The organism is Haloarcula sp. Atlit-120R (assembly GCF_003665885.1).
Taxonomy (GTDB): Archaea; Halobacteriota; Halobacteria; order Halobacteriales; family Haloarculaceae; genus Haloarcula; species Haloarcula taiwanensis.
On the sequence record NZ_QPLN01000007.1, the window covers coordinates 1 to 55,499 of the forward strand.

General features: G+C 58.3%; 60 protein-coding genes and 1 pseudogene (1 of these 61 running past the window's edge). 19 read left to right on the top strand and 42 right to left on the bottom strand.

The features are described from left to right. The 3 genes from DVK01_RS18510 to DVK01_RS18520 form a co-directional block, all read right to left on the bottom strand. On the bottom strand, positions 1-1,298 hold a 1,298-nt coding region (locus tag DVK01_RS18510; protein WP_121538048.1), incomplete at its 3' end, for an LA2681 family HEPN domain-containing protein. Between the two features lie 229 nt (positions 1,299-1,527). Further along, complete coding sequence (locus tag DVK01_RS18515) at positions 1,528-2,499, bottom strand: homing endonuclease associated repeat-containing protein (protein ID WP_342764909.1); 972 nt, start codon at positions 2,497-2,499, stop codon at positions 1,528-1,530. Positions 2,500-2,713: 214 nt separating this feature from the next. Then, positions 2,714-3,613, bottom strand: a complete 900-nt coding sequence (locus tag DVK01_RS18520; RefSeq protein WP_121538052.1) for a replication factor A — start codon at positions 3,611-3,613, stop codon at positions 2,714-2,716. Between the two features lie 646 nt (positions 3,614-4,259). Between DVK01_RS18520 and DVK01_RS23025 the strand changes: the two are divergent. After that, positions 4,260-4,334, top strand: a pseudogene (locus DVK01_RS23025) (twin-arginine translocation signal domain-containing protein); the annotation flags it as partial. Between the two features lie 135 nt (positions 4,335-4,469). On the opposite strand, the gene DVK01_RS18535 reads toward DVK01_RS23025, so the two are convergent. The 4 genes from DVK01_RS18535 to DVK01_RS18550 all read right to left on the bottom strand — a co-directional run bounded on the left by DVK01_RS18535 (position 4,470) and on the right by DVK01_RS18550 (position 6,843). Beyond that, positions 4,470-5,000: a hypothetical protein gene (locus DVK01_RS18535; RefSeq protein ID WP_121538056.1), complete on the bottom strand. Its 531-nt coding sequence runs from the start codon at positions 4,998-5,000 to the stop codon at positions 4,470-4,472. Then, positions 4,997-5,227, bottom strand: a complete 231-nt coding sequence (locus DVK01_RS18540; RefSeq protein ID WP_121538058.1) for a UPF0175 family protein — start codon at positions 5,225-5,227, stop codon at positions 4,997-4,999. Before DVK01_RS18540 ends, DVK01_RS18535 begins: the two co-directional genes overlap by 4 nt. Positions 5,228-5,385: 158 nt before the next feature. Then, the gene (locus tag DVK01_RS18545) at positions 5,386-5,790 is read right to left on the bottom strand and encodes a hypothetical protein (RefSeq protein WP_233562805.1); all 405 of its coding nucleotides are present in this window, start codon (positions 5,788-5,790) and stop codon (positions 5,386-5,388) included. 135 nt (positions 5,791-5,925) lie between these two features. Next, positions 5,926-6,843, bottom strand: coding sequence for a hypothetical protein (locus DVK01_RS18550; protein WP_121538062.1), 918 nt, complete (start codon positions 6,841-6,843; stop codon positions 5,926-5,928). 179 nt (positions 6,844-7,022) lie between these two features. On the opposite strand from DVK01_RS18550, the gene DVK01_RS18555 reads away from it, so the two are divergent. Beyond that, positions 7,023-7,823: a winged helix-turn-helix domain-containing protein gene (locus tag DVK01_RS18555; protein WP_121538064.1), complete on the top strand. Its 801-nt coding sequence runs from the start codon at positions 7,023-7,025 to the stop codon at positions 7,821-7,823. A gap of 212 nt (positions 7,824-8,035) precedes the next feature. Here the strand turns inward: DVK01_RS18555 and DVK01_RS18560 are convergent, their stop codons facing one another. Next, entirely contained in the window at positions 8,036-8,704 is a 669-nt protein-coding gene (locus DVK01_RS18560) for an RNA-guided endonuclease TnpB family protein (RefSeq protein ID WP_233562814.1), read from the bottom strand. A gap of 63 nt (positions 8,705-8,767) precedes the next feature. Beyond that, complete coding sequence (locus tag DVK01_RS22650; protein ID WP_233562806.1) at positions 8,768-8,998, bottom strand: hypothetical protein; 231 nt, start codon at positions 8,996-8,998, stop codon at positions 8,768-8,770. A 1,209-nt stretch (positions 8,999-10,207) separates the two neighbouring features. On the opposite strand from DVK01_RS22650, the gene DVK01_RS18570 reads away from it, so the two are divergent. The 3 genes from DVK01_RS18570 (at position 10,208) to DVK01_RS18590 (ending at position 12,812) form a co-directional block, all read left to right on the top strand. Next, positions 10,208-10,564 (top strand): hypothetical protein, encoded by a 357-nt coding sequence (locus DVK01_RS18570; RefSeq protein ID WP_121538068.1) that lies wholly within the window; start codon positions 10,208-10,210, stop codon positions 10,562-10,564. 1,066 nt (positions 10,565-11,630) lie between these two features. Then, positions 11,631-12,185 carry a redoxin domain-containing protein gene (locus DVK01_RS18585; RefSeq protein WP_121538070.1) on the top strand — a complete coding sequence of 185 codons (555 nt, stop codon included), beginning with the start codon at positions 11,631-11,633 and terminating at the stop codon, positions 12,183-12,185. Between the two features lie 117 nt (positions 12,186-12,302). After that, positions 12,303-12,812 (top strand): redoxin domain-containing protein, encoded by a 510-nt coding sequence (locus DVK01_RS18590; RefSeq protein WP_121538072.1) that lies wholly within the window; start codon positions 12,303-12,305, stop codon positions 12,810-12,812. A gap of 292 nt (positions 12,813-13,104) precedes the next feature. Here the strand turns inward: DVK01_RS18590 and DVK01_RS18595 are convergent, their stop codons facing one another. Together DVK01_RS18595 and DVK01_RS18600 are read right to left on the bottom strand one after the other, a co-directional pair. Continuing rightward, positions 13,105-14,991: a PAS domain S-box protein gene (locus DVK01_RS18595; RefSeq protein WP_158598781.1), complete on the bottom strand. Its 1,887-nt coding sequence runs from the start codon at positions 14,989-14,991 to the stop codon at positions 13,105-13,107. 146 nt (positions 14,992-15,137) lie between these two features. Next, positions 15,138-15,380, bottom strand: coding sequence for a HalOD1 output domain-containing protein (locus tag DVK01_RS18600; RefSeq protein ID WP_121538076.1), 243 nt, complete (start codon positions 15,378-15,380; stop codon positions 15,138-15,140). Positions 15,381-15,501: 121 nt separating this feature from the next. On the opposite strand from DVK01_RS18600, the gene DVK01_RS18605 reads away from it, so the two are divergent. After that, positions 15,502-15,762, top strand: a complete 261-nt coding sequence (locus DVK01_RS18605) for a helix-turn-helix domain-containing protein (RefSeq protein WP_007143097.1) — start codon at positions 15,502-15,504, stop codon at positions 15,760-15,762. A 2-nt stretch (positions 15,763-15,764) separates the two neighbouring features. On the opposite strand, the gene DVK01_RS18610 is transcribed toward DVK01_RS18605, so the two are convergent. From DVK01_RS18610 to DVK01_RS18650, 9 genes are all read right to left on the bottom strand, one after another. After that, a complete protein-coding gene (locus tag DVK01_RS18610) occupies positions 15,765-16,274 on the bottom strand; it encodes a hypothetical protein (protein WP_121538078.1) in 510 nt (169 codons plus the stop codon). Further along, entirely contained in the window at positions 16,271-16,867 is a 597-nt protein-coding gene (locus DVK01_RS18615; RefSeq protein WP_121538080.1) for a helix-turn-helix domain-containing protein, read from the bottom strand. The genes DVK01_RS18610 and DVK01_RS18615 overlap by 4 nt, the downstream gene beginning before the upstream one ends. Before the next feature lie 49 nt (positions 16,868-16,916). Beyond that, on the bottom strand, positions 16,917-17,252 hold the full coding sequence (locus DVK01_RS18620) for a hypothetical protein (protein WP_121538082.1): 336 nt from the start codon (positions 17,250-17,252) through the stop codon (positions 16,917-16,919). Continuing rightward, a complete protein-coding gene (locus tag DVK01_RS18625) occupies positions 17,252-17,542 on the bottom strand; it encodes a hypothetical protein (protein WP_121538083.1) in 291 nt (96 codons plus the stop codon). The genes DVK01_RS18620 and DVK01_RS18625 overlap by 1 nt, the downstream gene beginning before the upstream one ends. A 73-nt stretch (positions 17,543-17,615) precedes the next feature. Further along, positions 17,616-18,161, bottom strand: coding sequence for a hypothetical protein (locus DVK01_RS18630; RefSeq protein ID WP_121538085.1), 546 nt, complete (start codon positions 18,159-18,161; stop codon positions 17,616-17,618). 182 nt (positions 18,162-18,343) lie between these two features. Next, positions 18,344-18,784, bottom strand: coding sequence for a hypothetical protein (locus DVK01_RS18635; protein WP_121538087.1), 441 nt, complete (start codon positions 18,782-18,784; stop codon positions 18,344-18,346). Positions 18,785-19,484: 700 nt separating this feature from the next. Then, positions 19,485-19,766, bottom strand: coding sequence for a hypothetical protein (locus tag DVK01_RS18640; protein WP_147435187.1), 282 nt, complete (start codon positions 19,764-19,766; stop codon positions 19,485-19,487). A 166-nt stretch (positions 19,767-19,932) separates the two neighbouring features. Further along, positions 19,933-20,958: a hypothetical protein gene (locus tag DVK01_RS18645; RefSeq protein WP_121538091.1), complete on the bottom strand. Its 1,026-nt coding sequence runs from the start codon at positions 20,956-20,958 to the stop codon at positions 19,933-19,935. Positions 20,959-20,967: 9 nt separating this feature from the next. After that, on the bottom strand, positions 20,968-21,450 hold the full coding sequence (locus DVK01_RS18650) for a hypothetical protein (protein ID WP_121538093.1): 483 nt from the start codon (positions 21,448-21,450) through the stop codon (positions 20,968-20,970). Positions 21,451-21,506: 56 nt separating this feature from the next. Between DVK01_RS18650 and DVK01_RS18655 the strand changes: the two genes are divergently transcribed. Then, the gene (locus tag DVK01_RS18655; protein ID WP_121538095.1) at positions 21,507-22,151 is read left to right on the top strand and encodes a hypothetical protein; all 645 of its coding nucleotides are present in this window, start codon (positions 21,507-21,509) and stop codon (positions 22,149-22,151) included. Between the two features lie 76 nt (positions 22,152-22,227). Here the strand turns inward: DVK01_RS18655 and DVK01_RS18660 are convergent, their stop codons facing one another. From DVK01_RS18660 to DVK01_RS18720, 13 genes are all read right to left on the bottom strand, one after another. Then, positions 22,228-23,751 (bottom strand): primase-associated protein, encoded by a 1,524-nt coding sequence (locus DVK01_RS18660; RefSeq protein WP_121538097.1) that lies wholly within the window; start codon positions 23,749-23,751, stop codon positions 22,228-22,230. Continuing rightward, positions 23,748-24,632, bottom strand: coding sequence for a DNA primase (locus DVK01_RS18665; RefSeq protein WP_121538099.1), 885 nt, complete (start codon positions 24,630-24,632; stop codon positions 23,748-23,750). Before DVK01_RS18665 ends, DVK01_RS18660 begins: the two co-directional genes overlap by 4 nt. Continuing rightward, positions 24,629-28,453: an ATP-binding protein gene (locus DVK01_RS18670; protein ID WP_121538101.1), complete on the bottom strand. Its 3,825-nt coding sequence runs from the start codon at positions 28,451-28,453 to the stop codon at positions 24,629-24,631. Before DVK01_RS18670 ends, DVK01_RS18665 begins: the two co-directional genes overlap by 4 nt. Then, positions 28,446-30,680, bottom strand: a complete 2,235-nt coding sequence (locus DVK01_RS18675) for a VirB4 family type IV secretion system protein (RefSeq protein WP_199722376.1) — start codon at positions 30,678-30,680, stop codon at positions 28,446-28,448. The genes DVK01_RS18670 and DVK01_RS18675 overlap by 8 nt, the downstream gene beginning before the upstream one ends. Beyond that, positions 30,664-31,785 carry a hypothetical protein gene (locus DVK01_RS18680; protein ID WP_121538105.1) on the bottom strand — a complete coding sequence of 374 codons (1,122 nt, stop codon included), beginning with the start codon at positions 31,783-31,785 and terminating at the stop codon, positions 30,664-30,666. Before DVK01_RS18680 ends, DVK01_RS18675 begins: the two co-directional genes overlap by 17 nt. A gap of 6 nt (positions 31,786-31,791) precedes the next feature. Continuing rightward, positions 31,792-32,853, bottom strand: coding sequence for a hypothetical protein (locus tag DVK01_RS18685; protein ID WP_121538107.1), 1,062 nt, complete (start codon positions 32,851-32,853; stop codon positions 31,792-31,794). A 2-nt stretch (positions 32,854-32,855) separates the two neighbouring features. Then, entirely contained in the window at positions 32,856-33,686 is an 831-nt protein-coding gene (locus DVK01_RS18690) for a hypothetical protein (RefSeq protein ID WP_121538109.1), read from the bottom strand. After that, complete coding sequence (locus DVK01_RS18695) at positions 33,683-35,416, bottom strand: hypothetical protein (RefSeq protein ID WP_199722377.1); 1,734 nt, start codon at positions 35,414-35,416, stop codon at positions 33,683-33,685. The genes DVK01_RS18690 and DVK01_RS18695 overlap by 4 nt, the downstream gene beginning before the upstream one ends. 28 nt (positions 35,417-35,444) lie before the next feature. Further along, positions 35,445-35,864: a hypothetical protein gene (locus tag DVK01_RS18700; RefSeq protein ID WP_121538113.1), complete on the bottom strand. Its 420-nt coding sequence runs from the start codon at positions 35,862-35,864 to the stop codon at positions 35,445-35,447. Between the two features lie 6 nt (positions 35,865-35,870). Next, positions 35,871-36,149 (bottom strand): hypothetical protein, encoded by a 279-nt coding sequence (locus DVK01_RS18705; protein ID WP_121538115.1) that lies wholly within the window; start codon positions 36,147-36,149, stop codon positions 35,871-35,873. Positions 36,150-36,358: 209 nt separating this feature from the next. After that, positions 36,359-36,541 (bottom strand): exodeoxyribonuclease VII small subunit, encoded by a 183-nt coding sequence (gene xseB, locus DVK01_RS18710; protein WP_008364406.1) that lies wholly within the window; start codon positions 36,539-36,541, stop codon positions 36,359-36,361. Between the two features lie 2 nt (positions 36,542-36,543). Further along, positions 36,544-37,596, bottom strand: a complete 1,053-nt coding sequence (xseA, locus tag DVK01_RS18715) for an exodeoxyribonuclease VII large subunit (RefSeq protein WP_121538117.1) — start codon at positions 37,594-37,596, stop codon at positions 36,544-36,546. Positions 37,597-37,671: 75 nt separating this feature from the next. Continuing rightward, positions 37,672-37,839: a DUF1931 family protein gene (locus DVK01_RS18720; protein WP_121538119.1), complete on the bottom strand. Its 168-nt coding sequence runs from the start codon at positions 37,837-37,839 to the stop codon at positions 37,672-37,674. 73 nt (positions 37,840-37,912) lie between these two features. Here DVK01_RS18720 and DVK01_RS18725 point away from each other — a divergent pair, with 73 nt between their 5' ends. Next, on the top strand, positions 37,913-38,845 hold the full coding sequence (locus DVK01_RS18725) for a hypothetical protein (RefSeq protein ID WP_121538121.1): 933 nt from the start codon (positions 37,913-37,915) through the stop codon (positions 38,843-38,845). Positions 38,846-38,876: 31 nt separating this feature from the next. Here DVK01_RS18725 and DVK01_RS18730 read toward each other — a convergent pair whose 3' ends face one another. Continuing rightward, on the bottom strand, positions 38,877-40,097 hold the full coding sequence (locus tag DVK01_RS18730; RefSeq protein ID WP_121538123.1) for a competence protein CoiA: 1,221 nt from the start codon (positions 40,095-40,097) through the stop codon (positions 38,877-38,879). A gap of 341 nt (positions 40,098-40,438) precedes the next feature. Here DVK01_RS18730 and DVK01_RS18735 point away from each other — a divergent pair, with 341 nt between their 5' ends. Next, complete coding sequence (locus tag DVK01_RS18735) at positions 40,439-41,308, top strand: hypothetical protein (protein ID WP_121538125.1); 870 nt, start codon at positions 40,439-40,441, stop codon at positions 41,306-41,308. Positions 41,309-41,405: 97 nt separating this feature from the next. On the opposite strand, the gene DVK01_RS18740 is transcribed toward DVK01_RS18735, so the two are convergent. The 3 genes from DVK01_RS18740 to DVK01_RS18750 form a co-directional block, all read right to left on the bottom strand. Continuing rightward, positions 41,406-42,293, bottom strand: coding sequence for an ABC transporter permease (locus DVK01_RS18740; RefSeq protein WP_121538127.1), 888 nt, complete (start codon positions 42,291-42,293; stop codon positions 41,406-41,408). Beyond that, the gene (locus tag DVK01_RS18745) at positions 42,290-43,324 is read right to left on the bottom strand and encodes an ATP-binding cassette domain-containing protein (RefSeq protein ID WP_121538270.1); all 1,035 of its coding nucleotides are present in this window, start codon (positions 43,322-43,324) and stop codon (positions 42,290-42,292) included. The genes DVK01_RS18740 and DVK01_RS18745 overlap by 4 nt, the downstream gene beginning before the upstream one ends. Positions 43,325-43,445: 121 nt before the next feature. Then, a complete protein-coding gene (locus DVK01_RS18750; RefSeq protein ID WP_233562808.1) occupies positions 43,446-43,862 on the bottom strand; it encodes a helix-turn-helix domain-containing protein in 417 nt (138 codons plus the stop codon). Between the two features lie 129 nt (positions 43,863-43,991). Here DVK01_RS18750 and DVK01_RS18755 point away from each other — a divergent pair, with 129 nt between their 5' ends. From DVK01_RS18755 to DVK01_RS18765, 3 genes are all read left to right on the top strand, one after another. Continuing rightward, positions 43,992-44,663: an NAD(P)-dependent oxidoreductase gene (locus DVK01_RS18755; RefSeq protein ID WP_121538131.1), complete on the top strand. Its 672-nt coding sequence runs from the start codon at positions 43,992-43,994 to the stop codon at positions 44,661-44,663. Beyond that, positions 44,660-45,556 carry an SDR family oxidoreductase gene (locus DVK01_RS18760; RefSeq protein WP_121538133.1) on the top strand — a complete coding sequence of 299 codons (897 nt, stop codon included), beginning with the start codon at positions 44,660-44,662 and terminating at the stop codon, positions 45,554-45,556. The genes DVK01_RS18755 and DVK01_RS18760 overlap by 4 nt, the downstream gene beginning before the upstream one ends. 72 nt (positions 45,557-45,628) lie before the next feature. Beyond that, complete coding sequence (locus DVK01_RS18765; RefSeq protein ID WP_121538135.1) at positions 45,629-46,003, top strand: DUF6069 family protein; 375 nt, start codon at positions 45,629-45,631, stop codon at positions 46,001-46,003. A gap of 79 nt (positions 46,004-46,082) precedes the next feature. Here DVK01_RS18765 and DVK01_RS18770 read toward each other — a convergent pair whose 3' ends face one another. The 3 genes from DVK01_RS18770 to DVK01_RS18780 form a co-directional block, all read right to left on the bottom strand. After that, complete coding sequence (locus tag DVK01_RS18770) at positions 46,083-46,496, bottom strand: hypothetical protein (RefSeq protein ID WP_121538137.1); 414 nt, start codon at positions 46,494-46,496, stop codon at positions 46,083-46,085. A 16-nt stretch (positions 46,497-46,512) separates the two neighbouring features. Continuing rightward, complete coding sequence (locus DVK01_RS18775) at positions 46,513-46,815, bottom strand: ArsR family transcriptional regulator (RefSeq protein WP_121538139.1); 303 nt, start codon at positions 46,813-46,815, stop codon at positions 46,513-46,515. Between the two features lie 224 nt (positions 46,816-47,039). Beyond that, positions 47,040-47,561: an Lrp/AsnC family transcriptional regulator gene (locus tag DVK01_RS18780; protein WP_121538141.1), complete on the bottom strand. Its 522-nt coding sequence runs from the start codon at positions 47,559-47,561 to the stop codon at positions 47,040-47,042. A gap of 204 nt (positions 47,562-47,765) precedes the next feature. Between DVK01_RS18780 and DVK01_RS18785 the strand changes: the two genes are divergently transcribed. From DVK01_RS18785 to DVK01_RS18800, 4 genes are all read left to right on the top strand, one after another. Continuing rightward, on the top strand, positions 47,766-48,344 hold the full coding sequence (locus tag DVK01_RS18785) for a flavodoxin domain-containing protein (protein ID WP_121538143.1): 579 nt from the start codon (positions 47,766-47,768) through the stop codon (positions 48,342-48,344). Between the two features lie 90 nt (positions 48,345-48,434). After that, positions 48,435-49,304, top strand: a complete 870-nt coding sequence (locus DVK01_RS18790) for a hypothetical protein (protein ID WP_121538145.1) — start codon at positions 48,435-48,437, stop codon at positions 49,302-49,304. Positions 49,305-49,520: 216 nt separating this feature from the next. Then, on the top strand, positions 49,521-50,936 hold the full coding sequence (locus DVK01_RS18795; RefSeq protein WP_121538147.1) for an ATP-binding protein: 1,416 nt from the start codon (positions 49,521-49,523) through the stop codon (positions 50,934-50,936). A gap of 117 nt (positions 50,937-51,053) precedes the next feature. Then, positions 51,054-52,358 carry a response regulator gene (locus DVK01_RS18800; protein WP_121538149.1) on the top strand — a complete coding sequence of 435 codons (1,305 nt, stop codon included), beginning with the start codon at positions 51,054-51,056 and terminating at the stop codon, positions 52,356-52,358. A gap of 32 nt (positions 52,359-52,390) precedes the next feature. On the opposite strand, the gene DVK01_RS22375 is transcribed toward DVK01_RS18800, so the two are convergent. Further along, positions 52,391-52,558 (bottom strand): hypothetical protein, encoded by a 168-nt coding sequence (locus DVK01_RS22375; RefSeq protein WP_199722378.1) that lies wholly within the window; start codon positions 52,556-52,558, stop codon positions 52,391-52,393. Between the two features lie 278 nt (positions 52,559-52,836). Between DVK01_RS22375 and DVK01_RS18805 the strand changes: the two genes are divergently transcribed. The 3 genes from DVK01_RS18805 (at position 52,837) to DVK01_RS18815 (ending at position 54,199) form a co-directional block, all read left to right on the top strand. After that, the gene (locus DVK01_RS18805) at positions 52,837-53,358 is read left to right on the top strand and encodes an Lrp/AsnC family transcriptional regulator (protein WP_121538151.1); all 522 of its coding nucleotides are present in this window, start codon (positions 52,837-52,839) and stop codon (positions 53,356-53,358) included. Between the two features lie 223 nt (positions 53,359-53,581). Further along, the gene (locus tag DVK01_RS18810) at positions 53,582-53,875 is read left to right on the top strand and encodes an ArsR family transcriptional regulator (protein WP_121538153.1); all 294 of its coding nucleotides are present in this window, start codon (positions 53,582-53,584) and stop codon (positions 53,873-53,875) included. Positions 53,876-53,962: 87 nt separating this feature from the next. Further along, on the top strand, positions 53,963-54,199 hold the full coding sequence (locus DVK01_RS18815; protein ID WP_199722379.1) for a HalOD1 output domain-containing protein: 237 nt from the start codon (positions 53,963-53,965) through the stop codon (positions 54,197-54,199). Positions 54,200-54,270: 71 nt separating this feature from the next. On the opposite strand, the gene DVK01_RS18820 is transcribed toward DVK01_RS18815, so the two are convergent. Further along, positions 54,271-55,499, bottom strand: partial view of a phage integrase SAM-like domain-containing protein gene (locus DVK01_RS18820; protein WP_121538157.1) — the 3' portion only. Its footprint extends 10 nt past the window's final position; the window shows 1,229 of its 1,239 coding nt (coding positions 11-1,239); the start codon falls outside the window, past its right edge; the stop codon is at positions 54,271-54,273.

Here is a 55,499-nt window from a genome sequence, read left to right on the forward strand (position 1 = left end):
ACCTCGAATGGGCCCCCATAGAAGTCCTTCTTCAACCAGTAAAGTGCGTTCAACAACCAGTTTTCGGAGCCTTCGAACCGCTCGTGGAGGCCATCACTCCAGGATGTGTTCTCGTACCAGAGATTTCCGAATGAGACTGCTTCTTCGTGGTGTCCGAGATCAAGGTAATCATTTAGGAAGAACGCGATTTTATCGAAGATTGAATACGCAAGTCGGAGACCCGCCTTCATTTGCTCGGTGCCATATCCATAGGCCGGATAGTCCAACGTGTTCGCCAACGTAACTTCATGGTCAGAGAAATGGTCTTCACTAGCTTGTAGACCTTCATAGAACATGTACCTAGCCGAGACGAACTCCTGTTTCATCTGGTTATAGAGCCCAGGATAAGGGAGCTGCTCGTCGATTTCGGTGATGATCGATGGGAGATGGAACGTATCTTCTGCAACGGACGTATGTGTAGAGATGTCATTGAGCGGATTCAAGAAGAGGCGGTTCGAAAGTACCCACTCTCGATATCTTCTTTCTTCGTCTTTGTCTCCGAGTGATTCCTCTTCGATTCTGTCGAAGCCAAGCCATTCAACATCGAATTCCTTGACACTCTGTTTGGTTTCGCGGAACCGATGAATCGCTTCGGGATGTAGCCCATCAGATGAGAGTGCGGCAGCCAAATCCTGATTTGCGGAGTGTAGAAATAATGCTGTCTCTCCTTCGTTATACAGAGCAGAGCCGTACCACACTTTGGTCATTCCTCGGTTTCCCAAAGCTTGCGGGTGATTTGGGTTCAGTGAGAGAGCAGATTCATATTTATCGAGGGCTTCTACTGCTCGCCCTGTAGAGTCAAGCGCGTTTCCTAGATTCACGAATCGCTTACGGACCTCTGCATCAGGAGTGGCTTGTATTCCACTTTCTTCTAAGGATTTTCTCAGAGCGACAATTTGTTCCCGGATATACTCGTTATCGGTGAACGCTGGCTCATTCTGAGTTTCCGGGTCTAGGATGTTCTGATACTGCTCGCCATTCGCTAACTGGTAATGTGCGCGTGTCCGAGTTCGAGGGCCGAGGTCGCGATTGAGGAACTTTTGGACTAAGTTAACACCCTCGACAACTGCATCCTGATAGTCAAGATCCCACGCTGTGTCAATGTAGTAGCCAGTCAGGTTTAGGTAGACTCTCCTATGAATTCGGTCCCATTCTTCAGAATCGCGGAGAAATTCTAGCCTCTCAGTTTTATTTGACTCTGGATCCCGCCGTAGAAGTTCGTGAAATTCATAGAGTGATTCGATTCCGTCTAGTGTCATATTGAGTGGAGTCGTACCGCTGACTTCTGAGCGTTTCGGGGTGGAGTAAGAAATCCACACTCATTGCGATACCGCCTAGAAATGGTAACCGGTCGTGGCCGCGGGCCGACCAGCGGGATGCCGGGGGCGGAGGGCTTGGGCTGGTCTGGCAATAAACGATCAACCAGTCACCGTATGTCCTAACGGTATTCAGTCAACTCCTCGTTCAAATGGCCGGCGGTTGCGAGACTCATCGTATATCGAGGCGAAGCGGTGAGGCCCGCTCCCAAAGATGATGGTGCTCGGCGCACACCGTTACGAGGTTATCCAGCCGGTTAGCCCGCTCAAAATCCACCTCACTCTCGTCATCACCGAAGGCGCTTAGCTGTTGGATATGATGTACGTGGAGTCCTCTCGTGAATGTCTCGAGATGTGCCTCCTGCGTCCACTCACAGCCCGGCGTTTGACAAGTGTAGTCGTCGCGTTCAAGCGCTTTCTGACGTTGTTCGTCCCAGTTGTCCCCGTACTCGCGCCACTCGTGGACTGGCTGTTCTTTCCAGTTGTGATGGTCTTGGCCGGCTGGACGGCCGACCGGTTCGTAACCGGCCGCTCGGATCGCAGCTTGCCAGCCCTCCCAGCGAGTAAAGTAGGGTCGATGTGAGAACTCCCCGTGGTCTTTCATCTCCTGCGCTGTCGGGACCTTTCCTAATTCGTCGGCAAGCCGGTGGATCTCTTCGAGTAATTCTGCATCCGAAATCCGATACCGGCTGTTGGGGTCGTAGCCTGCCGCCTCGAGCGCTTCGTTCCAGCTCCCGAAGCGATTCTGTGCGATTGTGACTGTGAACTTCCCCTCCGAGCGCATATCGGCCGCCGTTGGCGGCGTCCCGTCCTCCGTTGCGAGCCGTCTGATTTCGTCGAGGAGTGCGTCTTTGGATACTCGATGTTGCTTCACCGGTTTGTACCCCGCCATTTGGAGCGCCTCCGTCCAGCTGCCAAATCGGTTTTCGTAAGTTCCTGCTGAATACGCTCCCATCGTATCCATCTCTGTAGCTGTTGGCGAACGGTCGAGTTCGTCCACGAGACGGTCGATCTCGGCCAGTAATTTTGTCTCAGAGATTCGGCGGCTATGGCTACTTTTGTGGCCGCCCAGCGCGTTCTTCGATTTGAAGGATTTTCCACAAACGTCGCAAGTTAGGTCACGTTCACCCGTCATCTGTCTCATCCGGAGCGATTGTGCGCTCGCACCCCTCTGGGAGCCCGATAACCTAGCCCGGATCGCGCATCACTTCCTGCGGTTTCCCGGATAAATATTGGACCGGTGCGTAAGGTCGTGGCTGCGCGCGCAGCGACGGTAGGAGCGAGCACGGAGCGGAGGGTGGGGAGGTGGGGTCTGGGTCGGTCCGGCACACAGCAAAAAAGAAGGCTGCTCCGGCTGGCTATTCGTCCCACCACCGGCCGCGCTCCGGGAAGTGGATGATGCTCCACCCCGTCACGGCCACCGAGATCCGGCCCTCGTACCAGTTCGTGGCCGCTTCGTGGATGCGCACCGTCTCGCCTTCCTTGATCCACGGCGCGTCCGATGCCTTCCAGATCGTCACCTTCGTTTGCCCGCTCTCGTCCGCGATCAGCCCGACTTGCTGGATGGCCGGTGAATCACTGTCCCAGAGGGTCTTCACACGGCCTTCGATCGTGACCGTGCTGCGATCGACGTCCTCGAGGGCGTCGATGGGCACGGTGCCCCCCGGGGCCGTCTGCAACTCCTCGAACACCCGCACGACCGCACTCGTCATGTCCGTGCCGTCGACGACCGCTTCGGCCAGGCGTCGACTGATCGCCGCGCGCGACCAGCCATCCACCCGCGTCGCGAGTCGGTCTGCCTCCGTGTTCACCGTCGCCAGTTCATCCTGGGAGAGTTCCGCTCGGGGATCATCCCGTTCGGGGTCGGCCATCGGGTCCACGCTCGCGGCCCGCTTCTGGAACTCCCGCCGGCGCTTCGTGCTCCCTTCAGCGGCGACCTCACGCGTGCGCTGTTCCCGACCGTCCTGCGTCCCGAGCTCGGCCTGGGCACTGATGCGCTCCAGTTCGGCTTCCCGCGCTCGAATGCGCTCCTCCTGTTCGAGGGTGACACCGTGAATCCGGTCCTCGCTCGTGTCCGCGATCCCATCCGGGTGGTTCGCATCGACCTTCGCCTGCGTTTCCTGCTCGACCGCCGCCTCGAACTCCGGCGTCTCGTCGACGACCGGGAAGCCGTCTTCATCGACCGCCTGACCGCCCGCTTTCTCGAATGCCTGTTCATCGACCGAAACGACCTTTCCGCTAGCGTTGTTACTAGACATTGGAATCACTCACAAGGTGATTTCCGACGAAGGCGCTCACGCGCCGACTCCGCGATGCTCCAACATCGCGGTTTTCCGACGACAACGACCGACAGAACCATCTGCGCGCTCTCGCTCGCGCCTTCGCGAGCGCCCTACTGGGCGCGAGCGAGAGCGCGCCCGAGGCGGACGACCATCCAGCACCGCGCGCCGACCCGCCCGGAGCGAGCGGCCAGCGCATTCCCCGTTCGCCGCGACGCAACCATGTCCGTCGCGGTCGGCTTCGCCGAGGTCCGTAGGACCCGAACGGGTGAAGCGCTGGCGTCGAGGGCACATGCACTTTAGCCCGGCAGTCCGCCCGCTACCGCAGGCAGACCGCCCGGAATGGTCGGTCGCGAGCGACGCGGAGGGCGGCAGCGGCGAGCGGGGCGGGCCGCATCGTACCACACCAGCCAACCGGTAGAGTGCGCTTGCCTAACAACAACTCCGGGGCGGGACTGAAAGGGGCCGGGCGCTCGACGTGCCCCGACGACGCAAGCACCGCAGGCACGAGGCGCGCAGCGAGTCGCGGCCGGCGAGCGCACGGGGGGCTTTCGAGGTGGTCCCAATCGACGTAACAGCTGTTGTCCCTCCAGAAGACGTATACCCAGCGGTAGCCACTGGAGATATGGTCCCGCTGACGCGTCGACAGCTCCTCCAACACACGGCGGCCGGCGGAGGTGTCCTGGCCCTCGTAGGCTGTACCACTCCGAATGTTCTCGGGCTCTTTGATGGCGAGTCGGTACCGAAACTATTCACGAACGACGCGCACACCGCGAGCTACACGGCAGCTGGTTGCTGGCTGCTATCTACCAGCGGCCATTATCAAGATGGCTGCTTACTTCTCGAAATCGTCAGGAAGGGCCGTAGTGACACTATCGACCGGCGCGTAGTAATTCCGTTCCTCGATCCACGTCGTAAGCCACTCGTCCGCTGTTTCGATCGACACGTCATAACGAACGACGCCGCGAACCAGTAATCCGATCGATCCGGTGAGCGCAACGTCATAATCGGCCGCGAGCGCTCGGGCGGGCCCGTCATCCGTCACGAGCGTCCCACCAGCCGTGTGTGCAGCCACGAGGGCTTCGGCTTCACCGGGATCGAGACGGTTCTGAACCTCTGGATAGTCCTGCTGGAGCTGCTCCGGTGTGGTCTCAACAATCCCAATCCGTCCTGATTCGAGGACGTCAAGGGCATGTTCCAGATACGCGTAGCCGACCTCACGGCCCTGCTCCAGTTCGGTCCGGACAGCGGGAACAGTCTGGAGGGCATCGAGCGTCGTCGTCAGCCAGGAAACAGAGTCAGTGCTCGCGTAGTTGCTGAGCACTGTTGCATCGAGCACAACAGGCCGCGAGAACGACTCGCTCATTCAAGGTCGAGCGCTACATCGACTTCATCGTCGAGGTCGTCCATGGACTGCGGACCGAGCTGTAGCTCAATCCCGGCCTCTTGGAGGATTTCCTCCATCTCCCAGCGAGTCACGCCGGTTCGCTCGGCGGCCTTGCCGAGCGAGATCTCGCCGAGGACGTAGAGCCCGATCGTGGTCGCGAGCTCCTGTTTGTCCTTGACGGCGTTACGGCGGCGATCAGTAGCCATGGGGTCTACCTGAAGGAAGGGGCGGTGGGCTCATTAATGTGTCTCCAAAGGGGGCGGTCGTGAGCGACGTGGAGAGCGGGGTGAGCCGTCCAAATGTGGTTGGAAAAGAGGGGATGGTCAGTACAACATCTGGTCTTCTTTTCCGCTTTACCACGGGATTATCTGCGTTCTGACGCTCGGATACGTCCGACCACGACCGTCCCTAATGGCCACAACCAGATGAACACGAGCAGGCTGATCTCCGCTGCCGTCGGCAACCCACGTGGAAGCAACACGAGCCCGATGAGTATGATGCCCCCCATAATGATGAAAAACGGAATATCGTTCTCCACCAACTCTTGGGCTACGCGGGTCTGGTTTACCACCAGCCCCACGATGGTTACGATACCGCCTCCAATGATGCCGGTTATTAATATGCCCCTATCGAGATTGGCGGGGAGACGGCCCCCCCAGAACTCAAACCACACCAGTAGAGTGAGGAGGGCTGAAACGAGGAGATCTGATGCGATAGATCGGTTCAATTTCATCGGTCTATCAGCCCCCGGATCTTTATTAGTTTTCATTAGTCTCTCTTGTTGCGAGCTTGGCTGATTTTAACATTTCCATCGGTCCCAACTGAATTCACGGTTCTCTATACTTTTTGCGGGCCTCATCGTTCGGCGAACGCCGGGTACGACGTCCGCCGAAATTTGAGGGAATTAACAGAATGGGGTTGGGCCGGGGCAGGGGTCGCACAGACCGGTGAGTCCCTCTTCGAAGAGAGCTGCGATACAGCCTGCGCAGCTGGCTGGTCGCTTCGATATGTAGCAATCCCCACAGACGACCAACTCAGTTGCGTACCGTCGCGCCAGCCGGTAGATACAATTGAAGTCCGGGAGGCACACGCCGCACGGACCGAAAAACACTGCCTGTGTTGAGACATCTTCAGTTCCTGCCATCTGCCCAGTGACCTCCTCGACGGCCTCCCGGTAGTCCGCAGTTGTAATGGTACGGCTTTCAGAGGTTATTTCACCATTTTGGAAGAGACGACTATTGATTTCGGCTTTGGCGGTGTCTTCGCCGGTGTCCTCGTAAGTTGTCACGGTATATCCGGGTGGCGCGCCATCTCTACTAGACCACGTGATTTGAGCCTCCTGATATTTTGCTGTCGATTCCTGTTCGCGACGTTTTCCGGGCCGATCAGTATCAACCGGAAATACAACTGTTAGGTATGAGTGATTTTTATATGTAGATTCCGTAGCGATTGCATTGTTTATTTCAACTTTGTTCTTGTTCTGTCGAGCTAGCCTCATCAGCTCCTTGATGCCTTCATCGGTAAGTGCTTGTTTTACCGTCTTATTTTCTTGGCTCCCAGTGAGTTCCTCAACCTCCGTGTGAATCTCGGAGTCTTCACCAGATGTGTTGTCGTTAGCCGTCACCTCTGTTGGGAGAAACCCTACCGACAAGAGGGAGAAAGCTGCTGCACTAGATGCTGCGAGCACCGATCGTCGATTGAGCGCCGGTTCTTTACGTTTCTCAGAAAGTTTTTCCCATGTCTCTACACAACCTCCACCATCATCGACAGCGTCGTTTAGTTCGGCTTGGTACTGGTCTGGGTCGGGGTCTGATTCCTCCATGGTAACACACCACTTACCACTCTCTTGCGCCTTGTATTCACGTTAATTGATGAGTACCCTTAGTATGATGAGGGTACCCCCCTTAAACAGTGAGTACCCCCCTCACGCAGTACCAGTGGTTCGCGTCCTGCAGGAACCCTCCACAGAACTGAATACGCTCACGCTACTAGAACTCAATAATGGAACAACCCGATCCTACTGAGCTGGAAGCGCTCATCGCGGACCGGTCGGGATTTTTGCGTGTCCTCACGGCGGCTCCACGTTCAAAACGTGAGCTTACCGAACTGTTGGACTGTTCGCGGTCGACGATTGATCGAGTGCTGCGTTCGCTCGCTGAGGCTTACCTCGTTGAGTATCGGGACGGTGAATGGCACGTAACTGCGGCCGGAGCGTGTGCATATCGCAAACACGACCAGTACGCATCGTTTCTCACAGATCTCGCCGACGCAGCACCAATTCTTGCTGCGCTTCCCACCGAAACTTCCATCGACGAAGCGTTTCTCGCGGGATCAGCTGCGCATATTGCGGAGGAGAACGTCCCGGATGCAGTTCTTGACCCAGTGCTTCAGTCAGTCCGTGAGACGTCTCTCGTTCGTGGATTCGCGCCGAGGGCGCTTGTCGGGTCATCGATGGACTTCTACGACGCTGCCGGTACAGGTGATACATACGAATTGGCGTTAGTGGTCGATGGAGACGTGTTTGACCGATTGTACGAGTTGCAGCCTCAAGAGACGAGAGACGCTGTAGAGGATCCAGATGTCACGTTGCTTCGAGGGGCAATCCCATACGCGTATGGACTGTGGATCGTCGATGACACTGACGTCGGTATCGTCGTCTACACCGAAAAAGGAATTCAGGGCTGTATACTGAACGATACTGAGACCGCTGTCGACTGGGCGGTCGAACAGTTCGAGTCGGTGAAAGGCACTGCCGAACCGATTCTATTTCGAGGCGGTCGAAACGCTGTCTACCCCAAATGACGCAGTAATCAGCCAAACAAACATGCCTGGCTGACCATTGTGAGCAGAGGGGCGTTTCTACAATACTTACTGAAACGTCTGATAGCTGCGAGCGACCAGCGGATCGACATCCACTCCGCGTACACGGAGCGTCCGCTCGCTGGTGTCGCGGTGACACCACGGCGGCACCTTGCGGGTCTGTGCGCTATTCGTTGGGCCCCACCGTGCTCCCCTCAACGGGACCACTGGTGGTCGTCCCACTGGAACCGCACGGGCCGTGCCGTCGGCCTGACCGCAAGGTTCGTCGCCTGTTCGAGCAGCGTCCGCGATGCCACGAGGTCGGCGTGCCCCTCGAAGCCACACGGACACCGCAGCGTCTCGCGATGCCGGCGCGTTCGTTCGCGCTCCCCGCACTCCGGACACGTCTGGGAGGTCCACGCCTCGGAGAGTGAGGCTACCTCGATGCCGTACTCCTCGCAGACGTTCGCGAGCTGGTCGAGACACTGCCGATGCGCCCAGAAGGTGCAGGCTTTGAGGTTCGCCTCGACAGACCAGTACTCGCCGAGGACGCCGGTGAGATCGCCGTGATAGATGGTTTCGACACCGTCGTCGTGGAGTCGCTCAACCAGGTCACGGAGCAGTGCGTTCACGGCGTGATCGCGCCGGCGGGACCGCTTCCGATAGAGCCGCTGAATCCGATTGCTGGTCTGCTGTCCCGCCGGCAGCTTCGCTTTGGCGTCGGCGATGCGCTTGGTCGTTTCACGGAACTGTCGGAACGGCTCCTGGCCACTGTACCAGTACTGGTCGCCGGCCGTTGTCGTACACGCCACGAGGACGTTCGCGCCGATATCGAGCGCGGCGACGTCCGTCCCTGTCGGCGTCGCCTGTTCCGCCTCGAAGATCGTTACCGGCTGGTGGGCCCGATACGTCTCGTCGACGTCGTCGTAGGTGAGGTGAAGCCGGCCTTAATCACCCCGCCACTGCGGCTCCCCGCGGACGGCAACCCCGAGCCGTTCGAACCGACAGAAGCCGTACTCGTTTTTGAGCTGGCTGCCGATGGGAATCTCAAGCCGGGAGCGCTTGTTCCAACTGATCGTGTAGGCGTCGTTGCGGATGTAGGTCCGCAGGTCGCGGCCGTCGACGTGGTTCACCCAGTAGCCGGGCGGACTGACCTTCTGGTCGGCCTCCTCGACCAACCATTCTTCCAGTTCGACTTCAGCCTCTTCGATCTCGGTGAGATCAACCGATATCGATCATCGCGGCTCTGTCTGTCGGTACAGCTGTCGCTGGTGGTAGTGTCGCATCTCGAATCACCTGTGCTGTGTAGGCTCAATCGACTGCGCCTACACACTTTGTAGGCGCTCAAAAACTCTACCAAGTGAGCAGGAGCACGCTTTGACGGTGATATCACAGATGGACGAGAAAAATACCACTCCTGCCGTTGCCCTATGGCTGGCTCATTCGCGTCTTGGTGCTTGGCGATATCTTTCGATCACCTTCCCAAGTGGCCACGCCCAAATAAACACGATCAGGCCAACCTCTACGGTTACTGGTAGTCCACTTGGGAACAGTATGAGTCCGATGAGTACGAGACCAATCATAATGACAACCAAAGGAAAATCGTTCGCGGTCAATTTTTTCACCTCACTGCGCTGTCTAACTGCTAACCCCACAATAGTGAGGCTGATACCCCCGATAAACCCAGTTAATAGAATTGTTGCGTTAATATCTCGCGGGACACGTCCACCCCAAAATTCGAACCAGACCAATATTGTGAGGAAGGCAGAGACCAACAACTCAGATACGAGGGAACGATTCATTTCTACTAATTCGCTAACTAGTAGACTCTATTAATTGTTTTGAGCATTATTCAGTAGAGGTTCGGATCTCCATCTTATCCTCTGTTTGTAATCTAGTTGAAAGGCTACTGGCTCACCCTCGCCACAGCTGTAACATGAACATAATGACACCAAACCCGACGGCAAAAGCTACTGCACCACGAACATCGAGAGGGCTATTTTGGGTATTTGATACTGTAAGCCAAACAGTGGCGCCGATGACAGCCGCCGGAACACTATAGATTGTAGCACGTTGCCATCGGGTTTGGGCATTCATACACTACGAGGAACAACTAGATCTGAATAATACTTTAGCCTCAAGTTGTCGGTCAATCTGACTGAAGAGTGTGTAAATAGCACCGATCTCCGAGTCTACACCGAATTGAAATCGAACGTCTGTAGTTTGACACGCGCACCTCGGCGGCTGTGTGGCATTATGAGAGGTCGGCCTGTCTAGGCCTGTCCAGGGTTGTGGAGGTTCTGAAGTACTGAATAATCGCACTGGAGCTATTTCGAGGTGGTCTTAACAACATGATTAATCACTATTGGGAGTAATGCTTCGTCAATATGAGTTCTCACGAGATTGATCAGGTGGAACAGCTTCGACGCCTCGGCATCGGCTTGGTAGTGGGTGGGATTGCGTTCGGCGGCCTCTCGTTTCTTACCAGTACGTCTGTTAGTGGCGTCGGGCTTTTTGTCGTTGGGCTTGCCGTATGGGGACTTGAGTATCAACGAGATCGTACAGTCGGCATTGGGCTGGGAATCGGGTTTACAGGCGTCGTGCTCCTTCTCAACGTGGTGGGCAATATTGGATTCAGTGAGTTATCGCTAGCCGCGACACTCGTTGGGGTCGGAATCGCTGATTACCTACTGGCCCCAGCCTACGGGAAACTACAGGACACAGGCGAACAGATGAGCGAATGAGCTGGGCAATCTGGACGCTTGCGGGAGCGTACGTGTTGGTCGGAATCGGTCTATTTTACAGCTTGGCCGTTGGCTCTGACGAACTCTTTCGCACCGTGACTGCCGTAGTGTATCTCCTCATGCTCCCGATGGCATACCTCGTGTACAAAAATCAACGTCGTGACGGAGGATGAGTGGTCTTAGATCAGGCTGAATCGGTATCAGCCCGCGTCTTCTGTGTCAGATACACAGCTAAGCCCAGTATCCCGAAGAATCCATAGACTACTCCACGAAGTCGTGGTGACGATTGGTCTCGTTTGGTAGCATCACGAGCAACATAGTAGCCCACTGTTGGCCAAAAAATCAGCTGGTAGAGACCGAACCGGATGAGTAGCCCGTTGTAGGCAGTGAGTAGGTCCATAGATGGGACTATACAAACCAGAGCCATATACGATTCGACGGTGACTAAAGCCCTCAGTGCCCTTGGCAGGTGAGAGCAGCTACGCCGCGCAACCCCTCGCGCGTACCCGCTGGCGTCGAGACCAGATTCATTTTAGCCCGGAACGGGCGCGGGCGGTGCGGAGAGCGCCCGCATGCCCGGAATGGTCGGTCGCGAGCGACGCGGAGGGCGGCAGCGGCGAGCGGGGCGGGCCGTTACGTACGCACCCGTTCAGCCGGCTACGTCGCTCGGTGAGCCATTCACCGCCCTGGCGGACTCAGAAAGGGCGAGGCCGTCTCGGCCGTCCCCCGACCCCGCAAGCACCGCAGGTACGAGGCGCGCAGCGGTGGTCGCGGGACGTCGAGCGGCCGAGGGCTTTCAGGAGCAGTGTCTGTCCACGAATACGTTCGCGTAATCAGTTCGGTGAGCCGGCCGACTCGCCGAGAAAGAGGTCGACGCCGTCCTACAGCAGGGATCGGTCTCGACCCACTCCTCTCGCTTCGAGCGTCTCAACGATGTCGACCAAGTGTTCGGATCAAACAAGACCCATGTGTTACGGAGTGAACCAGCCTACTTATCGGCGCTTTCGAAACTGACCGCCACTGAATATTTCTGTATAGAGGAGTAAGTAGTTGGTGAGCAAACAGCATGGTTACTGAAGGAGATTCTGCACCCACGTTCACGCTCCCGGGTGTCGTCGACGACACGTTCGACACGTTCAGCCTCAGCGACGCGACTGACCGGGACAGTGTCGTGCTCCTCCTGTTCTATCCCTTCGATTTCAGCCCGGTATGTACCAACGAATTGTGTGCAATCCGCGATGCCGAATGGTTCGAACTCACGCCGGATCTCGATGTGTGGGCGGCATCGGGGGATAGTGCGTATTCGCACCGAGTGTTTGCTGAGGAGTACGGGTTGAATTTCCCGCTGCTCAGCGACAGCGCTGGGAGTGTTGCCTCCGCATACGACGTGTGTTACAATGAATGGGAAAACCACGAGTCCGTCCCGCAACGTGCTGTCTTCCTCATCGACTCGACACAGACGATTCGATACGCGTGGTCGACTGATGACGCCCTCAAAAAACCGGATTTCTTCCCGGTCAAAGAGGCACTCGACCAACTGACAGAGGAACGAGATGACTTTGGCACTGCGGACGTCGACCTGGTCGTCGAATACGACGAGACGCCGAGTCAGATCTCCTGAGTGAAAAAATGAACAAGTGGTTACTGAGACGTGATGCCCCTGAAATACGGGCCAGTAAGTGAACCCGAATGGGTGTAGCGTGACAACCGTTTTCAAACTTGACTCTTATTTATAGATATGGTTGAGACAGGAACAACGGCCCCTGATTTCACGCTGACAGGGACCCAAGGCGATGAAGTCCAGGAATTCACTCTTTCTGAGTTCGCTGCTGGACGGCCGACGATGCTGGTGTTCTACGTCTATGACTTCAGTCCGGTGTGTGAATCCCAAATGTGCGAACTCAATGATATGGAGATGTTGACGTTCAATGACGATATTGCTGTCCTCGGCGTCTCACCTGATGGTCCGTACAGTCATCAACAGTTTATCCGCCAAAACAGTCTGTCGTATCCACTCTTGACTGACGAGGACAAGCAAGTATACGACCAGTACGGGATGCTCACCCGGACCTCGGAGGGCAAACGGAATCATAAACGTGGAATCGTTTTGCTTGATTCAGATCGTACTGTTCGCTATCGATGGGTTGCTGAGGATAATTGGGACCCGTGGGATATGGATCCCCTTCATGAGGCATACGAAATCAGTTTAGATCTCATCAATCCCGATGCGCAAGAGGCTGACAAGTAACGAATAGTCCTATTAGTTCGAAACTGGGGGAATACAGCCCCAGTATTAAGCCCCTTTGTCGTGGGCGACGCGGAGGGCGGCAGCGGCGAGCGGGGCGGGCCGGTACCTATACACCTATCCAACTAGCTCCACCGCTCGGCGCAACTACTCTCGTCTTGTGGACTCAGAAAGAGCGAGGCCGTCCCCCGACCCCGCAAGCACCGCAGGCACGAGCCCATAGCGGCGGTCGCGGGACGTCGAGCGGCCGAGGGCTTTCGTCTCAGTCTCCTCACGCTCTCAATATTGAACTGGATTAAGTGCCTGAAACCTCGAACCGGGCCCCACCGTCAGTGCCCTCTGTGACCGTAATCTCCCACCCGTGGGCTTCGACGACGCGTTTGACGATCGCGAGCCCGAATCCGGTGCCGTCTTGGTTGGTCGTGTACCCGCTCTCGAAGACGTCGTCTCGTTCATTCGCCGGAATACCGGGACCGGTATCTTCGACGAAGAAGCCGCCGTTGGAGGTACCGACGCGAATTGTGACCCCGTCGCCGCCGTGTTCGATTGCGTTCCGGTACAGGTTCTCGAATAACTGGATGAGTCGGCTGTGGTCCGCGTCGATCTGGACGCTCGACTCGATCTCGAGCGATGCAGATTCAGTTGCAACGTTGTTCCAGGCTTGGTTAGCGACCGCGCGCAGGGCCACCGGCTGTGTCTCGCCGACTGCATCGCCCTCGCGTGCCAGTGTCAACATATCCTTGATGAGCCGTTCCATCCGATCGAGCGCGCGATCGATGGCCTCGACGTGGTCTATTTCGCCAGTCATCTGTATGAGCTCCAGGCGACCCTGGGCGACGTTCAGGGGATTTCGGAGGTCGTGCGAGAGGATGCTGGCGAACTCTTCGAGGCGGTCGCGTTCGCGTCGGATGGTCGACTCCGCCTCGATGCGCTGGAGGGCCGTCGTGACGTGCGTTGCGAGCATCTCGGCAACCTCTTCATCGCGGGCGGAGAACGCTGCTGGCTCTGGCGCAAACGCCTGCACCACCCCATACTCCTCGAGAGGAATGCTCAACAGCGACCGTGGTTCCACTGGGTCCGCGTCCGGCAGTGATCCCCCGTCTTGGAGCGAGGACTGCGCTGCCGAGCGCGTATCCGTTAGATCGTCCAGTCGGAGGACTTCCCCGGACTGGTAGCTCTGACCCGCGTATCCGAGGGTTGCAGACACCGGCTCACACTCCTCGAGGGATTCGTGGTCCGAACTGGCGGCCGGCACGAGCTGGTCCCCGTCGGCGATCGCCACGCGGGCGACAGCGGCCGGAAAGACGTTAACAGCCCCGTCGGCAGTGCGTTGGTACACCTGTTCTTTGGATGCTGCCCTGGTGATCTCGGTCGCGACCTCGTGTAGCTGCGTGACTTTCGACGTGTGGTCACGAAGCTGCTCCTCGGCTGCTTTTCGGTCGGAGATGTCCTGAATAACGCCCGTAAAGAGGTGGTCGTCGCCTACGACGTATTCGCCAAAACTGACTTCCACGGGGAATTCCTCGCCGTCGGCGCGCAGGCCGGCCAATTCGAGGCCATCCCAGTTGACAGTTCGCCTTCCGTCAGAGAGGTACTGAGACAGCCCCTCGAGATGCGCCTCACGGAACCGGGCGGGCATCAGTGTGGTTAGCGGCTCGCCGACGAGCTCTGTGGTGGGATACCCGAAGAGGTCCTCGGTCGCATCGTTAGCGTACCGAATCGTACTCGTTTCGTCGATCGAGATGACCGCGAACGACGAGTTCTCCGTGAGCGCCCGGAAGCGGTTTTCTGACAGTTCAAGTTGATGTTCCCGCGCTTGGAGTCCCGTCGCATAGTAGCCGAGAAGCACACCGGCGGCCATGAAGATGCCAGCGCCATTGAGATTCAACACGACCGGTTCCCCGGACGGGACCTGTTCCAGCGAGATGATGAAGACGAACCAGAGATTGACAGCTACGCCGACGATGGCGCCGCCCAGCGTCCACATCGAAAGTTGTCTGACACGGGCCACCGGTGACGTTCTGGCGAGCCATATCCCGCCGACGATGAGTCCGATGCCGACGACGAACGGGGCCGCGACCTCGATGAAGTCGATAATGGGATCGTCGGTGTCTGTCGCGGCTCGGGCGAGTGTGAGCAGAAGGAGTACAACTCCAAGGATGGTGACCGACCATTGACTCACCGCCCGAGACCAATCCCTCATCTGAAAGGTATAGCAGGTTCTAGCTTCATAATTTGTGTGATTGGGGAACGGACGTTATTCCAATCTTCACACCTGCTACACCCGGAATTGGAAAGTTCGGAAGTTGATATTCCACGGATGGCATGCTATTGATCCTCTGCGTGTCCGCCTTGAGGATCGACGATTTCGACATCATCGCCTGTAACTGCGAGCTGAATCCCCTCGACAGTGACACGAACCTCGACTGCTCCACTGGATCCGGCTACCAGTTGCTCAAGTGCTTCGACATCGATATAGTCGTGTAATTGGTACTGGTCGCGGTCCACTCCACACGATTCCAAGGTCTCGATAATCTCCACGGTGAGGGTTTGTGGTGAGGACTGGTTCATTTCAATGCTCGTGGAGTAGGGTGGGGAGCCGTTAAAACGTTGGGAGTCAACTACAGAAGCGTATCGCTCTTCTATTTGACTTAGCGCGTTCGGGATAGCATCGGCGCAACCACAAGCGATTATGCGCTTTGACGCCGACTGGATGTCTCGCGCCGATGACCGCATTCTGGAGCATCTCTCTGAAGCCGGCCCCGATACCCCAAAGGAAATGGCAGACAGTGACCGGGTTCGCTTCTCCCGCCAACACATCAATGCCCGCTGCAAGACGCTGGTCGAATACGGCCTCCTCGTCCACCTCGGCAACGGCGTCTACGATATCACGCGAACGGGAGAGCAGTATCTCGCCGGCGACCTCGACGCTCGTGACCTCGACCCCGAATAGCGTCAGCTGTCGCCGGCGACTAGGTCCTCGATGAACCGGAACCCGTTCACGAACGTCATCGAGTCACCGTACCCCTCGCTCGCGAGCACGGTTTCGGCCCCCTCGCCGGCCGCGATATCGGTCGTGTAGATGTACACCCCGGTCGCCGTCCCCGCGCTGAGGTGTTGGGCAGCTAGGGCGGCGAGGGCAGCGTCGGCGCGTTCGACCTCGTCGGCAGGGCGGTCGTCGGCGTTCGCGATGTACCGCTGGACGCCGTCCATCACCCGCGAGACGACCGGTTCGGAGAACTCGAGCGGCGCCGCAACCGTCGCCCACCCTTCGTCGATCGCAGCGTCGACGGGTGGCGTCTCGACATCGGGCTCGTCGACGGTCAGCTCCTCGTACACCCGTTCGGGCAGGACGAAGGTGACGTCGTTCCGGCGAGCGAACCGCCGAACAGCCTTGTACCGACTGTTCGACGGCTGTCCCATCGCGACGAACAGGCCGGTGTCGGCGATGTGGAGCCGGCTCACGCGTCGCTAGTGCCGTCGCCGTCGATATCCAACTCGTCGAGTCCCGCCCCTCCCTCCTCGATGTCGTAGTGTTCGTGGACGACGGGCCGGAGCGCCTGCAAGATCATCTCCGCAGCCAGCGGCGAGATGTCGAGGTCTTCGGCCATCAGCCGGTGGGTCACTTCCCCACGCTCCCGAGCAACCGCGTAGGTGAGCGCCGTCGCGAGGCCGGCGACGCCGTGCCGGTCGATGTACGTGTCGATGTCGGCGTCCGTCTCGCGACGGCCGACGGCGTCGATGAGCGCCGGCGTGATCGTGTACTCGCGGTCGCCCGCGGCCGTCGTCACGGTCAGGTCGATCTCCCGAGCGGCGTACCGGCGTGGCTGCTCGTCGTCGGTGACGTCGACAACGCCGGCGTCGACGAGCCGGTTGACGTAGCTGTAAGCCGTTCCCTGGGCGAGCTCGAGGTCGTCCATCACGTCTTGGACGGTCGCCTCCCCCTCCCGGGCGAGGTACGCGTACAGCTGAGCCAGCTGTGGCTCCTCGAGGAGGTCCGCGACCGAGAGGAAGTCCTGGACGATGTCGCCGTCCGCCCGGTTTGAGGTGCGTGACACGATTCGTTCTTGATTACAGTTTACAGCGAACCAGTAAAGAGTGTTGGGGTCACTCTGCCGGCGTCGCGACGAGATGCTCCTCGAGATCGCGCGTCCAGTATGTCGCGAGACCACCCGGACTACAGCGGGCGCACAGCTGTAACGGGCCTTCCAGGTGCCCCAGTTCGACCCGGAACCGGGTGAGCGCCGCGAGCGTGTCGACGACCAGCCCACAGCCGTCACAGGCGACGTGATCGCGCTCGTCGGGATCCGGCTCCGTCTGGATCGCGCAGTCGATGCAGATCGGGTGGGTGACCCGCTCGTCCTCCCCCCAGGTGTGGGCCTCGCCAGTCTCGGTACCGGGCGGCGCGTCGCAAAACGCACAGCCGACAAGGGTCTGCTGCATCACTCGCCCTCCGCGTCGGCGTCGCGGCCGGCCGTCCAACCACGATGGAAGACAGCCAGCTGTGTCATCGAGTCGAACGTGGTGCCGCTCGGCTCGTGAACCAGAACTTGGTCTTCAGGAACCGGAGTGACGACGTCCGCGTCGACGAGGTCGCTGACCAGGCGCTGGGCCGTCGTGTCGTCGATGTCCGCCGTGTCGACGCCGGTGGCGTCGCGGTCCTGAGCGAGCTGTTCTTTCTCGAACCGTTCGTAGTCGCGACTCGTGTCGTCGTGCGGATCGGGACCAGGCATGGTGAGTCACGCAGCGCACGCTATTGCGCGCTGCACGCCTCCTGGCGCCGATAAACAGTCAGGGCCGACAGTATCAGTCCGGTCGCGGGTCTCGATAGCCGATGACGGCGACGTCGTCGATGAACAGGACGCCCTTCATGAAGTCGAGCTTGGTCAGACTGTGCTGGTAGAGGTTATGCCGCCCGAGATAGTTCACCGGCACCACTAGACAGCCGAACTCGATCTTTGGCCGGCCGTCCTTCTTGGTGCGGTACCCCTTCTGGAACTTGAGGAGGTCGTCGCTGACGTTCTTCCGCTCGCTCTTCTCGACCTCGATGGCGATGCGGGTGTCGGCGTCGTAGAGGTCGACGCTGTAGTTAAACCCCTGATGCGACCAGAGCTTGCAGTTCGGGTTGTAACCGCCGGCGGCGTCCCCTTCGTACTCGTACTGCGAGAGCTTGTCGGCGATCGCGGCATCGAAGCCGCCGACCTCTGTGTGCTTCGTCGAGCCGTCGAAGACGCTTGCTGGGACGGCCTCGACGGCCGACCGAATCGACGCCAGCGCATCGTCCGGAAATACCTCGGACGAGGTTTGGGTACGGCGCTCGCTCAGTTTGGTGACCTCCTCGACGACGACCATACTCGCACTCGACGAACAGTGCCCCGATAAAACCCGTCGCGACGACCATTCGAGTCGACCGGTCGCCAGGATACATTCACTCGAGGTACAGGGCGGTGGGTGGGGGCGAGGGAGTGGATCCACCCCCAGCGTTAACCAACACCGTGTCGGTATCGACCGAGAATGTTGGTTAAGTCTAGCTGCTACGGCGTTCGGAGCTCTCGAACTGGCTTCACGACGAAGGTGTCTGGCTCGCTGGTTGCTTTCTCACCTAACCGCTCCGTTGACGTCGAAGACGACCCCGTGAGCTGAGTGATGAGCTCGTCGCGAACGGTTCGTCGAGGGACGGTGGTCTCGTGCCAGCCCAGCCGGTCGTCGAAGTGCCGCTTCTGGAACTGCTCGCCGACGTCGTCGGCCGCGACGTACTGCGTCCGCGCCGACCGCCCGACCTGCCGGGAGATGAAGACGGCCCCCACGGCCTCGTGCGTGAGCTCGACGAGAGCACACTCCACGAGGGCGAGGACCGACGCGTGATCCCGGTCGGTCGGAACCGTCATCTCGAGGTCTGCCCACGGCGCCTGACCGTCGGGGGTAGTTCCTGCGTGATCCGCTGCTCGTGACTTGCTGCGTCGTTCCGAAGCCATCGTCAATCGGGGGCACGTGATGTACCCCGCCACCCCCTGGCGGGGGCGACAGACACCACCGACTCACACCCATTCACCTATGCGCTAAATCTGATAAGTTCCAGAATCCAATCTCTGAGCGACGGCCCCTCGGCCTGAGAGAGCCGGCGGCCTTCGCACACTGCATATCGCCTCTTTCTTTGGATGAAAACGGCGATATGCAAGACATTATGACGCCCTCAAATCGAATAAGAACCTCGTCGGGCCGATTTGAGGCGGTAGAAAATACCTCGACGAGTTCGGGACTAATACTGGAGTCACAAAATTTGCTCGACGAGGGGGTAATGAAGGTGATTTCGGACGTATCGGAATTTCACCGGGGCGCTGCTTCAGCTGTTCTGAGTCTCTCGAGGCTCCTCGGCTCGGTACTTCGAATCGTGGAACACCCCGATTCCCTCGATTTCGGTTGTGTTAGCCGCTGAAAATTGCGCGACGGGGATTCAGTAGGATCTTTTTCTACTATTTGACGGAATTGTTATAATCCATTGGTTGTGGGGGATTGCAGATGATATGCTGAATAACAGACGTACCCCCGAAGAAGATCCCCTCGGAATAGATGAATCGAAGCGATCGGTACAGAGACTTTAGAATGAACGGAATGGTATTCGAAAGTAACCTTATCGGAATCCTCGAAACATCATCGAATAGCCAACGGAGTAACTCAGCGACAGATTGGGCAAACGCCATCCCGGTCTGCCTCCACTGCAAAGCGGAAAGAACATTCACCGCAGATAACCTCCTCAGTCATCACATCCAGCTGCCAGGATGGGATATGAGTACCGCCAAAATCTATACTCCCAGTCTCTACCTCAAAATCGATTAGGCCGCCGCCATCCAGATCGTCAAAGGCCTCTGAAAAGACCTCCTCCGTGACATCAGATGCTAATTGAAGGGTTTCATCACGTCCGATAGCCTCCCAGTATGCCCTTTGCTCACCAGTCAAGAAACGGTCCAAGCGATCGATGAACTTGCAGTAGGGACACCGCAGATTAAGGTAACATTTGTCCTCAACAGTCGGAAGATGAACCCTGAATTTTCCCTCACAGCGAGGGCATTGCCGCCCTGTCATTCCATCTTCACTTCTCGGCAAGGCGATTGTGACTGGCTTACTAACCATTAACCTGCTCACCTTGCTCCCAAGCTTCCTGGAAGGTCTCCATCGTCGACTCCAGATTCACAGGTCTGACCTCGCTGACCGTATGCTGAGTATCTCCTGCATCTTTGAAGGACTGATCCCACGTCCATCCCTCGATTTCGTCCCTCACAAGATACCGGGCATGGAACAATCGGGCTTCGAAATCGTAGTACTCGACATACCTTACGTCAACCTCGCCGGATCTGCCTTCCGAAAAGTCAGCTACCAAGCCGCGGTACTCGTCTTCATCATCGAACGCTCTCTCCGATGTGAGAATTTCAATATCGACCGTGTCCGGAACTCCCTCCAAAAGATCGTAGGCAGGCTCTTTGAAGTACCAGTCGACGATAGTGATCTTCTCTTGGGCGACCTCGACTACGCTCTGGAACAGGTTTTGGGCCTTCTCGGGTTCATTTGGTCCTACCGAATGCTGTGTCCACCGTGTCAGCGGCTGCGTATTCGGAATGGAGGTTCCTTCCTCCACGTATAGTTCGTACTTGTTCCGACCTCTTCCCGTTATTTCCACTCCCCGGTAAGTGGCCTCAGGCCTGGATCCAACAGCTGCGTCGACGAGTTCCTTCAGATCGAGGTATCCAATCGCAGGGAGAACTCGGTCCTCGTCGACATCCAGTTCTTCAGCTATGTCTTCGCTGGAGAGCTTAGCCGAGCCGAACGGGTGTTCGCGGTCGGTTTCATACAGCAGCTGTAGTATATCGTACCGGATTTCGTCCCCTAAGACGGTTTCATAGCCGTCTTGATCCAACCTCTCGATTCCTTCCGCAGTTAGCTCCATTCCGTGGACGCCGCCCATCGAGACATCGAAGCCGATCTGCCTCTCATCTCTCAAGCGGACAAGGTTGTAATCGATTTCGTTCCGGTCAACCTCGTCCAGTTTTTCGTAGAGGCATTCTGTACCTGCCCTGTCGAGGACTGATTCCTCGAACTTGTCGTAGACGTACTTCAGGATCTCTCGACGGACTTTCCGGTCGGATTCATTCATGCTCTGGTGTCAGTAGTTTTCTTTGCGGAGATTGTTGACCGCGTACTGTAGTTCCTCGACATCGTCAGCAAGATTCTCGACGTCCTCTTCTATGCTACTGAACTTGCGTGGATAGACGTCCTGAATCTTGGCAAGCGGGGAAACCGGTTCCTTGTCCGAGTTTGTGAAGTAGACCGTGCCGACATCGGCGTTGTCATACCCTATGACCTTCCATTCGATGAAGTTTCGCCACCCGAGATCTTCCAGTTTCATCGCGATACGGGACTTGATCAGTCCATACGTCTCCTCGTCAACTTCTTCGAGTGCCTGTTCTTCGTCGATGCCGTCTAATAGGAACAGGGCATCCGCCTCGTCTTCGATAATGTGATTTGTTATCTCTTCTAGCGTGAAGGCCTGCTCGTCGTTGTTACGTAGAAGGTCGGTGATGTGGACTTCAAGCGGATCTAGTAGGCGGCCTTCCTTCCACTCTTCAGAATCTACGTCGATTGGCATACCCGAATAGACCGAGGATGGACTTATAAACCATTTCCCGTAGACATATTCAGGTGATGGCTGGAACAGCAACAGAGCTCCATATCTCCGGAGGGAATCATATCACTCTCCCTTCCCGGAGAAAGGACTCAGCTGCTAATAATTTCGATCGGCTTGATGTCATCTTTGTCGAGGCTCCTTTGGCGAAGAGGCCTGGGAAATTTGAGCACCTGTCGAACTTGGTCATGGTTCCTCTATTGGTCGCCGCTCTCTACTTGATGCTATTGGGCCAGAAATTGTTCAGGATCGCAGGCCTCCATGATTCCCATCTCGTATACGACTTAGCGGAGGAATACGACGCGGAGATCGTTGAGGTGGATATGGATCTTTTCGATGTGATTGATGAGTACCGGCTGCTGTGGATGCTGGTTCACCATGGCATCGTGATGTTGGCGATATTCGCTTTGCCGAAGGTAGTCGCGACGTTTCAGTGGGTGCCAATCCCTGTACTTGTCCCCTCCGTCTTTGTCGCCGCTGCTGTTCTGATATTCGGTGCTTTCGCCACGGGGACGATGGGGGCCAGAGACATGAGGATGGCGTACGACGTTAAGGAGTACAGCGAGGAGAACCCTGTTGAGGATGCATTGCTTGTTATCGGTGCTCTTCACCGTGCCGGGGTGAAGAAACGTCTCCAAGACTCCACGCAGGTTCAGATAGCTTGAGTCAGTCAGAGGAATTGAAGACGGTCTTTCAGCCAGTGATGTAGGTCAAGAACGGAAAAGATAGAAATTCTGTAATTCAGAACTGCTCTGAGAGACCCGCCGATTCCTCGTCGACTTGCTCGTACATCTCATCCGGGAACGGGAGGCTACCCCAGATCGAGTAGGGACATTGGTCCTGGCCGATGCAGTAGCGCTGCATATCGTCGTTATCGCAGTTCATCGGCAACGGGGTGTCTCCGCCGATCGTGTTCGAGAACTCGAAGCGGACTTGGTACTCAGTTTCCGGTCCGTCGTACCACGGCCACCTGGAGAAGACGTCCTTGAGGTCCGCGACGATCTCGTCGAGGCTGCTGTCTTGGTACTGCGGCAGCCACATCACCATCCGCGCGAAGTTGTAGAGGTCCTTCCGGACGGGCTTCTTTTCGTGTAGCCGCTCCTCCATATTCGCCATACAGGGAAGTTCGAACAGGTCCTCGATCTCCCGGACCTCGATCTGTTCGGCGCCGGTTCCGGCTCGCCCGATTCGGTACGTATTGACGCGCCCGTCGCGGTCGATCGTGACGGCCGAGTGGGACTCGTGGTCGGCCAGCGTCTTCGCGAGACTGCTCGGACTCGAGATCCAGTCCGTTACAGAGGATTCCCAGTCGTCCTCGGCATCGTACGCCGTAACCGCTTGATAGAGCTCTTTCGCCGTGTGGAACTCGCCCTTTTGCGCTACGTCATCGGGCGCATCACTCAGGGCCCGCCGGAGGACGCGGATCGTCCGTTCCCCACGGTCCCAGTTCCGCCAGATACGCTCGTGATGGCCGGTCTCGAGGAAGCGATCGATCCGCTCCGTGATCGCCGACTCGTTCGTGGTTAGCCACGTCAGCTGGTCGTCGGAGAGCCCGTCTTCTTGCACCCGCAGGAGCTTCTTGTATGCCCGCTCAGCGTAGTCCCGATACTTGCTGTCGAAATCACCGACCGGGACGTACAGGTTGTTGTCCTTCACTCGCGTCAGTATCTCCCCACCATCGTCACTCCCCGTCGACGCCTCGTCCTCCCGAACGAGGCATTTGCGTGACGCCGCTGCCATCGGGATTTCGAGGTAGAGGCCTTCCCCGAACTCCGGCATCTCCGTGATGCCCGTACAGACCCGACCCGGATGTGGGCCATCCTCACCGGGCTCCTTGCTGTACAGCACGTCGGCGATGTCCTGCTGGAGTGACCCATCGCCGTGGGCGCGAATGAGGGAGGCGAGATTGTTGACGTACAGCTCTCGGATGTCGTAGAGCACCTGGATGTTCCGGGGTGACGCGTGCTCGAACTTCGGGTGCTCTTTCACACAGATCGCACTCAACGTCGCGAGCACGGCGAGCGTCCCCGGTTCGTCGACGAACGGCTCCTCGGCAGCATCGGCACGAACCTGCTCTTTGAACGCCGCCGTCCCGAACCGCTCGATGTCGTTCACGAGGTCCTCGGGTTGGTCCTCGCCGTCGACGACGTATCGATTGTAACCACGCGTAAACAGCTGGTTGATCCGGGTCTCACCGTACTCCAGCGGGAGTGCCGCAACTCGATACGCCATGTCTTCGTCGTCGGTGGGCGTACTCGGACTCATTTGTCGATCACCTCGGGAGTCGCCGACCGAACGTCGAACGCCGGGCTCTCGATTGGTTGGACAATGCTACAGACGTCGGCGTGGAGTGAGTAAGGCAGGCGGGCGACACGCCGGCGGTCGGCCGTCACGACGGGGTCGATCGGGATGTCGTACGTCTCCAGAAGGAGGTCGTTCAACACCTCGCGACTCTGCTCGTCGTATCGGTGCGCCGGATCGGTATCCAGCAGGTAGACGTGGACACCTTGCCCGCTGTACACGACCATCGTCTCCTCGGCGTCGAAATCGTCCTCGAAGATGTCACGCACCTCGAACCCGTACTCGATGGCGCGGTCGACGTCTTCGAAGGCGTACGGATACCCCTCGGGAGCGGCGTCAAGGATACCCGCAGCATCAAGGAGCGCATCGTCGTCCCGATCGTCGACGTCTGCCGACACCAGTTCCTCCGCTCGGTCTCGTGCGATCTCTTTCGCGTCGATATCGACCAGAAGAACCCACGGCCGTTCCCAGTGATCCAGCGCGTAATACACGGCGTCGGGCTGTGGGTCCGGTTGCTCCAGCACCTCCGGATCAGCGAGTGCGAACTCGCTCCGCCCCAGCGGGTCGTTGCGAGCGGGGTGTCGAATGAACTCGACGACGTCCTCGAAGTCGTCGAACTCGGGCGTCGTTCGGTCCCCCGACGCATCTGTTTGCCACGTATCCCGCCGGATGAAGTCCTTGGCCGGCACCTCGTCTTTGCGCACCGGGTGGGGCTCTCGGAAGGCGACAGCGTACTGTTTCGGGCCGGTCGCCGTGATGAATTCCGGCAGGTCATCTAGATAGCGGGGGAACTCCTCGGCGTAGTAGGCGTAGATCTCCTCACGGGTCGCCTGTCGCCAAGTCATTGGTTGAGTTCTTGGTCGAGATTTTTGAAGCCCCGAACGGTGGTCAGCCCCGTAGCATCGAATTCGTCGACGGCGTCTCTGATGGTCGCGAACGATCGTGCCGCCCGCCCGCTGACCCGCTCGTCGATCCGATCCGCGTCGGCAAGGCTGTCCAGAACGTCGAGCGCCGTCTCGCGATTGTTGAAGGCCCAGATCGCGTCGGCGTCCACCGCGCTGAGTTTGTCGTAATCCTCGACCGGGGCGTGCCGGTTGTTACTCGCGAGCTCTGCTTCGCCGGCCCAGACAAGCTCGCCGTCCCCGTCGAAGCCGGCCACGTCCAGTACCGTGCCGTCGTCGGTTTCGTAGTACGGTTCCACGCGACCGACGTCGTCCCGCTGCTGGAGCCACAGCTCGAGGAGCCGGACGCCAACCTTGTGTGGCGTTTTCTCGCCGAGATCGCCCGCTCCTGGCCCCGCCTTCAATTCTCTCCCGAGGAGGTCTCGACCGTCTGGGAGGACGGTGTAGTACTTGCGCCCGGCCGCGGAGTCCGCTTCCAGGAGATCCTGCTCCGTGAGCCGCTCCACATGGAGGTCGTCGTATTCGTCCCGAAGCTGGCTCATCCTGTCCAGTAGCGTGTACTCGTCGTCCTCCCGGTTCATCACGTCGAGGACCCGATTCAGGAACCGGACGTCGTCACGGCTGAGCCCGCGTTGTCGGAGTTCGTCATCGGGGACGGGCACGCTACTTTCCTGAACGGGTGTTGCCCCGTTCTCCGGCTCCGCTGCTTGGTCAGCAGCTGACTCCTCGTCCGCCTCGGTGGCCTGCCCGAACAGGGAGCTCATCGCTGCCTCGTCCGCATCTGGGTCGCTGTCCGTCTCGGACTGGGTGGTCGACGTCGATGTGTCCTCGGTCGTCGATTCGCTGATGAACGCGGATTGCGTCGGATCCGTTCCTGAGTCGCCGTCGGCAGCCGAACCCGTCGTCTCAGCCCCCGAACTCCCCCAGCCAGTCTCCTCGGGGGAAGTGGTCGACTCAGTTAGCTCTGTCAGCCCGTACTGGGCCTGTGTCCGCTCGACCATCCGTGGCCGGGACACGGACTCGAAATGGTCTTCCTGGGGCTCTGTGAGCGGCTGATCGCTTTCTGGATGCCCCGGCGCAATCGGGAGCGGCTTCAGCGAAAACGGTGGCGGACCAGTCTCCCCGAACGACGGACTGGGGAGCTGTGCGATCCACTCGCCACTTGGGAGCGTGTTGATCCGGTTGCGGAGTTCGGTCGGAGAGAGGTCCTCGTGGGCAAGTGACTCCGCGAGGTCGCGCTCGATCGAGATGTTGCCGATGAGCTTCGTCTTGATGTTGTTCAGCACCTCGTCGTAGGCCCGCTCATTCCGGTTCCGCACCTGTTCAGGGAACTGCATCACAAGTCCCATACTCAGCCCGAACGACCGACCCTGCGGCAGGAGCTGTTCGGAGACAAGCTTCGTCGACGCGACCGGCGCCGCCTCCTCGATGATGAGGTTCGTGAGCTTCTCGTAGTCGGTCTGACCGTCGCGACGGCGCACCTGCACGGCGTCCCAGAGGTTGCTCAACAGCAGGAGTGTGATCGCTCGCTGTGCCTCCGGCCGAAGGTCGCCGAGGTCGAAGATGATGGTCGCGTCTTCATCGAGGAACTCGCGGAAGTCGAAGCGGTTGTCGACGTACTCGCCGGCGTCGTTCTGCTCAGGGACGTGGCTGAAGATCCGCCGAAGATGCGCGTCCTCTTTGAGCTTGTCGAGCCGGTTCCCGACGGCGTCCATCGACACCTGGAACTGGTGGTTGTCCTTCGCGAAGTGGCGCGTCAGCGATTCCTCGATGTTCTGGTTGTCCGCTGAGACCGGGGGAATCGTCTGATCGCGCTGCATCCGGAGCGCGGCGGCGAAGAGGTCGTCCAGCCCGAACACGTCGCTCCCGTACTCCTCGTCGAACAGCGCCTTGATTAGGTAACTCAGGATCTCGTTCGCGACGAACGCTTGCCCGTACTGCTCGCGACCCATAATCATCCGGAGGATATCGTGGAAGTGGTCGACCTTGTCCTGAATCGCGTCCTCTCGGTTGCGACCGGCCTCGAGCGCGGGCCGGATGTCGAAGAACGAGAACGCGGGGATGGTCTCCGGGACGCGGAAGTGGTAGACGTCGTCCAAGCCACCGAACCGCTCGTAGTGGCAGCGCAGGTAGTTCTCACACATCCCGTCGCCCTTCGGGTCGACGAGGACGACGGGGCCACCAGTCGTCTCGCGGAGCGAGAGGGCGTCGTTGATGATGGCCTTCGACTTCCCGCCACCAGTCGACGCGAACCGCCCGTAATGCGTCGGCAACAGGTCCGGCGGGATCCGAATGGGGTCCGGCCGTGGCTCACCGTTCTCGTCGAGCGCGTAGCCGATGGCCATCCCGTCTTGGAACTGCTGGATCAGATCCGGATTGGGCCACGGGAGCGGGTTCCGACTCTGTTGTTCGGCTCTGGTTCCCCGCGTCCCTTCGACGGTCAACTGTTCGGAGGAGGGGACGAGGACGAAGTTTGCGAGCTCCGTCCCACAGAGGACCAGCTCGGGGCGGGTCTTCCCCCGGGCCGTCGTCAACTCGCGATTGAGGAGGCGCTGGAGAGCGGCCCGTGCCTTCTTCTCCTTGGTTTTCTCACGGAAGCCGCTGTCTCGGAGACGTTGTCCCTCGACCTCGTAGAACGGCCCATCAAGCGGGTCGAACACCGGGAGGAGCGAGTCCATCCGGCCATCGAGGTCGTCGTGGGTATCGTCGGTGGGGACGCCGACGGCCCGGATGTTGACCGTGAACGACCGTTTGGCGTTCTTCGCGTCGATGTACTCGATGCGCTTCTCGACGGCCTCGCTGAGCTGCCGGTCGTCCTGGTCGCTCCGCTGCTCCTCGACCTCGAGTAACGACCCGACGACCTCCTGGAAGAACGTATCCCGGCCGTCGACGAGGTCCTCTTTCCGTACCTCCGCGTCTGACTGCCAGCTAGCACGCCGTTGGAAGACGACTTGGAACGCGGTCGGCGCTGTCGCCTCCATCAAGTGGTCGATCAGCGACGCCAGCGCTGCGCCCGGTTCGTCGACGGACGAGAGATCGCCGTTCGTTTCCTCTGCCGTGAACGGTGTCAGCGAGGTCATCCAGTCCTGCTTCCGCGACGCGGCGCCACACCACCGAACCCCGAGCGGCGAGACAGCGTCTTGTGCCGGGCGAGCCAGAATGGTTCCCGCCGGTGTCATCGTCGGCTTCTTGATGGCCCGTCGCTCTTCCTCGTCGTCTGGAAGTGCATCGGGCGGCGCTAGTTCCAGGGCTGAGTCCCCGACAGTCACGTGATGATCGGGGACGCTCGTGGATGCCGTACCGCCGTCGACAACGGGGTCTGCTTCGGCTGACTCGGAGTCCGATGATTCCTCGTCGACGATGCCGTACTGTTCTGCCGGGCCAAACTCGTACTGCAGCCGCCCGGCCTCGTAGTGGTCGGCGAATTCCTCCGGTGTGAACTCGACTGGCTGAATGAGCCGGGCAGCGACGTCGACGTCGACGCGCTCGATGTCGAACGTGGCTGGATAGATGGAACGGAGGCGCTTCTCGAGCGTATCGAGGTGCGCATCGGCCCCGTAGAAGAACTCTACCGGGTCGTCCGGGCCATCACTGATTGCGAGGAACTCGAATCGGGGTGGTGTCTCGCTGTGGAGCGGGTTCAGCTTCGCCCCGAGGCCCGACGAGCCGGGCGTGGTCAGTTTGTGGAGACTGTCGAGGACGCGGGAGATGCTCTCCGGGTCAAGTCGCTCGGATGTCGGCGTGACGCGCAGGTACTCAGCCATCGTTGGTCCCCTCCGTTGACCCGCCGTCTGGCTCAGCTTCGACGGCGTCTGGTTCCTCGTTCAGTTCGCTCGTTTCGTTCGTTCCGTTCGTTGCTCGATGCTCGAGCTCTTTCTGGAACTCCTCCATCTTGGTATCGACGGCGTCGTCGCCGGCGCCGGGCAATGAGGACCGAACTTGGGAGGTCGGGTCAAAGTCGATGACCCGCTTCTCCTTGGGCATCGCTTTGACCTGAATGCCGCGCCACTCGCCGTCGACGCCCACCAGCGCCTCGGAGAAGCCGGCGTCCTCGTTGCCGGGGACAGCGTCCTGAACGAACCGCATCTGCGCGTAGTTCAAGCCGAACTCGTCGGCCCATTCTTCGTCCATCCCGTCGAGGCGGTGGAACTGCTTAACCGCACATTGGTCCAGAATCGCCTCGGATTCGGCGTGCTCGAAGAACTCGTCGACGGTCTGCGTGACCAGTCGAATCGAGAGGTCGTGATGCCGGTGGTGGCGGAACACCGTCTCGAGGAACGCCAGGCTCGCGGCGTCCTGCATGATGTAGCGCGCCTCGTCGATGTAGAACACGACCTCCTTCTCCGAAACTTTCGCCCGCTCGTACACCAGCGAGATGAGTAGCTGCATCGTCAGCGCCGTGCTGCTGTCGACGCTGCCCTCCTGCTGGGCGAGGTCGAGGTAGATGACCTTCTCGTCGCGGATATCGAAGTCGGACTCCTGGCCGAGGTTGCCGTGCCGACCGTCGTCCTCGAAGGGGCGGAGCTGGTCGAGGAGCCACGTCGCGTCCTCCTTGATTTTCCCGGCTTCCTCGTCGGACCGGACGACGAACTCCTCGGGGTCGTTGACCATCTCCTCGAAGACGTCCATCATATCCTGAATCGTCGGGCTCGGATTGTCGTGCGTCGAGATGTCGTCGGTGATCCCGTTGCGTTTGTACGCCCGCTTGAGGCCGAGTTCGAGCGTCGTCCGGCGGTCTCCGAGTGAGATGCCCCGTAGCGCGAAGAAGTTCGTCAGGAAGCTCATCGCGTCGTCGAGCTTCTCGTTGAACGGGCTGGCGTCTTCGCCCATCGCCCGCTGGACGTGCTCGGGCGTCTCCCGAATCTCCAAGGGATTCAACCCGAGCGTCCCGCCGACCGTGATGCGTTTGGCGTCGAGGGCTTCGGCGACGCCGGCCCAGTTATTCAGCGGCTCGAGGATGATGCCGATACGGTCCTTACTCTGCTCGATGGAGCGGATGAAGTTCTGCTTCGAACTGAACGACTTCCCTGAACCGGTGTCCCCGACGGTGAACATCGCGTACCCGTTGTCTCGTGCGAACGGGTCGATGACGACCGGGCTCTGGTTGTCCTTGTGGATTCCGAACTCGACGCCGCCTTCCTCGAGAATCGTCGCGTTGTGCGGCGAGGACAACAGCGCGCCGACGGCCCCGCCGAGCGCAATCGACGTCCGCCCGAACTCGTTGTCGCCGATGGGTGCGGCGGACTGGAGGGCGAGATCCTGCCGACAGATCGCCGTCTTCGGCGTGAGGTTCGCGGGGTCGTCACGGAGCTCGCTCTTGACCTTCTGGACGGCGTCGCGGAGTGCCTCCTTCTCGTCGGCTCTGCCCGTGATGAACACCCCTTGGTCGAAGACGTTCGCGCCGTTCTCGACGGCCTTGTACGTCGCTGCGGCCTCGTTGGCTCGCTCCTGCAGGTAGGCACTCCGCACGCTCTGTTCGAGGTCGGCGTCCACTTGGAGGTCGTCAGCGATATCCTGCAGTTCGTTCCGCGCCCGCTCTTGGTTCTTCGGCGTGATGTGGGCCGTCAGGTCGAACTGCACGTCCGTCATCTCGAAGAGCTCGGAGAGGTAGCCGTCGTTGGGGTAGTCCGGGTAATCAGCGATGTACAGCGTCGTTGTCCACTGCTCACCGACCCGTGCCGCGCGCGTCTCCCACTCGATCGCCGCCGGCGCCGTCACCGTCTTGTGTGACTCAGCGATGTCGTCGAGGAGTTGGCGTTCGGCCGCGCCCTGTTCGATGGTCTCCTCATCCAGGAGGTCCGAGAACTCGACCTCCTCCTCGTCGTCATCAGCGTACCACTCCCAGAGGAGTTTCCCGCCGATCCCGACCAGTACCGCGAGCAGAATGTAGAGAGCCGCACCTTCAGCTGAGGTTGGGTTCGTGAGCCACTCCGTGAGCTGGCCGACGGCTCCGCTGCCCGTCTGGAGGACGGGGTTACGCATCGTGGTCATCCTCCCGGCGCGAATGGCCGATGATGGGTTGTTCGCGAACGACGCTCTCTGCGTCGTCGTAGTCGTGTTCGCGGCCGTTCCAGAAGTCCATATTCAACACGAAGAGCTCGACCGTGCTGAGCCGGCGTGCGGACCAGCCAGACGCCTGCTGGATGAACTCCGACCGCACGTCGTTGACTCGGCTATCCAGTTTCTCGAACATCTGTGCGCGGCGCTCGACGTCGGTGAGGTCCTCGCGGCGGGTTACGAACGGGTTGAACAGGAACCCGATGACGGGGAACTGCGTCAGCTTCTCGGCCGGTGTCCCCTCGTCTCGGAAGCGGTCATAGACCTCCAGCGGGGTGACTTGGACGCCGATGTAGTACCGCATCTGCTGGATACCCCGTTCGCGCATCTCCTTCGGCCGCGTCTCCCGATACTCCTCGAGGAGTTCCCGGAAGATCGGATTTTCTTTGACGTCCTCGTCGTTCAAGCGGTCTTCGATGTTCTCGGTAATCTGTTCGACCGGGAACGAGCGGGTCGTCGCGTGGAGTTTGAGCTTTGAGTCCAGTTCCTTATTGGCGAACTCCTCGCCGGCGTCCTGGAGCTGCGCCCAGTCGTCGGACATCGCGAAGTCCATGTTGCCGGGGTCGACCTCGATGAACGCCTCCATCGTGCCGTCGGCGCGCTGGATCGCGCCGGCCCCCGGCCACGCCCGTTCGATGTTCGTGAGGTCCTGCGTCCGCTCATCGGGCTTGAACGGCGTGTAGTTCGCGAGCCCACCCTCGTTGCGCTCCGTCTCGTTGGTGCTACTGTCGGCCTCCTCTGGGGCGCTGAACGTGATCTGGGGGCGCTTGACGTAGCGATAGACGTCTTTCGTCCACGTCCACGCGTTGAGGTGGTCAGGCGAGACGTAGACGATCGCGACGCCGAACCCGAACCCACCCGCGACGAACGGCAGGGCGAGTGATCCGATGCCGGTGAGGCCGGCGATGAACAGGCCGACGATCGGGAAGGCGATCAGGACGCCGACGTCGCCTTCCTCGATGTTGAGGTAGGGGATGCGGCTCTCCTCACCGAACTGGTCCATGATGCGCCGTGCGGCTGCGTCTTCGTCGATGGACATGGATTGTTAGTAACCTCCAGGGTCGTTCTCGGTCCGCCGGTAGGACGGCGTCCCGCTGTCTTCGTCGCTGTTCGCGCCCCGGGCTGCCGCTTTCTGCGCCACAGCGTGTCCCGCTGCGGCCTTCGGTCCCCACCGGGCCGCGGTCGTCGCGACGCCGGCGCCGCCGATGTAGGCTCCAGCGGCGACACCGCCGATGAGGGCCGCTCCTTTCGTCGCACCACCGAGAACCTTCGCCGTCAGCGGGGTCGCGTACTTGAACGTCTTCCACGTCACATAGAGCGCAACGAGGGGAAGTGAAGCCGCAACGAGATATTTGAGGAACGCTGATCCCGGCGTCAACGCCCCTCCAGAGTAGAGTAGGTCGTATCCTTTGAGGACTATCGCCGCAGGCAGGGGTAGGATGGCCAGTGGGACGAACCGTTTGCTGAACCCCACCGCGACATCAGAGAGGACTGGGATATTGCCGTACGCAACGGCGAACGCGATGGGCATCCCGTACAGGTAGACGTAGAGGAGAATCTGCCGGATGTAGAACAGCGCCTCCAGTGCCCACATCGAAATTCCTCCGATGAGAGCAAAGAGGAGACCAAGACCGGGATTGGTAATCGACCCCGTTATGAACTGCAGCATAGCAGAGCCCAGCGAGGACAGCTCCGGCATCAGGGCAATCGTGAACCCATCAACAAGGTAGAGCGCGAGCGCTCCAATCCAGTACCAGGTAATAATCAGAAAGGCTCCGACCCAGGCAGTCTTCTTGGTCTTCCGAGCCTCGTACGCACTCCCGATATTGAAGATGCGGATGGTGTGTCGTCCCTGAACGCTCATCACGAGTAGCAGCAGAGAAATCAACATGATCTCGCCACCGATGAGTCCTTCCTGAATTGCTGGCCAAGGGGCGTTACTTGGTTCTCCGAAAATGAACGTCCCGTCAGTCTGGGGAGTCGGAGTGCCAAACATCTCTTCGGTCAGCGTCTGATACCCCGACCGAAGCCCGTCCATGAACAGACCGATGAACCAATCGACGACGTCTTTGAAGCCCTCGAGAACGACGTCTATCAGGTCCACCATCGTTAGGCCTCTGTGATTGAAACCTCGCAGTCACTCATCTCCGTGGATCCGGAGTACTCTACATCGAATGATTTCGATACCTGGTCGCCGCCAACCTGGGTTCGGACTGTGACGGTGAACTGGCCGCTGTTCCCATCCGGGGAGCATCCCATTCCCTCCTCAGATTCAGAACCAAACGGGAACGAACTACTGAACAGGTCGGTAGTTTCTCCCGGCGAGATCACCACCTGCTCGGTTTCATACATCCCGCTACCTCGGGGATCTTCGACAGGGTTTGGAACATCACCGGAGAAAATCAGCTCAACAATCGCTTCTGGTCCGCTTCCGGTGTTTTCGACGGTGACGTACGCTTCCCCGTTCTTTAGCCGATCCGTCTCGGTGTCTCCGTAGACTTCGTCCCACGGCTTCTCAGGGTTATTCCGATAAAGACCGACCTCTTGAATTCCAATTTCCGGCTGTATCAGTGAGGAAGTCTCAGCTAGCGTTTCTTCACCGCTGAGGGCCACGACAGTATACTCTCCAGGCTCGTAGGAAGTCCCGATCTCGAAGGAGACCTGCTGTGACCCAGCAGCGGTTTCTCGCTGACCGAACAGTTCCCCATTCGGCTGGACGAGATTGATCTGGTCGACTTCCTCCTCTGAGGAGTATTCAACGACGAGTTCTGTCCCCTCTATAGTGACTTCCTGGATGACTCCTCCTTCATCAGACAGCGTTGAGTTCCCGCCACCCGGGGAATCGCCGTTGTTGAGGCATCCGGCCACGCTCGCGAGAGCGGCGCCGGCGACTGTTCGGAGGGCGGTCCGTCTACTGAGGTGGGGATTGTCCTGAGTCATGGGTTTTGTCCGAAGATGTCTTCTGGGCCGAGCATCCGCAGGAGGCGCTTGCCAGCGTAGAACATCACGAAGAACGGCAGGAGCTGCCAGCCGACCTCGAACACCAGCGCAAACCAGCCGTCGATCGTCCCGAGTGGATGCCAGCGGGCCGTCGCGGTATCACTCACGTACGCCGGGTCGTGCCCGAGCCACGAGCCAGGGTGGTACCGAGCCGTGTAGATGCCCGGTTCGTCGATGGTTACAATCGCCACACCGGAGGCGTTGGTCTCGACGCGCTGATCCGCGACCGTGATGTACCCGTTTCGGGTGGTGCCGCCGATTGGATACTGACGGCTATCGTCGAGCCCGATTGGTGCGCCGGTCTGGTTATCCCGGAGTTCAACCCTGAGCGTGGCTTGCGACTGATTCTGCTGGATAACTTCGACAGTGAGATTGCTGCGGCGGAGCTGCCGCTCGGAGCCGGCGTCCGGCTCGACGATTGACGCATTCACGCCCCGGACGATTCCCGCTACGTGCAGCGCCTCTCGATCGACGTTCTCAGCTCGAACGGCGACGCCGTACGTCGTCGTGTACGACTGGTTGACGATGTCGATATTGATGTTCTCACCGATGGTGCCGACTGGTGACGGGCGGTCAGTCCCCCAGGTCTCGATGAGTTCCGGTCCGTCTCGAACCGGCTCGGCACGCGGCCCGATCCGTGAGGGATAGGCGTGGACGTACACCGGAATCGCGTCTGACTCGACGGTGGCGCTATCCGTGCGATTCGACCGGACGAGCGTGTCCCAGTTGGTGTTCCGAGCGGTGTAGAACCGCCAGATGCCACGGACCCGTGCCGCACCGTCCTCCGTGAGCGTGTACCCCTGCCACGGCCGCGACTGGAAGATGGCCACGCCGGCATCGCCGTTCGGATACTCGGCGTAGTAGGGGTACGCCGAGAGGTCGTAGATCTCGACGGCGATCGAATCGGAGACGTTCCGTGTTTCCCTCCGATAGGTGACGTCGACGTCCGTCCGGTCACCCAGGTCGGTCCTGACGGTCTTCTTCAGCCGGACGCTAATCTCCGCTTCCAGCGTGAGATTCGCACTCCAGTCATCCTCGATCTGGTAGTCGAGGGCAGGCGTATGGGCTCCGTCACGCTCGGCGATGGTCTCGCCGTCCTTCTTCAACCGGACTTCTTCGATCTCGTGCTCCGTGAGCGACCACGAGATAGTCGTGTTGCCGGAGGAACTCCCGTTGGGGACGCGAACGCGGTAATCAACGAACCCGCGCATCGTCCCATTCGGCGCGATGTAGAGTGGGGTTTCACCGGACTCGAGGTAGCCACGAGTAGAGGGCTGGACCGCGAAGATCGTCGCGTGAGCATCTTCGATGAAGACGCCCTCCTCGAGGTCCGCGTGCGGTGGATGTACGGACGTATCTGGGCCGCCGGCGTCGAGGTCTTCGAAGTCGTTCCGCGTCCACGTCGCCGCAGTCGCCGGCGGCCGTTTGAACGTAATGTCCGTCCCGTTGGCGACCTGATGGACGGCGGAGCGGTCCTCGCCGTACCGCTGGCGGTACTCCGCTTGCGTGATGTAGTTGTCCGCATCACGTGACCACAGTGTCGCCGACTCGTTTTCCGTGAGCCCGTTCCCCTCCGTACCTGGTCGCGGCGGGTCAGCGGCGACGATACCTGTGACTAGGCTCGTCGCGAGCAAGCCGGCCATGAGCACGGAGAGCTCTCGATGGTTCATAGGGCTCGCAACGGGGGTTGCGGAGTGCTTACCAGGGGACGAGGTCGACGCACTGCGCCAGCGGGAGGCCCATCATCGACCCGGCGACGGTGTACAGCGGGCCGAGGACGACGAGGACGACCGCGGACTTCATCGCCGACCGTTTGTGGCGCTTGAGGCCCTTCTTCTGCTCGGGATTGAGGGTGAACATCTCGATGAGGGAGTCAGCCTGCCAGACGATGGCGAGGCCGACGATCCCCAGCGCGGTGGTCAGCTGGAAGAACCCCTCAATCATGCCTGGGAGGTTGTCTGCGCTACAGACGGCGTTACTCTGGGCGGCGACCGGCTGGACAGCGAACAGGCCCAGGAGGACGACGGTGAGCGCTGCCTGCCGAGGGATCTTCCCCGTCAGCGGTGACTGGTGTTCGACACGACGCTCAGGGTCGGAGAGAGTCTGATCCTGTGACATAGCGAGTTAGTCGTCAGTGGCGTCTCCAGCCGTTGGCTGGGTCTGCTGCTCTTCGACGAGCGACTGGAGGTCGTCGAATCGATTGGTGTCTTCTGCGATCTCTTCGAGCGTGTAGCCCTGCTCGCGGGCCCGTTCGAGGAGGTCGCGGAGTTCATCTGGGTCAACACCGCGGACTTCCATTTCCTCGCGGAGGGCGCGGCGATAGAGGGCGGAGGCGTTGATGTGGTCGTTCCACATCAAGTACAGGTCATCGATGTCCTCGATGGTGACTGACCTCGTAATCATACATGCGGGTATGGGTATGCACCGGCCGAGTCCCGGTACATATTGACGCGGTAGCTGGATGATACCTAAATGCTTTCTGGCCAGCAACAACTGCAAATTTGTTGAGTAAATTATAACCAAATTACTTGTTGCCCTCGTAGAAAAAAGACTTAACCAACACATGCCGAGTGTGGGGGGAGTCTGTTGGTTAAGGCTGATAATCAGCTCGCTTACTCGAGCTCCACAACTTCGCCGCTTCCCTCGTCGAGGATCTCTCGAACTTCGGCCAAGAGTTCCTTCCCTTCCTCGTGGAGGGCTGTACCTTCATCGAGGTCACATTCGTCCGCGTCGAGCTGTTCAATGATCTCCTCGACGCGACTCAGTCGATCGTGGATTTCGGAGTCATTTGCCACGGTTAGATCACCCCCAGCCAAAGCCCGGTGATGACCAGCAACAGCAACAGCAGCACAGCGATCGCGACCTTGTAGTAAATCGGTGGGAGGCCCTCGGGTGCGGTCGCTTCATCGACTGCCTCGGCGAGTTCCTGTTCGTGTTCGTGCTCCTGCTGGAAGGTCTCGTATGCGGCATCGAGCTGTTGCTCCAGCGGCTCAATCTCGCTCGCAAGGAACTCTTGGCGGGAGTTCACGATATACTCGCCGGCGGCGGTTGGCGTGATCGTCGCGACGTCCGCCACCTGATCCGCGATGAGTCGGTCATCAGTGTGTCCAATCGCGGTGACCACCGGGGTATTGGCGGTGAAGATCGCCTCCGCGACCCGCTCGGTGTTGAAGGCTTGGAGGTTCGAATCACTCCCACCGCCGCGGCCGACGATGATGGCGTCAACGTCCTCCGAGCGGTCGAGATGGTGAATGCCGTTCGCGATGGACGTCGGCGCGTTCGACCCCTGGACGGTTGCGTCTTTCACCAAGATGTCAACGGTGGGGTCCTGTCCGTGGATCGCGTTCTGGATGTCGTATCGGGCGTCTCCTCGAAGGGACGTGACGACGCCGACCCGCTCCGGGAACGCCGGCGGTTGCTGTTTCTGCTCGTCGTCGAACCAGCCACGCTCTTCGAGTTCGCTTCGCAGTCGCTCGACGGCAGCCGCCTGGTCGCCGTCGCCGACGACGATCACCTCCCACGGTTTGAGGTCGATCTTCCCACCTTCGACCCAGTAGTCGATATCGCCCTCGAGGATGACTTCGGTCCCGTCCTCGAGGTCGGCGTCCATCTCCCGGTAACGGTTCGCCCAGATCATACAGGGGAGTTCGGCGTCGCCGTCGGTCAGCGTGAAGTAAAGCGCCGTACTGTTCTTGTGGAGGTTAGTGACCTCCCCGATACAGCGGACGCCGTTGAGGGCAGGCGTGTCCTGGACGACTGACGCGATCCGGTCGTTCAGCTGGGACACGCTAAGGACCTCTCTCGCATCGGGTTCGACCGCCTGCCGTTCGGTATCCGGTGCGTCCGCCATCTCCGTTTCCTAACTTCTGAACAGGAACCTCAAAAAGCTACGTTCGAGTGCTGGGGTTGGCTGCGTTACGCAGGCCTACAGGTCGCGCGGCTGGACCGTCTTCCGGTCGTTGGCCTCGGCACGCTCTGCGGCGTCCTCGAGCAGTTCGGCGACCTCTTCGTTGAGGGCGTCGTAGAAATCTGCCGAGACGTTGTGGTCCGAAAGTGCGTCCTTCACGGCTGCTTTGACGATGAGGTCAGACATTGCGTAATAGGATTCACCAGCTACTATATAAACGGTCATTCTTTGTGTCGACCACACATCTTGGAGACCTAGTATGGAAGAACTCGATTTGGAGAACCCTATGGCAGACTTATGGCGTCGCAATTTCGCATTTGGTTACTGGGATAACCGAATCAAGAAACTCAACCCCTACAATCGCTACGACGGGATGGACTCGCTCTATATTCTAGCTCAGTTATCCGATCTATATGCCCACCTGTTCGCGGTGAATGCTCGGAATCCAGAGCAGCCCTGGATGATGGTGAAAGAGGATACCTATACACGGGATATCGCCAGTGTCCTTGATGAGCTTACAGTCGAAATTGATGACGGCGAGATGGTTTCAGTTAGCCGCTTAGCGGAGGAGCCGGAGGATCTAATTGAGTTTGAGCAGGTCATCGATGAAATAGTTGCAACAGACCGGGAGATGATCGCACGAGAGTTCTTGGGGTGTTCTGCAGTCTACTACGAGGAAACAAATGAATTAGACTTCGTTGAAGATCCCGACCTACATATCGCAGCTGCGAATGCCGCCCTCAATTTTTGGCGAGGATTCCGACCGCTACTGAATGATTTGAAGCACGGGTTTCGCGTTCTACCAGTCACGATCAAGGATATCGAGTGGCTTTGGGAAGAGGGGCTTTTCGGACAGCTGGATACCGAGGTTGAAGACCTAATAGACGACATGGAAGCTGTACAGCAGGACCGATGGGGCTTCTTTTTCCTTAGACTCCAAACGGAGTCGCTGGGGAACCGACATTACGACGCTGAGTTGAACCTCTACCATGTGAACGGTGAGGTGTGCAAGCAGATGTCGAAGGTGATTTTGAATCTTATCTACAACCTGATTATGGGACGAGAAGGCGGACAAACTATAGCAGAACCGATGTCAGAGGCAATAGAGCAGTCCAGTTCTACAGATGTCTACTCAATTCAGACCTTAGAGCATCTAATTACGATGAGTCTCCAGGTAGAGGAGCCTACGTGAGTTCTATTTTGGAGTTCTCGATATCCCGCCTCTATGGATCTATCTGAAAGCAGTCCGGGCAATAGTCCCAGTCCGCCTGTTCGTGGTGAGAGCGGTTGTTACACTTTCGCGGATTTCCGTTTAGGTGGTCCAATCCCCAATCCGGGTTTGGAGCTTTTCCGAACAGAATTGCCGCCTCCGTCTCCCCATGCCCGGTATGGTTCGTGAGAAGGTGAACAGGGCAGTGCTGGCATTCCCAGAGCGCGACGGCGACGCGATCATCGTACCTTCGTTTGATGACCTCCTTTCTCGTCCATTCGTGAATGCCGTGTGGTCCGCGACACGGTGCGACATCAGTACGGTTTGCTAATGCTCCCTCAACCGACCGTTCACGACCAAACGAGTCGCCGTTCTTCCAGTCGTCAAAATCGTTCGCAACATCTGGATAGGGGATAACAGCGTCACGAAGAACTTCGATGTCGACCTCTGGTGCGAGCACCCCCTCGTAGTCGTACACGAACCTGGTTAGTTCGTGATCGTACCGCCGGCGTGATCCGCACCACCAGCAGTATTCGTATTCGTACCCGTCCGGATGCGCATATCCTAGGACTTGGCTCCAATTGTGGCTCCCGTATTCTTCGACGAAATGGCAGCCTCGAGATTTTTCCTCCCAGTCGAGATTCGCTTCGACACGAGTGTCGAACTCCCACGGGTCGTACTCACGGATGCTGAAAGCACGACCGTCGTCGGCTCGGAACGCGTCGTCGACGACCTGATAGTCCAGCTGCTCGTCACCAAAATCCCCAGACTCTAACCACGCGACTGAGTACCCCGCTGAAAGGTAATCGTGGGTGGTTCCTTCGATATCCTTGCTGTGGTGCTTGTGTTGAACCTCGATGATAAGGCCGCCTCCGAAGAAGGGGTTTTCCTCATCGAACTCAACGAGGGCGTCGGCCCGTCGGGTCTCGGGAGTTGTTGGCGTCCCTGTCGCGTCGATTGTGATTTCAGCCCCGACGCGTGCTGCATTCGGATAATGGTCAGCAAGCGTAGCGACTGCCAATGCCGTACAGCGAGCGTGGGTATCTGATTCCCCCTGGCCCGCCTTTGAACAGGACTCAGCTGCGTCGTCGGCAGCGTGAAAGAAGTGGCGGGCACGGTGGTCCCCGTCGCGAGGATAAAGGATACTTCGGCACTCAGGACATTCGACGGGTTGCTGGTCATTGACCTGTATGGGGGTGACAATCTTCCCGTCGTCGAGCGCTCTGAACGGCACGGTCAACTGAAACAAAATACGTGGTCTGCTTGAACGTTCCGCTGTTCCAGAGTTTCAGAAGACGAAGAGGAGACTGTATTAATTACTAGTCGGTAGTGTCAGAACAGGTCACGTTCTAATCGGAGGGGAGACAGCCTGAATCAGCTGAATCTGACTCTTAGGGTCTTCTATTTCACACAACAAGTGTGAATCCCGTGTCCTGATATGAACTGACTACCGAGCGCAGAACTCGTCTTGGGTAAATCCCAAGGTTAGTAATCTCGAATTGTATGTTATTGTTGAAATATGTCCCTACCGTTTCACTGCCAAATCGTTATGACTGACCCACAGATACGGACGTTATGGATCAGCCATCGGACGTAAACAACCAACGACCGAAAATCCCGATTGGGATTCCGAGTTTCGACAATCGCCTCAAAGGCGGCATCCGCCCCGGAACGTCAATATTGGCCATCGGTCCTACTGGAGCTGGTTACCATGAGTTTCTTCGGTCCGCGGCGGTTATGCACGGGAACTGGCAGGCAGAATCGGGCTTGTTCGAGATTACATACGACGAGGTACCCGAAGCGGTCCGACAGCCTTCAGAGGTGCGGTATATCACAGTCAACGATTCGGAGAATACGCTTCGCCGGCATATACACGATCTCGCGGACGATGAGTTCGCTTATCCCGCACTCGAACACATCAACGTACTCAGCCTTGCCGAGGAAATGGCTAATCTCGGACCGATTAAACCCGGAACAGGCGGCGGGTTCGAGTATAGACCGAGGTCAGACCAATCCACTGAGTATTACGAACAGGTATTCCGCCGATTCGATGATCTCATCGAAGCTAAACCAGGAGAGATGATCTTCATCGATTCCCTGACTGACTTTGTTCCATTAATATGGAAGTTCTTTGAACCGGGTGATCTATATTTCATCGCGCAAACACTCTGTTATATGGTAGCTAAATCAGACAGTATTCTAATCGCTGCCGGCGATACCAATCTCATTAACCAGCAACGGCAAGGTTTGCTTGAACGGTCTTTCGAAGGTGTTCTTGACTTCGGATGGTTTGGCGAGGGATTACAACAACGGCGAACGCTTACCGTCTCAAAATTCCCGGAGTTCTGGCGTGAAACCGATACTAAAGGACGCGTCAATTTCGATTTGGAGATTGATCGAGATAGGTTTGGGATTTCTGAAATTGAGAAGATTCCCCCCAAATAGATGAGATATTTTGAAGATGTTACTATGATTCTGTAACGTTTCGAACTGGTTGGATAGGTAGCTGGGACGGTTCTGTTAAGCACAAAAAAGCACTCCGTCACTTAACGTCAGAACTCGTCGCGCGGGTGAGCAGGAAGACCGCGACAGCACCGAGTACCAGATCGAGGACAGCGAGAACCACAATTGCCGGAATCAGTGTGTTCCAGATGCCGCTGAATTGCGTGACCTCGACGACCGTCATCACGTCCTGGTCGAGCATCAGCGCCCGGGCAGCGTCGACGCCATAGGTGACGGGGTTGAATCGAGCGAACGTCTGAATCCACTCTGGGAGGGCGTCTAGCGGTAGGAACGCCGACGATAGGAACAACAGCGGAAACTGGAGGAGGTTCGCCGCGATGATCGTCGACTCTTGGTCTTTCGTGATGACGGCAGCGGTGTTCGACAGCGCGATAAACCACAGCGAGAACAGCAGGCCGACGAGCATGATACCGACCGCGCCGACGAGCCCGGTGGCGATCTCCGCGCCGAGCAAGACCCCGAGGCCGAGAATGATCCCGACCTGTACCACGATCCGGAGTACTTCTGCGGCTGTCTTCCCGACGAACACCGCCGTCCGGTTCATCGGCGTCGCCAGAATCTTCTCGAACATTCCCTCCTCGATGTCGTTCACGAGGCCGATGCCAGAGGTGATGGCCGCCGCCAGCGACACCTGGATCGCGATTGCCGGAACCAGATACGTCTCGTAACTGATGCCGGCGCCGCCACCGCGATTGATCGCCCCGCCAGCGATCTGCCCGAACACCTCGGTGAACAACAGCAGGAAGATGATCGGTTGGACGAGCGAGACGACCAACACGAATGGATTGCGGACGGCTTTCAGATTCCAGCGTTTGAAATTCGTCCACACGTCACCGACGAAGGAGTTGCTCGCCCGATGCACGTCGGCGTCGGCTCCCGGCGTGGGATCCGTCGACGGCGTACTCATCGCTCGACCCCTGCGGCAGTTGCTGCCTCGTCATCCATCTCGTCGCCGGTGATAGCGAGGAAGACGTCGTCCAGGGTTGGCGCACGAATGTTGAACCCGGTCACTGTCAATCCTTCATCTCGCAGGGCAACGAGCAGGTCCGTGCCACGCTCGCGAGCGTTCTCGGAGGTGACGCTGATGCCGTCTTCGGTCACCTCGACTGTCGCTTCCGAGTCGAAGATGTCGGTCTCCCGAACGACGTCAGCGGCACGGTCGCTCGCGTCCTCACCGTCTTCCAGATCAACGTCGAGGATTTCGCCACCGACACGTCGTTTCAGATCGGCCGGCGGCCCGGTCGCGACGATCTCCCCGTCGAGGATGACTGAGAGACGATCACAGAGCTGGTCGGCCTCCTCGAGGTACTGCGTCGTGAGGAAGATGGTCGTTCCCTGATCGTTGATTCGTTGGAAGTACTCCCAGAGGCGGTTGCGGGCTTTCGGATCGAGGCCGGTCGTGGGCTCGTCGAGAAAGACCAGTGGTGGCTGGTGAACGAGTGCCATCGCCGCGTCGAGGCGCTTTTTCATGCCTCCAGAGAACTCTTCGGCCTGCTTGTCGCCAACGTCGGCGAGGTCAACGAGATCAAGTAGTTCGTCGATACGGTCACCACGTGCCGACCGCGGGACGCCATAGGCCTCACACGCGAATCGAATATTCTCTCTGGCAGTGAGTTCGGAGTCAACGCTCGTCTCCTGAGCCATGTAGCCGACTGACTCGCGAACGGCTCGCGGGTCTGTCCGAACGTCGAACCCGTTGACAGTAATCTCACCACCAGTGGGCGACAGGAGTGTAACCAACGTTTTGATCGTAGTCGTCTTTCCAGCCCCGTTTGGGCCGAGGAAGCCGAAGAATTCTCCCTCGGGAATCTGGATGCCGACACCGTTGACGGCTCGGGTTCCATCACTGTAGGTCAACTGGACATTCTGTGCGTCAATCGCGTAGCGAGGCGTCTCGGTACCATCGCCACCTGGATTCGTGTTGTCGTGTGTATTCATCGTGGACTCAGTTGCTGCTTCAATTGGCCCGCCAGTTCCGCTGCTGGCAGAGATCTGTGTCACGGCTGCAATCGGATTAGACTATGAATTTCGTAGTCAAATACTTGCGAGTCCGAAGTTGCTAATTCACTTCAAAAGTTGAAGTCTTGTCCGCGTCGGTTGGTTCGAGTGCAAAATCGGCAGCCCATCGATGAAAGTGGCCGAACGCGGGAAACAGTGCTTCAGCCTTCTCCGTCGGCTCATACTCCACGCGAGGTGGGATTTCGTCGTAGGACTCTCGAACGAGCAACCCTGTTGCGACAAGTTCCTTCAATCGCTCCGAGAGGGTGTTCGGTGAGATACCCAGCTCGGTTTCGAGGTCGGAGAATCTGAGCGGTCCCTCAGAAAACGCGAATTCACGGAGAATCGCCATCATGTGCGCTTTTCCTAAGAGGTCAAGCAACTCCGAGACGGTCTGTTCGACCCGTTCGCGCTCGGCCGGCGACATCGATTTCCGCCGGTCACGAGCGGCTTCACGTCCCTGGGGCACATCGTCCATACAGTTCAATATGAGCTCCAGCGCCAAGAACATTCGAGTGTGATTTCGGCAACACAGGGATGTGTGGCGGCCATTACTACGAAACTCCGAAGTCACAAGTATATGACTCCGCCTGTCGTAGTAGGGGGTATGAAAATCGCGGTGTTTGGGGCTACCGGACGAACCGGAGTTCCCCTCGTCGAACAGGCACTCGAACGCGGCCACGACGTCGTCGCGTTCGCCCGCAACGCGAATGATATCCCCGCGTCGTTTCGCAGCCACGACGCACTCGTCATCGTAGAGGGCGATGCCTACACCGGTGCTGGCGTCGCTGACGCCGTCGCCGCCGGAATCGATAGTGACGAAGCCAGCGCGGTCGATGCGGTCATCTGCGTCCTCGGCCAAACCTCATCGGGCCCCGACGACCTCCTAACCGAAGCTGGACGGCACATTCTCGATGCGATGGACGAATCCGGTGTCGAACGCATCGTGACACTGGTTGGGGCTGGCGTTCGGGAAGACGGCGAGTCGGTGAGTCTCGGCGGGAAGGTGATGGGCTCACTGCTGAAAGTGATGGCTGGCGGCGTCCTCGAGGACGCCAAATCGCATGCGGAGATGCTTCGGGTGAGCAACGCCCAATGGACGATCGTCCGTGGCCCACGACTCACAGAGGGTGAACACACGGGGCAGTTCCGCCACGGAACGGAACTCCAGTTGGGGCTACGCGATAGTGCCGCCCGGGCCAACGTCGCCCAGTTCATCCTCGACTGCATAGAAGACGACCTGTACGTCGAACAACTACCGAAGATCACAGACCAATGAAACGCATCCTCGTTACCGGAGCCACTGGCACCGTGGGGAGTCACGTCGTTAGCCAACTCACCCAGAAAGACGTCGCCGTCCGAGCGGGCGTCCGTAATCCCGAGCGGGCCAACGAGCAGTTCGTGAGTGATGTCGAATGTGTTGCGTTCGATTTCCACAAACCAGAGACGTGGGGCGCTGCGTTCGCGGATGTCGATGCGATGTTTCTCATCCGACCGCCATCAGTGAGTCGCGTGAAGCGCCATCTCACGCCGGCCGTCGACGCTGCGGCTCGGGTCGGTGTCGACCATGTCGTCTACCTCTCGGTACTCGGAGCCGAAAAGAATCCGCTCTTACCCCATCACCGAATCGAAGATGCGCTCCGTGAGACCGACGTGACCTACACGTTCCTACGAGCGTCGTTTTTCATGCAGAATCTATCCGAGGTCCATCGAGAAGACATCGTTGACCGTGATGAGATATTCGTTCCCGCAGGTGACGGAACCACGAGTTTCGTCGATGCTCGGGATATCGCCGCCGTCGCAGTGGCAGCTCTCACCGAACCGGGCCACGAGAATCGCGCATACGACGTGACTGGGCCGGAAGCACTAACGTACGACGACGTAGCCGAAATTTTCTCCGAAGTCTTGGATCGGGAAATCGAATACACCCAACCCGGCCCAATCGAATTCGCCACGACGATGTACCGCCGCAACTCACCGCTTCCGTTCGTCATCGTGATGCTGGGCATCTATACGACCGCCCGACTTGGGCTGGCAGGCCGAGTGACTGACGACGTTGCAGACGTGCTTGGACGCCCGCCCCGGACAATGCGAGCGTTCGTCAAAGATCACGCAGAGGTGTTCCAGCAGGAAGCCAGCCACGCAGATGAACGACAGGAAGTCGATCAATAACCACTGACGGATCAGAGACCGAATACGCCAACACGACACAAAATTATGCAAACGAAAACCCAGCACTCACCGATGGATCACCGAACGCTTGCAACCCGTGGTGGAATCGCGCTCGCGCTCTCGCTCGTCGTGAACGGGCTCATCGTCGGGATCGTCATAGCCACAGATGCAGTCCAGTCGTTCCAACCGCTCGCATTCCCGCCCGTCCTGTTTCTCTCTGCGGTCGGGGCAGTCGGCGCTACCATCGTATATGGCCTCCTCCAGTGGCGATCAGCACGCCCGAATCGACTTTTCGCGGTGATTACTGGGGTTGTGTTGCTCCTGTCGTTCGTTCCGGACGTGGCGTTTCTCCCGGGGCGTCCGGGAGCCACAACCGCAGGGATTCTCGTGCTGATGGTGATGCACGTGACTGTCGCGGGGATCTGCTACGCGATACTCACCCGGTAGCCCCATAAGTACGAGTCGTTCAGGGCCTATGAAGGAGCGACAAACGCGGCATCAGTTCGGTCTCAGGGTAGCACAGCGATTAGGCGTCTTCATGGCCGATATGGGTTCCTTCGGCCTGCAGGAGGGCAGGAAGCTCATTCGCTAACTGAGATTGTAGCTGTGACTCGATACGGGCGAGGGCTGGGCCCGCCTCGACGAGATCGTCTACTTGGTGGTACTCGACAAGATCAGCTGCACGTAACGCAGGGAGATGGTCATGATACAGCGACATGTAGATCCGGAGCCGGTCTCTGTCGTCGAGATCGGACGATTCTGGGTGCTCCCAGAGCGTGAGTTGGTCAGCTATCTCTGGCAGTGTCAGTGATGTTGGAGAGAGATGGAGACAATAGAGCAGATGTCGTCGCCGGTGAATCGCAAAGACCGCGTCAACATCTTCACTCAACGAGGACTCTGCCATATCAGTAGTCGAAAGTTCTTCGTCGTCTGTTGACATATTTGCATCTGGCTTCTCACACTGGTTGGTTCTTGGCGTGCTCGACCATACACTCGAGAAGTGGGCGAAGCTCCTCGAATCGTGGCCCCTTGGTGACTTCGTGAGTGTCTCGGTCCCACTGGATGAAGCCATAATCGTCGAGTTTTGGGAGATGTGTGTGATACATCTCGATTCCCCGACGGTGGTTGGCTTTCAGTTCCCCAGCATCGTCACCCGCAGAGAGTTCAACAGCCACTTCCTGCGGGTTCTCGTCAAGCAGGTCGACGAGGAGCGTTCGGCGATGTTCGTTCGCCAGCGCATCGAAGGTAGTGTCGTTCATAGTGTCTCTAGCGGATTCCACCATGAAGGTCAACAACTCCCCCGGTGGTTACATCCTCACTAAAAGACTCGACCTGAAGGACGGATAACGTTGTTGTGTATAGTAGTTTATGTATTGGGAAAATCCGCACTGCTTAGAGAGTATACTGTGCTATCCGAAACTATGGTGTGTGGGAACCCATATTCCCTCCTCTCAAATTGTGTATAGTGTAATTATATCAGATATTATTCAGAATTTGGCTGCTCATCCTCAAAATGGTCGTCGCGCGCTTCCATGTCTTCGGTTCCCTGCAGGAAGAAGTGGTTGAATGGCTGGACGTGGCGGCGGCGCATCATCTCCGACGACTCGATCTCGACACCAATGTCGTGGATCGCATCAGTGATCCTGGTGATATCGCTCGTGCTCGTCCCGACAACATCAATATGGATGTTGCGCCGCCCCGTGAGCATCTCACGAACATCGACCACACCCTGGATTGCCCTGATATCCTCCGAGTACTGCTTGAGTTCGGTGGGAGGTGCGGAGATAACGAACGTCACTTGCAACGGCAAATTGGCTTCCTCGTAATTGATCTCTGGATGATAGCCTTTGATGATACCATCGGCTTCGAGCTGGTCGATGCGGTTCCGAACGGTGCTGGCCGAAACGCCAGCCGTATCGCCGATTTCCTGTGCTGTCGTGTTACGAGCATCTCTCTGGAGCAGGTAGAGGATGCTTCGGTCAATGTCGTCCAAGTCGCGTCCCATATAGCAGAGTAGCCACCAGAAGGACTAACAAATTTCCCCACTGAACCGATGCCAAGTACATCGGGTCCGGTCTCCAACTGGAAAGACGCTCCTCAAGACAGCTGACTCCGTCTAGCAGAAGGAAATAGCGGATATTCTAGCTGAAATTTCTAGTATCCTTACAACTGTTTATTAACGGGTGAGTCCTACACACGAGACTGTACGATGGCTTCGATTCTCATCGGATACGGAACTGGCGAAGGACAGACAGCGAAAATCGTGAATCGAGCCAGTGGGTGCCTCGTCGACCGCGGTCACGAGACTACCGTGAAGAATCTCGATGAACTGCCACCAGACTTCACAATTGAGGAATTCGATGCCGTTTGTATCGGTGCGTCGATTCATATGGGACAGCATCAACCAGCAGTGAATGAGTTTGTTCAGACCCATCGTAACGACTTGGAGCAACGACCAACGGCGTTCTTCCAAGTCTCTTTGTCGAGTGCCTCAACTGATCCATCCAGCCGAGCTGAAGCTGTAGGATACGTTGACTCGTTCCTCGAAGAAACCGGGTGGCACCCCGACCGGATTGGACTGTTTGGTGGTGCACTCCGCTATTCGAAGTACGGTTTTCTCAAGCGCTTAATGATGAAACAGATCGCGAAGGAAGCGACCGGCGACACCGACGCATCCCAAGATTACGAGTATACCAACTGGCAAGAAGTCGAAGCCTTCGCCGCTGACTTCGGAACCTTCCTCGAAGGACGTCTCGGTCTCACAAGGTCTGTCGAAAACGACGAATGAGTGAACGGAGACAAAGCGGATATGAAGACTTCGACACTCTCCGTGGGTAACAACTACAAGATCTTCAGTTGAACTACCGCTGACAAAATAATGCCACAATCAGAAGAAGCGGTTCCTCGATCGTATCGTCTCGCATCAATTGCGACGCTGATATTGACGGTCATCGCAACACTCGTTGGGCTGTTCGTGCCCGAATTCTACCGCGACGCCCCACCGTTGCTTCCACAGGTCTACGGACAGGACGTCACAACGCTTGTCGTAGCTGTCCCCGCGTTTGCGATTGCTTTGTACTACGCTTCTCGTGGGTCATTGCGGGGATATACCGTCTGGCTAGGAGTGGCAGGGTATTTACTCTACACCTATGCCTCCTACGCGTTTATGACGGCCTTCAACGAACTGTACCTGGTGTATGTTGTGTTGCTCTGGTTAACACTGGTCATCTTTGTTGGCGGGATGGTTCGGTTAGATGCTGGCGCACTGAAACAGGCAGTCGGTGAACAGTCGGTCCGACCGTACATCGCATTTCACGTGCTACTTGGAGTCCTAATCACGTTCCTATGGGGAGCCGAGATTCTCCCGGCGACACTGGCTGGGACGACACCACCGAGCATCGCCGAAGCGGGGCTACCCACGTCAGTCATCTACTCACTCGACCTGGGCATTCTTGTGCCAGCGTTCTTCCTGACAGCGTACTGGCTCCGAGAGGGGCAGCCGTGGGGGTATGCGTTCACAGCTGTGCTGCTCGTGAAGGTTGCAACGCTAGGCGGGGCAGTGCTTTCGATGGCTGTCTTCATGATTCGGGGCGGGGAGCCAGTTCCCTTTCCACAGATCATCATTTTCGGGTTCTTGACTCTCACAAGCGTCTTTCTCATGAGTCGTTTTCTCTTGTCAATCCAACCAGAACCAAGAGAAACACCAGTACAGATGGCCACAAGCACCGAAAGTCAAGGTGGAACGTGAAACCCGTTTAATTCGCTCACTCTGAATGCGCCTCCGTACTGGACATCCGGTAGTTTTTATCATCAGATAGTCGGTGTTTAATTTTGACATGCAACGAACCCCATACGGTTCTAAATCAGCTGTTGTGGAGCCCATAGTAACTATACTCATAGAAATGAGAATCAAATGTGGGTTTATTTAGTATCTCGACAATAGAGTGACTGATAGTGACCGGCAGTGGTAGCAAAGATACACGTTGCTCTCATCGACCCGGACGAAACAATTCGCGAAGCCGTCTCAACAGCATTAGAACGACGAGATGACTCACTCGCTACCACTACATTCACTAACTCAGAGACGCTCGTCAATCGAGTCGGGAACGGTGAGTCGATCGACTGTATCGTCAGTAGTCAGAACCTCTCGCAGATCTCCGGGCTGGAGCTGCTTCGCGCCATTCGAGACGACCATCCCGAGCTTCCATTTATTCTGTTCACAGATCAGGAATCCGCATCAGCTGCAAAGCGAGCCTTTGCGGAGGACGTCTCCGACTTCTGTACCTCACGGGGCACAACGGGGGAGTACGATGTACTGGCACATCGGATTCAGAATGCTGTCCGAGAACATCGCCTCAAACGAGAGATCGAGCAGACTCGGGAACGGTACGAGTTGGCGGTTCGGGCGGCCTCAGACATCATCTGGGAGCGAGATGCCGAGACGAACGACATCAGGCTCTCGGAAGGGATCGAGGACACGTTCGGCCATCCGGCCAACCAAGAGTACGGGTTCGACTGGTGGCAAGAACAGACTCATCCCGACGATGAGGAGCGACTCAAAAGGCGGCTCCACCAGGCATTTGAGGCACAACAAGAACGACTCTGCCAAGAATACCGATTCCAGCGAGCTGACGGATCGTACGCCTACGTCGAGGATACGTGCCACATCATCTATGACACCGATGGAACGCCCGCCCGGATGATTGGTGCTATCCGCGATATCACCGAACAGAAAGAATACGAACAGCAACTCGAACGGCAAAACGAGCGGCTCAACGAGTTCGCGAGCGTCGTCTCACACGATATCCGAAACCCACTGAGTGTCGCAGCCGGTAACCTCGAACTGGCAGCAGACGAATGTGATAGCGAGTTTCTCGACAACGCTGCGACTGCGCTCACTCGAATCGAGTATTTGACAGGCGACCTCTTGACACTCGCTCGGTCCGGGAAGGCCGTTGGCGAGACGACACCCGTTGAATTACAGACGATTGCCAAGAGCGCATGGGGGAACGTCGAAACGGCAACAGCGACTCTCGACCTCGGCACTGATGACACCATCGTCGAGGCCGACCGGGATCGACTGGAAGAAGCCTTCGAGAACCTCTTTCGGAACGCCATCGAACACGGCGGTGAAGACATCACTGTCCGAGTTGGAGCGCTCGAAAACGGGTTCTACGTTGAAGATACAGGCGATGGTATCCCCGACGATGCTCGTGACCAGGTGTTCGATCACGGCTACTCGACGGGCGAGGGAGGTACCGGGTTCGGCCTCTCGATCGTCCGGAGTATCATCGAGGGACACGGCTGGTCGATTACTGTAGCGGACGCGTCCGCTGGCGGCGCCCGCTTCGAAATCACTGATGTTCAGCTCTCCTCGTAGAATCCCGATTCGGGGCGTCATCCTAAATTGTCGCCCGTCTATCCAAACGAGTAGCTGATGCCGGATGTGGATATGGTTATAGTCCGTGCTTCCAAATGCTATACCAGAACTTTTAGCATGAGTACTGGGGATCCGATTTCAGTCCTTCACGTCGACGATGAACCGAGTATTTCGGAGCTAACCGCGGAAATGCTCGAGCGTGAAGACGATCGATTCAGTGTGGAAACGACTACCAGCGCCGCCGACGGCCTTGAGCGAGTTGCGACGGGGGACATCGACTGCATTATTTCGGACTACCAGATGCCCGGGAAGGATGGCATCGAATTTCTCGAAACCATCCGTCAAGACTACCCCGATTTGCCGTTCATTCTCTTCACCGGAAAAGGGAGCGAAGCGGTCGCTAGCGATGCGATTGCGGCGGGCGTCACGGACTATCTCCAGAAACAACCCGGCTCGGAACAGTACGAACTGCTCGCCAACCGGATTCAGAATGGAGTTGAACAGTATCGCGCAACTCAACGTGCGACCAACCTAGATCGAATCCGAACGCTCGTCAACACCGTCAACCAGGCGTTGGTTCGCGCATCGAGTCGTTCGGAGATCGAAACCCGTGTCTGTGAAAGCATCACCGAGGCCGAACCGTATGTATTCGCTTGGATTGGTGAGTACGACTCGGAGACACAGACAATTGAGGCACGAACGGGAGCAGGTGTCGAACAGGGGTATCTGGAGGGGATTGACATCACAGCCGATGAGAGCGCAACGGGGCAGGGCCCAACCGGACGAGCGGTTCGAACTCGCGAGATGGTGGTGATGCAGAATATTATCGAGAGCGACGAGTACGAACCGTGGCGGGATGCCGCGCTCGAACGAGGATATCGCTCCAGCGCAGCAGTTCCCCTCGTCTACGACGACACACTCTACGGGATACTGAATGTCTATGCAGATCGCGTCGATGCCTTCGACGAACGGGAACGCGAGTTACTCACTGAACTGGGCGACGATATCACTCACGCACTGCGCCACCAGGAAGTGAGACGCGACCTCCGCCGCGAGCGTGATCGCTTCCAGTATCTCGTCGATGGGATCGAACACTACGCGATATTTATGATGGACGCAGACGGGGAGGTAGCGACCTGGAACAGTGGCGCCGAGCGGATCAAGGGATACAGGAGCGATGAGATTCACGGGGAACACTACAGTATATTCTTCCCTGACGACGCAGTTGCAGACGGAAGACCACAGGAGTTGCTTACTCGCGCTAAGATAGAGGGCGCAGTCGAGGGAGAGGGCTGGCGCGTTCGTAAGGACGGAAACCAGTTTCTTGCGGATTTCACCCTCACGGCGATTTTCGATGACGCGGGCGAACTTCGTGGGTTTGCGAAGGTGACTCGTGACCGGACTGACGAACACGAAAACTGAACAACAGCGAAGAAACGGTCAGAGAGAGGTGGCTACTGTTGTCGTTGATCCCAAGCACGGCCAAGCGCTGCTCCAAGAGCAATGCCGACTGCGATACCGACCGCCAAGTTCTCTAGCGCGCTGCCGATTCCAGCACCGAGAGCGAGACCGAGTCCGATCCCGGCCGCGGTTCCCCTTTCGACAGTCGATGAGTGTACCATCCCAGAATCAAGTGGGGCCGGACTTATATCGGTATCGAGGTCATGCTGACAATCCTGGTCCATAGCCGGTGTACGCGGGCGAATACAACCTCCTGAGTTGGCATCACTTCAAAATCCTAGAAACGAGACACTCAAGCGCCAGTCCAATTAGTCAGTTGATTCTTTGAATGGCGAGAAAGGGACTCACTGGAGAGACAAACACCCAGTGTGCTGCGAGCGGACGATAACCACGCTCGCAGCGGAGAAACTTTTCAGTGGCTTCACCCCGTACGCTCCCTATGGGACGCGAATTGGACGATATAGACCGCAGTATCCTGTACTTGCTCCAGCGGAACGCCCGTGGGACAACCGCAGAAGAGATGGCTGACAAGGTTGGTGTGTCAGCCAGTACGATTCGCAATCGAATCGACCGACTCGAAGACGACGGCATCATCAAAGGCTACCATCCAGAGATCGACTACGAGGAAGCCAATCTGCCGTTGCAAGTGACGTTCGTTATTTCGGCGAAACCCACCAGACTCCCCGAGTTCTCCGAGCAAATCCGACAGATTCAGGGCGTGATAGATGTCCGCGAGATGCTCACAGGCCGGCGCAATATCCATGTCGACGTGGTTGGAACCAGCACCGCCGACATCACCAGGATCACCGATGCCATTCACGAGCTTGGAGTTGAGATCGAGAGTTCGGAGATGATGCGCCGGCGCCACGTCCAACCATTCAACCACTTCTTCCTGCAGGGTGCCGAAGACATGGACGCGCGCGCAGCCGACTCGGACGACGAAGTGTCACCAAGCGAGTGAGAACCTCCAGATTTGGGATTTCATAGATTTGGGGCATCAAATCTCGGAAAACCACATCAGCTAATCTGGAAACCACATCTTTTCCCGTCGAATTTTGTGGAACTCCGATTCAATTGATTATCCTATACAACAGCGTTATCCGTGTCACAGGTCGACTAGTACAAGAGGAAGTGACCGCCGAAGGAAGCGGCCGTCCTTATCGGGGCACACCTTCGGAGGAACAATGAACGACACTATGTTTAACGCGCTCGGGAACGAACACCGCCGAGAGCTGTTACTCGACCTTCTTGAAAGCAACCCACAGACCGTCGCGGCGCAGATACCAGCAGGGGGAGAAACAGCACAAGTGGACGCCGACCGGGAATTGCAGATCGCGATGTACCATACGCACCTGCCCAAACTCGAAGATCAGGGGTTCGTTCGGTGGGATAAAGACACAGGCGAAGTCGTCAAAGGACCACAGTTCGAGGAGATTCGTCCACTGCTTGAATGTGTGACCGAGCTCACCAAACGGTGAGTGCGAATAGGTAATCGTCCGTGTGAGCGATAGTGGTATGCAGGTGTAGGCCTAACCCTGTTCATGAGTTCGGGGCCCTCCTATTCAGTGGATAAATCGCTCAGCCGTGCTGTTATCGAGGCTGTTGCCGCGGAGAAGGGTGTTCAGCCCACGGAGCTTCCTGAGCCGTTGTACAATGCCCTCGATGCTGACGCGCTCGACGCGCTGTTCGGAGATAGAGATGGCGCCAGCGGGAAGGTGATATTCAGCTACTGTGGCTACTCGGTAACCGCGACTGCAAACGGCCACGTGTCTGTCGAAGCAGAGGCGACCTCTCACGGATAGCGATACTGGTAGTGGCCAGCCTGTTCAGGACCCACCCTTGAATATGGTCACAATCTACGAGTGAGAGAGATCTAGTGCGAAATGCTGTCGATTTCCGCAAGAGCTTCCGTGGCCACGTCGCCTAACTCACCCGCCTCTATATGTGAGTACCGCTCTCGAACCATTTCCTCCGAGTTGTCGAGATATCGAGCTGCGACCGTGTAGCCGAATGCTCTGACGAGGACCTCTCCCATGCCTCGTCGACCGCCGTGAGGAGCGAGGTAGTCGTGTTTCGGGTGGGCGATGTCGACCTCCCCCTCCTTGGAGAGTCGTTGGAGAATCGACCGTGCACCATCGGTCGTGATCGAGGGGGGTCGGATGTCCTCCTCAAGCGCCAATAAAAGGTCGCGGGCGAACTCATCACGCCGCTCTTCGATGACGTCCGGTTGTAGCCCTCGGTCAGCAAGCACCTCTCGTGCGTGCGTCGCGAGTGTCCGCTGATCGAACGTCGGAAACACCGGCCAGCGCTCCGTCGGCGGGTCCATCAGCTGGCGGAAACTCCGTAGCGGCGAAATCACCGGGTCAGGCAGACTGGCGGCGTCCCACTGCTGTTTCTTCCGGTAGACGTCCATACTCCCGTCGTCGAGCGAAAGGTCCTCCCAGCGGACGCCGCGCCGGCGCGGGTCGTTCGGATCCCGGAGTAGTTCCCCGACCCGAACGGCGGTGTACGCGAGGACGAACACCAGCGCCCGGTCACGAGCCGCCTTCAGCGCCGCGTAGCGTGCTCGTTGCTTGTCGAGAGGGTCAGTATCCTCCGGGAGTGTCGTGTACGCCTCGACGGCGTCGCGGGCCTGTTCGTCGACGTGGCGGGTGAAGGCGTGGCGCTGTTCGGACGTCCAGGCCTGCTGGTCGCCGGGCTTGCGGCCGTCGTCCTCCGGCAGCGGCGCCATCGCACTGGCCCGCTGCGCGTAATGCGCCTCGAGATATCCCTCGTTGACGCACCAGCCACACCACGCAGAGATATAGCGGTAATAGGTTTGTACCGTGTTCTGCTTGAGTCCCCGATCTCCACCGAGATGCCGGGCGTACTTCCGGAACACGCGTTCGTCGAGCTCGTCGAAGGTCGGCTCCCGGTCGACGTCGTCGGGGACGATCCCGGTCCAGTCGTCGTCGCCGCGGTCGCCGGCGGCCCACTCGGCGAACCGCTCGAGTTCGCGGGCTGCGTTGCGTCGGTAGTTCCCGCCGTCGCCACCGCGGCCTTTCCCCTTGTCCTGGAGGTAGCGCTCGAAGGAACTCGTGAGTGACTGATCGGCGCGATCTC

What these genes read in the sequence shown, in the direction of transcription:
- DVK01_RS18650 (WP_121538093.1), bottom strand. Translation starts at nt 21,450, where the DNA reads ATGCCAATCGACGTAGATTCTGAAGAGTGGAAGGAAGGCCGCCTACTA.
- DVK01_RS18680 (WP_121538105.1), bottom strand. Translation starts at nt 31,785, where the DNA reads ATGTCCATCGACGAAGACGCAGCCGCACGGCGCATCATGGACCAGTTC.
- DVK01_RS18670 (WP_121538101.1), bottom strand. Translation starts at nt 28,453, where the DNA reads ATGGCTGAGTACCTGCGCGTCACGCCGACATCCGAGCGACTTGACCCG.
- DVK01_RS18780 (WP_121538141.1), bottom strand. Translation starts at nt 47,561, where the DNA reads ATGGGACGCGACTTGGACGACATTGACCGAAGCATCCTCTACCTGCTC.
- DVK01_RS18620 (WP_121538082.1), bottom strand. Translation starts at nt 17,252, where the DNA reads ATGCAGCAGACCCTTGTCGGCTGTGCGTTTTGCGACGCGCCGCCCGGT.
- DVK01_RS18770 (WP_121538137.1), bottom strand. Translation starts at nt 46,496, where the DNA reads ATGTCAACAGACGACGAAGAACTTTCGACTACTGATATGGCAGAGTCC.
- DVK01_RS18720 (WP_121538119.1), bottom strand. Translation starts at nt 37,839, where the DNA reads ATGTCTGACCTCATCGTCAAAGCAGCCGTGAAGGACGCACTTTCGGAC.
- DVK01_RS18515 (WP_342764909.1), bottom strand. Translation starts at nt 2,499, where the DNA reads ATGAGACAGATGACGGGTGAACGTGACCTAACTTGCGACGTTTGTGGA.
- DVK01_RS18555 (WP_121538064.1), top strand. Translation starts at nt 7,023, where the DNA reads ATGGAACAACCCGATCCTACTGAGCTGGAAGCGCTCATCGCGGACCGG.
- DVK01_RS18775 (WP_121538139.1), bottom strand. Translation starts at nt 46,815, where the DNA reads ATGAACGACACTACCTTCGATGCGCTGGCGAACGAACATCGCCGAACG.
- DVK01_RS18765 (WP_121538135.1), top strand. Translation starts at nt 45,629, where the DNA reads ATGGATCACCGAACGCTTGCAACCCGTGGTGGAATCGCGCTCGCGCTC.
- DVK01_RS18740 (WP_121538127.1), bottom strand. Translation starts at nt 42,293, where the DNA reads ATGAGTACGCCGTCGACGGATCCCACGCCGGGAGCCGACGCCGACGTG.
- DVK01_RS18520 (WP_121538052.1), bottom strand. Translation starts at nt 3,613, where the DNA reads ATGTCTAGTAACAACGCTAGCGGAAAGGTCGTTTCGGTCGATGAACAG.
- DVK01_RS18550 (WP_121538062.1), bottom strand. Translation starts at nt 6,843, where the DNA reads ATGGAGGAATCAGACCCCGACCCAGACCAGTACCAAGCCGAACTAAAC.
- DVK01_RS18540 (WP_121538058.1), bottom strand. Translation starts at nt 5,227, where the DNA reads ATGGCTACTGATCGCCGCCGTAACGCCGTCAAGGACAAACAGGAGCTC.
- DVK01_RS18635 (WP_121538087.1), bottom strand. Translation starts at nt 18,784, where the DNA reads ATGGCTTCGGAACGACGCAGCAAGTCACGAGCAGCGGATCACGCAGGA.
- DVK01_RS18570 (WP_121538068.1), top strand. Translation starts at nt 10,208, where the DNA reads ATGAGTTCTCACGAGATTGATCAGGTGGAACAGCTTCGACGCCTCGGC.
- DVK01_RS18690 (WP_121538109.1), bottom strand. Translation starts at nt 33,686, where the DNA reads ATGACTCAGGACAATCCCCACCTCAGTAGACGGACCGCCCTCCGAACA.
- DVK01_RS18535 (WP_121538056.1), bottom strand. Translation starts at nt 5,000, where the DNA reads ATGAGCGAGTCGTTCTCGCGGCCTGTTGTGCTCGATGCAACAGTGCTC.
- DVK01_RS18755 (WP_121538131.1), top strand. Translation starts at nt 43,992, where the DNA reads ATGAAAATCGCGGTGTTTGGGGCTACCGGACGAACCGGAGTTCCCCTC.
- DVK01_RS18675 (WP_199722376.1), bottom strand. Translation starts at nt 30,680, where the DNA reads ATGACCACGATGCGTAACCCCGTCCTCCAGACGGGCAGCGGAGCCGTC.
- DVK01_RS18660 (WP_121538097.1), bottom strand. Translation starts at nt 23,751, where the DNA reads ATGAGTCCGAGTACGCCCACCGACGACGAAGACATGGCGTATCGAGTT.
- xseA (WP_121538117.1), bottom strand. Translation starts at nt 37,596, where the DNA reads ATGGCGGACGCACCGGATACCGAACGGCAGGCGGTCGAACCCGATGCG.
- DVK01_RS18705 (WP_121538115.1), bottom strand. Translation starts at nt 36,149, where the DNA reads ATGATTACGAGGTCAGTCACCATCGAGGACATCGATGACCTGTACTTG.
- DVK01_RS18695 (WP_199722377.1), bottom strand. Translation starts at nt 35,416, where the DNA reads ATGAACCATCGAGAGCTCTCCGTGCTCATGGCCGGCTTGCTCGCGACG.
- DVK01_RS18665 (WP_121538099.1), bottom strand. Translation starts at nt 24,632, where the DNA reads ATGACTTGGCGACAGGCGACCCGTGAGGAGATCTACGCCTACTACGCC.
- DVK01_RS18585 (WP_121538070.1), top strand. Translation starts at nt 11,631, where the DNA reads ATGGTTACTGAAGGAGATTCTGCACCCACGTTCACGCTCCCGGGTGTC.
- DVK01_RS18625 (WP_121538083.1), bottom strand. Translation starts at nt 17,542, where the DNA reads ATGCCTGGTCCCGATCCGCACGACGACACGAGTCGCGACTACGAACGG.
- DVK01_RS18645 (WP_121538091.1), bottom strand. Translation starts at nt 20,958, where the DNA reads ATGAATGAATCCGACCGGAAAGTCCGTCGAGAGATCCTGAAGTACGTC.
- DVK01_RS18735 (WP_121538125.1), top strand. Translation starts at nt 40,439, where the DNA reads ATGGATCAGCCATCGGACGTAAACAACCAACGACCGAAAATCCCGATT.
- DVK01_RS18810 (WP_121538153.1), top strand. Translation starts at nt 53,582, where the DNA reads ATGAACGACACTATGTTTAACGCGCTCGGGAACGAACACCGCCGAGAG.
- DVK01_RS18685 (WP_121538107.1), bottom strand. Translation starts at nt 32,853, where the DNA reads ATGGTGGACCTGATAGACGTCGTTCTCGAGGGCTTCAAAGACGTCGTC.
- DVK01_RS22375 (WP_199722378.1), bottom strand. Translation starts at nt 52,558, where the DNA reads ATGGTACACTCATCGACTGTCGAAAGGGGAACCGCGGCCGGGATCGGA.
- DVK01_RS18785 (WP_121538143.1), top strand. Translation starts at nt 47,766, where the DNA reads ATGGCTTCGATTCTCATCGGATACGGAACTGGCGAAGGACAGACAGCG.
- DVK01_RS18790 (WP_121538145.1), top strand. Translation starts at nt 48,435, where the DNA reads ATGCCACAATCAGAAGAAGCGGTTCCTCGATCGTATCGTCTCGCATCA.
- DVK01_RS18750 (WP_233562808.1), bottom strand. Translation starts at nt 43,862, where the DNA reads ATGGACGATGTGCCCCAGGGACGTGAAGCCGCTCGTGACCGGCGGAAA.
- DVK01_RS18745 (WP_121538270.1), bottom strand. Translation starts at nt 43,324, where the DNA reads ATGAATACACACGACAACACGAATCCAGGTGGCGATGGTACCGAGACG.
- DVK01_RS18725 (WP_121538121.1), top strand. Translation starts at nt 37,913, where the DNA reads ATGGAAGAACTCGATTTGGAGAACCCTATGGCAGACTTATGGCGTCGC.
- DVK01_RS18800 (WP_121538149.1), top strand. Translation starts at nt 51,054, where the DNA reads ATGAGTACTGGGGATCCGATTTCAGTCCTTCACGTCGACGATGAACCG.
- DVK01_RS18605 (WP_007143097.1), top strand. Translation starts at nt 15,502, where the DNA reads ATGCGCTTTGACGCCGACTGGATGTCTCGCGCCGATGACCGCATTCTG.
- DVK01_RS18655 (WP_121538095.1), top strand. Translation starts at nt 21,507, where the DNA reads ATGGCTGGAACAGCAACAGAGCTCCATATCTCCGGAGGGAATCATATC.
- DVK01_RS18590 (WP_121538072.1), top strand. Translation starts at nt 12,303, where the DNA reads ATGGTTGAGACAGGAACAACGGCCCCTGATTTCACGCTGACAGGGACC.
- DVK01_RS18600 (WP_121538076.1), bottom strand. Translation starts at nt 15,380, where the DNA reads ATGAACCAGTCCTCACCACAAACCCTCACCGTGGAGATTATCGAGACC.
- DVK01_RS18630 (WP_121538085.1), bottom strand. Translation starts at nt 18,161, where the DNA reads ATGGTCGTCGTCGAGGAGGTCACCAAACTGAGCGAGCGCCGTACCCAA.
- DVK01_RS18545 (WP_233562805.1), bottom strand. Translation starts at nt 5,790, where the DNA reads ATGAAAACTAATAAAGATCCGGGGGCTGATAGACCGATGAAATTGAAC.
- DVK01_RS18760 (WP_121538133.1), top strand. Translation starts at nt 44,660, where the DNA reads ATGAAACGCATCCTCGTTACCGGAGCCACTGGCACCGTGGGGAGTCAC.
- DVK01_RS18700 (WP_121538113.1), bottom strand. Translation starts at nt 35,864, where the DNA reads ATGTCACAGGATCAGACTCTCTCCGACCCTGAGCGTCGTGTCGAACAC.
- DVK01_RS18805 (WP_121538151.1), top strand. Translation starts at nt 52,837, where the DNA reads ATGGGACGCGAATTGGACGATATAGACCGCAGTATCCTGTACTTGCTC.